This window comes from Salinicola lusitanus, from assembly GCF_038648475.1.
In the GTDB taxonomy this organism is placed as follows: Bacteria; Pseudomonadota; Gammaproteobacteria; order Pseudomonadales; family Halomonadaceae; genus Salinicola; species Salinicola lusitanus.
In genome coordinates, this window is sequence record NZ_CP151919.1 from 2,276,865 (window position 1) to 2,334,535 (window position 57,671).

50 protein-coding genes (2 of these 50 cut by a window edge) are annotated in these 57,671 nt (G+C 65.5%); 21 read left to right on the forward strand and 29 right to left on the reverse strand.

What is annotated here, in order from left to right; genetic code table 11:
- Positions 1-592, reverse strand: partial view of a TauD/TfdA family dioxygenase gene (locus tag AAGT95_RS10530; RefSeq protein WP_110707696.1) — the 5' portion only. The gene continues 668 nt to the left of window position 1, outside the view; the window shows 592 of its 1,260 coding nt (coding positions 1-592); the start codon lies at positions 590-592; its stop codon lies beyond the left edge, outside the window.
- 91 nt (positions 593-683) lie between these two features.
- Positions 684-1,682 (reverse strand): GlxA family transcriptional regulator, encoded by a 999-nt coding sequence (locus AAGT95_RS10535; RefSeq protein ID WP_110602676.1) that lies wholly within the window; start codon positions 1,680-1,682, stop codon positions 684-686.
- A gap of 117 nt (positions 1,683-1,799) precedes the next feature.
- Here AAGT95_RS10535 and AAGT95_RS10540 point away from each other — a divergent pair, with 117 nt between their 5' ends.
- The 12 genes from AAGT95_RS10540 (at position 1,800) to AAGT95_RS10595 (ending at position 21,262) form a co-directional block, all read left to right on the forward strand.
- Positions 1,800-2,504, forward strand: a complete 705-nt coding sequence (locus AAGT95_RS10540; protein ID WP_342596459.1) for a haloacid dehalogenase type II — start codon at positions 1,800-1,802, stop codon at positions 2,502-2,504.
- A gap of 55 nt (positions 2,505-2,559) precedes the next feature.
- Positions 2,560-3,930 (forward strand): nodulation protein NfeD, encoded by a 1,371-nt coding sequence (locus AAGT95_RS10545; protein ID WP_342596460.1) that lies wholly within the window; start codon positions 2,560-2,562, stop codon positions 3,928-3,930.
- Positions 3,931-3,993: 63 nt separating this feature from the next.
- Positions 3,994-4,773 (forward strand): slipin family protein, encoded by a 780-nt coding sequence (locus AAGT95_RS10550; protein ID WP_110602681.1) that lies wholly within the window; start codon positions 3,994-3,996, stop codon positions 4,771-4,773.
- A gap of 80 nt (positions 4,774-4,853) precedes the next feature.
- Positions 4,854-5,558 carry an HAD-IB family hydrolase gene (locus AAGT95_RS10555; protein ID WP_342596461.1) on the forward strand — a complete coding sequence of 235 codons (705 nt, stop codon included), beginning with the start codon at positions 4,854-4,856 and terminating at the stop codon, positions 5,556-5,558.
- Between the two features lie 40 nt (positions 5,559-5,598).
- Positions 5,599-7,578, forward strand: a complete 1,980-nt coding sequence (locus tag AAGT95_RS10560) for an ATP-binding protein (protein WP_342596462.1) — start codon at positions 5,599-5,601, stop codon at positions 7,576-7,578.
- Complete coding sequence (locus tag AAGT95_RS10565) at positions 7,575-8,282, forward strand: response regulator transcription factor (RefSeq protein ID WP_342596463.1); 708 nt, start codon at positions 7,575-7,577, stop codon at positions 8,280-8,282. The genes AAGT95_RS10560 and AAGT95_RS10565 overlap by 4 nt, the downstream gene beginning before the upstream one ends.
- Before the next feature lie 313 nt (positions 8,283-8,595).
- Positions 8,596-15,876 carry an ESPR-type extended signal peptide-containing protein gene (locus tag AAGT95_RS10570; RefSeq protein WP_342596464.1) on the forward strand — a complete coding sequence of 2,427 codons (7,281 nt, stop codon included), beginning with the start codon at positions 8,596-8,598 and terminating at the stop codon, positions 15,874-15,876.
- A 217-nt stretch (positions 15,877-16,093) separates the two neighbouring features.
- A complete protein-coding gene (locus tag AAGT95_RS10575; protein ID WP_240612452.1) occupies positions 16,094-17,371 on the forward strand; it encodes an Nramp family divalent metal transporter in 1,278 nt (425 codons plus the stop codon).
- Between the two features lie 75 nt (positions 17,372-17,446).
- The gene (gene mntR / locus AAGT95_RS10580; RefSeq protein WP_110602687.1) at positions 17,447-17,869 is read left to right on the forward strand and encodes a manganese-binding transcriptional regulator MntR; all 423 of its coding nucleotides are present in this window, start codon (positions 17,447-17,449) and stop codon (positions 17,867-17,869) included.
- A 433-nt stretch (positions 17,870-18,302) separates the two neighbouring features.
- On the forward strand, positions 18,303-19,790 hold the full coding sequence (locus tag AAGT95_RS10585; RefSeq protein WP_110707689.1) for a SulP family inorganic anion transporter: 1,488 nt from the start codon (positions 18,303-18,305) through the stop codon (positions 19,788-19,790).
- A gap of 173 nt (positions 19,791-19,963) precedes the next feature.
- Positions 19,964-20,824, forward strand: coding sequence for a universal stress protein (locus AAGT95_RS10590; RefSeq protein WP_342596465.1), 861 nt, complete (start codon positions 19,964-19,966; stop codon positions 20,822-20,824).
- An 81-nt stretch (positions 20,825-20,905) separates the two neighbouring features.
- Positions 20,906-21,262, forward strand: coding sequence for a RidA family protein (locus AAGT95_RS10595; RefSeq protein ID WP_110602691.1), 357 nt, complete (start codon positions 20,906-20,908; stop codon positions 21,260-21,262).
- An 8-nt stretch (positions 21,263-21,270) separates the two neighbouring features.
- On the opposite strand, the gene AAGT95_RS10600 is transcribed toward AAGT95_RS10595, so the two are convergent.
- The 14 genes from AAGT95_RS10600 to AAGT95_RS10665 all read right to left on the reverse strand — a co-directional run bounded on the left by AAGT95_RS10600 (position 21,271) and on the right by AAGT95_RS10665 (position 34,405).
- Positions 21,271-21,876 (reverse strand): hypothetical protein, encoded by a 606-nt coding sequence (locus AAGT95_RS10600; protein WP_157958161.1) that lies wholly within the window; start codon positions 21,874-21,876, stop codon positions 21,271-21,273.
- A gap of 99 nt (positions 21,877-21,975) precedes the next feature.
- Complete coding sequence (gene fabG / locus AAGT95_RS10605) at positions 21,976-22,713, reverse strand: 3-oxoacyl-ACP reductase FabG (protein WP_110602694.1); 738 nt, start codon at positions 22,711-22,713, stop codon at positions 21,976-21,978.
- Positions 22,714-22,754: 41 nt separating this feature from the next.
- Positions 22,755-23,228: a hypothetical protein gene (locus AAGT95_RS10610; protein WP_342596466.1), complete on the reverse strand. Its 474-nt coding sequence runs from the start codon at positions 23,226-23,228 to the stop codon at positions 22,755-22,757.
- 31 nt (positions 23,229-23,259) lie between these two features.
- Entirely contained in the window at positions 23,260-24,447 is a 1,188-nt protein-coding gene (locus tag AAGT95_RS10615; RefSeq protein WP_110602697.1) for a beta-ketoacyl-ACP synthase, read from the reverse strand.
- Complete coding sequence (locus tag AAGT95_RS10620; RefSeq protein WP_342596467.1) at positions 24,444-25,007, reverse strand: DUF3261 domain-containing protein; 564 nt, start codon at positions 25,005-25,007, stop codon at positions 24,444-24,446. The genes AAGT95_RS10615 and AAGT95_RS10620 overlap by 4 nt, the downstream gene beginning before the upstream one ends.
- On the reverse strand, positions 25,004-26,314 hold the full coding sequence (locus AAGT95_RS10625) for an NAD(P)/FAD-dependent oxidoreductase (RefSeq protein WP_342596468.1): 1,311 nt from the start codon (positions 26,312-26,314) through the stop codon (positions 25,004-25,006). The genes AAGT95_RS10620 and AAGT95_RS10625 overlap by 4 nt, the downstream gene beginning before the upstream one ends.
- Positions 26,307-28,628, reverse strand: a complete 2,322-nt coding sequence (locus tag AAGT95_RS10630; protein WP_342596469.1) for a hypothetical protein — start codon at positions 28,626-28,628, stop codon at positions 26,307-26,309. The genes AAGT95_RS10625 and AAGT95_RS10630 overlap by 8 nt, the downstream gene beginning before the upstream one ends.
- Entirely contained in the window at positions 28,625-29,176 is a 552-nt protein-coding gene (locus tag AAGT95_RS10635) for an outer membrane lipoprotein carrier protein LolA (RefSeq protein ID WP_342596470.1), read from the reverse strand. Before AAGT95_RS10635 ends, AAGT95_RS10630 begins: the two co-directional genes overlap by 4 nt.
- Before the next feature lie 40 nt (positions 29,177-29,216).
- Positions 29,217-30,209, reverse strand: a complete 993-nt coding sequence (locus tag AAGT95_RS10640) for a glycosyl transferase (RefSeq protein WP_342596471.1) — start codon at positions 30,207-30,209, stop codon at positions 29,217-29,219.
- Positions 30,206-30,961 carry a glycosyltransferase family 2 protein gene (locus AAGT95_RS10645; protein ID WP_110602704.1) on the reverse strand — a complete coding sequence of 252 codons (756 nt, stop codon included), beginning with the start codon at positions 30,959-30,961 and terminating at the stop codon, positions 30,206-30,208. Before AAGT95_RS10645 ends, AAGT95_RS10640 begins: the two co-directional genes overlap by 4 nt.
- Positions 30,962-30,964: 3 nt before the next feature.
- Positions 30,965-32,713 carry an AMP-binding protein gene (locus AAGT95_RS10650; RefSeq protein WP_342596472.1) on the reverse strand — a complete coding sequence of 583 codons (1,749 nt, stop codon included), beginning with the start codon at positions 32,711-32,713 and terminating at the stop codon, positions 30,965-30,967.
- Complete coding sequence (locus AAGT95_RS10655) at positions 32,700-33,305, reverse strand: hypothetical protein (RefSeq protein WP_342596473.1); 606 nt, start codon at positions 33,303-33,305, stop codon at positions 32,700-32,702. Before AAGT95_RS10655 ends, AAGT95_RS10650 begins: the two co-directional genes overlap by 14 nt.
- A 16-nt stretch (positions 33,306-33,321) precedes the next feature.
- Positions 33,322-33,588, reverse strand: coding sequence for a phosphopantetheine-binding protein (locus tag AAGT95_RS10660; protein WP_110707676.1), 267 nt, complete (start codon positions 33,586-33,588; stop codon positions 33,322-33,324).
- A gap of 127 nt (positions 33,589-33,715) precedes the next feature.
- Positions 33,716-34,405 carry a beta-ketoacyl synthase chain length factor gene (locus AAGT95_RS10665; protein ID WP_342596474.1) on the reverse strand — a complete coding sequence of 230 codons (690 nt, stop codon included), beginning with the start codon at positions 34,403-34,405 and terminating at the stop codon, positions 33,716-33,718.
- A gap of 206 nt (positions 34,406-34,611) precedes the next feature.
- Between AAGT95_RS10665 and AAGT95_RS10670 the strand changes: the two genes are divergently transcribed.
- Positions 34,612-35,034: a hypothetical protein gene (locus tag AAGT95_RS10670; RefSeq protein WP_342596475.1), complete on the forward strand. Its 423-nt coding sequence runs from the start codon at positions 34,612-34,614 to the stop codon at positions 35,032-35,034.
- Between the two features lie 10 nt (positions 35,035-35,044).
- Here AAGT95_RS10670 and AAGT95_RS10675 read toward each other — a convergent pair whose 3' ends face one another.
- The 4 genes from AAGT95_RS10675 to hexR all read right to left on the reverse strand — a co-directional run bounded on the left by AAGT95_RS10675 (position 35,045) and on the right by hexR (position 39,074).
- Positions 35,045-36,541 carry an ABC transporter permease gene (locus tag AAGT95_RS10675; protein WP_342596476.1) on the reverse strand — a complete coding sequence of 499 codons (1,497 nt, stop codon included), beginning with the start codon at positions 36,539-36,541 and terminating at the stop codon, positions 35,045-35,047.
- Positions 36,538-37,236, reverse strand: a complete 699-nt coding sequence (locus tag AAGT95_RS10680) for an ATP-binding cassette domain-containing protein (protein ID WP_342596477.1) — start codon at positions 37,234-37,236, stop codon at positions 36,538-36,540. Before AAGT95_RS10680 ends, AAGT95_RS10675 begins: the two co-directional genes overlap by 4 nt.
- Before the next feature lie 5 nt (positions 37,237-37,241).
- Positions 37,242-38,096 carry a putative selenate ABC transporter substrate-binding protein gene (locus AAGT95_RS10685; RefSeq protein ID WP_342596478.1) on the reverse strand — a complete coding sequence of 285 codons (855 nt, stop codon included), beginning with the start codon at positions 38,094-38,096 and terminating at the stop codon, positions 37,242-37,244.
- 117 nt (positions 38,097-38,213) lie between these two features.
- Positions 38,214-39,074, reverse strand: coding sequence for a transcriptional regulator HexR (gene hexR / locus AAGT95_RS10690; protein WP_110707670.1), 861 nt, complete (start codon positions 39,072-39,074; stop codon positions 38,214-38,216).
- A 234-nt stretch (positions 39,075-39,308) separates the two neighbouring features.
- Here hexR and zwf point away from each other — a divergent pair, with 234 nt between their 5' ends.
- The 4 genes from zwf (at position 39,309) to AAGT95_RS10710 (ending at position 43,095) form a co-directional block, all read left to right on the forward strand.
- Complete coding sequence (gene zwf, locus AAGT95_RS10695) at positions 39,309-40,793, forward strand: glucose-6-phosphate dehydrogenase (protein ID WP_110602720.1); 1,485 nt, start codon at positions 39,309-39,311, stop codon at positions 40,791-40,793.
- Positions 40,780-41,454: a 6-phosphogluconolactonase gene (pgl, locus tag AAGT95_RS10700; protein WP_342596479.1), complete on the forward strand. Its 675-nt coding sequence runs from the start codon at positions 40,780-40,782 to the stop codon at positions 41,452-41,454. The genes zwf and pgl overlap by 14 nt, the downstream gene beginning before the upstream one ends.
- Positions 41,455-41,509: 55 nt before the next feature.
- Positions 41,510-42,172 carry a bifunctional 4-hydroxy-2-oxoglutarate aldolase/2-dehydro-3-deoxy-phosphogluconate aldolase gene (locus AAGT95_RS10705; RefSeq protein WP_110602724.1) on the forward strand — a complete coding sequence of 221 codons (663 nt, stop codon included), beginning with the start codon at positions 41,510-41,512 and terminating at the stop codon, positions 42,170-42,172.
- Positions 42,173-42,333: 161 nt separating this feature from the next.
- On the forward strand, positions 42,334-43,095 hold the full coding sequence (locus AAGT95_RS10710) for a 3-hydroxybutyrate dehydrogenase (protein WP_110602726.1): 762 nt from the start codon (positions 42,334-42,336) through the stop codon (positions 43,093-43,095).
- Between the two features lie 62 nt (positions 43,096-43,157).
- Here the strand turns inward: AAGT95_RS10710 and AAGT95_RS10715 are convergent, their stop codons facing one another.
- From AAGT95_RS10715 to AAGT95_RS10725, 3 genes are read right to left on the reverse strand one after another with little or no spacing between them, the layout of a single operon-like run.
- On the reverse strand, positions 43,158-44,333 hold the full coding sequence (locus AAGT95_RS10715; RefSeq protein WP_342596526.1) for an acetyl-CoA C-acetyltransferase: 1,176 nt from the start codon (positions 44,331-44,333) through the stop codon (positions 43,158-43,160).
- Between the two features lie 16 nt (positions 44,334-44,349).
- On the reverse strand, positions 44,350-44,997 hold the full coding sequence (locus tag AAGT95_RS10720; RefSeq protein WP_110602727.1) for a CoA transferase subunit B: 648 nt from the start codon (positions 44,995-44,997) through the stop codon (positions 44,350-44,352).
- A 1-nt stretch (position 44,998) separates the two neighbouring features.
- Positions 44,999-45,745, reverse strand: a complete 747-nt coding sequence (locus AAGT95_RS10725) for a CoA transferase subunit A (protein ID WP_110602729.1) — start codon at positions 45,743-45,745, stop codon at positions 44,999-45,001.
- Between the two features lie 110 nt (positions 45,746-45,855).
- Between AAGT95_RS10725 and AAGT95_RS10730 the strand changes: the two genes are divergently transcribed.
- On the forward strand, positions 45,856-46,752 hold the full coding sequence (locus AAGT95_RS10730; protein ID WP_342596480.1) for a LysR family transcriptional regulator: 897 nt from the start codon (positions 45,856-45,858) through the stop codon (positions 46,750-46,752).
- Here AAGT95_RS10730 and AAGT95_RS10735 read toward each other — a convergent pair.
- From AAGT95_RS10735 to edd, 5 genes are all read right to left on the reverse strand, one after another.
- On the reverse strand, positions 46,726-47,694 hold the full coding sequence (locus AAGT95_RS10735) for a carbohydrate kinase family protein (protein WP_110602733.1): 969 nt from the start codon (positions 47,692-47,694) through the stop codon (positions 46,726-46,728). The genes AAGT95_RS10730 and AAGT95_RS10735 overlap by 27 nt on opposite strands.
- A gap of 63 nt (positions 47,695-47,757) precedes the next feature.
- Positions 47,758-48,633: an aldo/keto reductase gene (locus tag AAGT95_RS10740; RefSeq protein WP_240612454.1), complete on the reverse strand. Its 876-nt coding sequence runs from the start codon at positions 48,631-48,633 to the stop codon at positions 47,758-47,760.
- Entirely contained in the window at positions 48,630-49,538 is a 909-nt protein-coding gene (locus tag AAGT95_RS10745; protein WP_342596481.1) for a D-hexose-6-phosphate mutarotase, read from the reverse strand. The genes AAGT95_RS10740 and AAGT95_RS10745 overlap by 4 nt, the downstream gene beginning before the upstream one ends.
- Positions 49,535-50,494: a glucokinase gene (gene glk, locus AAGT95_RS10750; protein ID WP_342596482.1), complete on the reverse strand. Its 960-nt coding sequence runs from the start codon at positions 50,492-50,494 to the stop codon at positions 49,535-49,537. Before glk ends, AAGT95_RS10745 begins: the two co-directional genes overlap by 4 nt.
- Positions 50,491-52,341, reverse strand: a complete 1,851-nt coding sequence (gene edd, locus AAGT95_RS10755) for a phosphogluconate dehydratase (protein WP_342596483.1) — start codon at positions 52,339-52,341, stop codon at positions 50,491-50,493. The genes glk and edd overlap by 4 nt, the downstream gene beginning before the upstream one ends.
- Before the next feature lie 280 nt (positions 52,342-52,621).
- On the opposite strand from edd, the gene gap reads away from it, so the two are divergent.
- From gap to AAGT95_RS10770, 3 genes are all read left to right on the forward strand, one after another.
- The gene (gene gap / locus AAGT95_RS10760; RefSeq protein ID WP_342596484.1) at positions 52,622-53,623 is read left to right on the forward strand and encodes a type I glyceraldehyde-3-phosphate dehydrogenase; all 1,002 of its coding nucleotides are present in this window, start codon (positions 52,622-52,624) and stop codon (positions 53,621-53,623) included.
- Positions 53,624-54,352: 729 nt separating this feature from the next.
- Positions 54,353-55,657, forward strand: a complete 1,305-nt coding sequence (locus AAGT95_RS10765; protein ID WP_162302640.1) for a sensor domain-containing diguanylate cyclase — start codon at positions 54,353-54,355, stop codon at positions 55,655-55,657.
- A gap of 51 nt (positions 55,658-55,708) precedes the next feature.
- Positions 55,709-56,512 (forward strand): dienelactone hydrolase family protein, encoded by an 804-nt coding sequence (locus tag AAGT95_RS10770; protein WP_342596485.1) that lies wholly within the window; start codon positions 55,709-55,711, stop codon positions 56,510-56,512.
- Between the two features lie 198 nt (positions 56,513-56,710).
- Here AAGT95_RS10770 and pncB read toward each other — a convergent pair whose 3' ends face one another.
- Positions 56,711-57,671: the 3' portion of a nicotinate phosphoribosyltransferase gene (gene pncB / locus AAGT95_RS10775; RefSeq protein ID WP_342596486.1), read on the reverse strand. 212 nt of this gene lie beyond the right edge of the window; the window shows 961 of its 1,173 coding nt (coding positions 213-1,173); the start codon falls outside the window, past its right edge; it ends in the stop codon at positions 56,711-56,713.

The following is a 57,671-nucleotide window of genomic DNA, read 5'->3' on the forward strand; positions in this document are numbered from 1 at the left end:
GGCCGATGCGGCGTGCGATGAGATCGAGGCTGCCCGGTTCGACGGGCAGGTTGCGCAGTCTGACCAACCCTTCGCCGATGACCGCCTCCAGCGCCTGTTCCAGCAGCGGGTCGGTGCTGGAGGCGTCGAGTTCGACGTCCATCCAGCCGCTGGCGTCGAGCGTGGTCGGTTCGCTGCGTTCGGCGCCACGCCAGTGTGTCGTCGCCACCAGCGGGGCTTCGGTGGCGGTCTCGTTATCGTAGTCGTGGGCGCGCAGCCAGCCGGGGTGGAACGACAGGCGGCGTCGCTCGGGCAGAAACTCGAGCGTGACCGCGCCGCTGGTTTCCAGGCGGGCTTCGCCGAGGGTCGGCCACGCCCCCAATCGGGAGAGATCGAGGATACGTTCCCGGGTCGCCGGGTTGACCGTGCTGTCATCGGCGGCGTTCTCGCGCAGCCAGATGCTGTGGTAGCGGCTCCTGCGGCCATCCTGCCAGGTGATCGTCAGTTGCCGGTCGTCGTGGGAGAGACCGGTGATGGCGTGATCGACCGGCCAGGCGTCGAAGTCGGGCGTGGCGGGAAGGGCGTGTGAGCGTGGATCCGAGGCGGCTGACATGAGGGACTCCGAAGGCATCGCTGCTGGGGATCGACTCAGCGTGGCGGATGACCCGGCGCCGGGATTGCGCTTAACCGCCATTTTATTGAGGTTATTGGCCGTGATTGGCAGGGGGCGCTGGAAGCCCGTGGGGGCGCCGCGATGCGCTGGGAGGCGCCCCGTACTGCTGGCGATAGGCGCGGGAGAAGCTCGAGGCCGAGCCGAAGCCGCATGCCAGACCGATACTGAGAATATCGCGATCGGTCTCCTCAAGCAGATGACGCGCGCGATCCAGACGCAGTTCGAGGTAGTAGTCCCGCGGTCGCCGTCCCAGCTCGTCGAGAAACAGGCGTTGGAGCTGGCGCATGGAGAGCCCGATCCGTTCGCTCACCGTGGTCATCGACAGCGGCTGTTCCAGGTGACGTTCCATCAACGCGACGGCGTCGACCAGCGGTCGGCGGTGCGTGCCGAGGCGTTTCGCCAGCGGCAGGCGCTGGTGCTCCTGGCGCGGGCGCAGGCGGGCGTGAATCAACTGCTCGGAAATGTCGTCGGCCAGCGCCTGGCCGTGGCGTCCGGCGATCATGCTCAGGGTCATGTCCATGGCCGCGGCACCGCCGGCGCAGGTGAAGCGGCGGGCGTCGATCTCGAACAGCGACTCGACCGCTTCCAGCGTCGGGAACCGCTCGCGAAACGCCGGCAGGCTCTCCCAGTGCAGCGTCAGGCGGTGACCGTCGAGCAACCCCATTTCCGCCAGCAGCAGCGGGCCGGTATCGATGCCGCCCAGCAGGCAGCCTTCACTGGCCCGGCGGTGCAGCCACTGGGTGAGTCGGCGCGGCAGATCGCGTTCGGGTTCGAAACCCGCGCACACCGCCAGCGTCGGCAGGGAGGGGGCATCGGCCAGGCCGCAGTCGACGAGCAGGGTCATGTCGTTGCTGGCGGTCACCGGGCGGCCGTCCTCGCTGATCAGCGACCACCGGTAGAGCTCGCGACCGGCAAGCCGGTTGGCGATGCGCAGCGGCTCTACCGCGGAGAAGAACGCCATCATCGAGAAACGCGGGATGAGCAGAAAACCCACGGGTTCGGGAAACGGTCCCATGTAGTCCAGGCGCATGAAATGTCACTCGGTGATTACAAAATAGAACAATGATTTTGTTCGGGTTTTTTCGATTCCATGAGCTCATGGTGACAAAAAAAACGACATGAAGCACTTTGACCAAGGATCCAATACATGCAGACACCGGTACTGGCTTTCGATGTCTACGGGACGCTGGTGGACACGCAGGGCGTGGTTTCCACGCTTCGCGCCCGGCTCGGCGATGAGGCGTCCCGCTTCGCCGATCGCTGGCGCGACAAGCAGCTCGAATTCGCTTTCCGTCGGGGGCTGATGGGCGCCTACGCCGATTTCTCCCAGTGTAAACGGGAAGCGCTGGACCTGGTCGATCAGGAGTGGGGTACCCGTTTCGGCGAGGAGTTCAAGCAGAGCCTGATGGCCGCCTATCGCCGCCTGCCCGCTTTCAGCGAGGTTCCCGCCGCGCTCGAGCGTATCCGCAAGCTGGGCGTGCGCTGCGTGGCGTTCTCCAACGGCAGCCGCCAGAGCATCGAGCTGCTGTTCGACAACGCCGGCCTGCTGGCGATGTTCGACGACATCGTCAGCGTCGAGGAGGTGCGACGGTTCAAGCCAGATGCCGTCGTCTACGCACACCTGCGGCGACGTACTCACAGCCGCCCCGACAATACCTGGCTGGTCTCCGCCAATCCTTTCGACATCATCGGCGCGCGCTATGCCGGGCTGCGCGCCGCCTGGGTCCAGCGCAACCCCAAGCTGCCGTTCGAACCCTGGGGCGATCCTCCCGATATGATGGCTCCCGACATGGAGGCGTTGGCGGACCAGTTCGAGGTGATGCTCAGGCGCGAGGGAAAGCTGCAGCCCTGACTCTCGCGACGACTGATTAACGGCATCGACACGAAAAACTGACTACGCTGCGGGTATGTTCCATTCGACGGGTGGTACTCGCAGGTTCCCGACGCGTCGTCAGCGCCGCGCTGGTTGGCTCGCCTGCCTGGTGGTAGGCGGGCTGCTGGCCTTGGCGGCGCTGGTGCAGGCTTCCTCCGCCTCGCGGGCGCTGGTACTCACCCTCGATGACAGCATCAATCCGGCAACCCGGGACTACGTCGAACGCGGTATTCGCCAGGCCGAGTCGATGGGGGCCTCGCTCCTGGTCGTGGAACTCGATACGCCCGGGGGCCAGGTCGAGTCGATGCGCCGGCTAGCCCAGTCCATACTCGTCTCCGAGGTGCCGGTCGCGATCTACGTCACGCCGAGCGGGGCTCGCGCGGCCAGTGCGGGTACCTATCTGCTCTACGCGAGCCCGATAGCGGCGATGGCACCGGGTACCCATCTCGGCTCCGCCACGCCGGTGACGCTGGGAGACACGACGGGCGAGAACGCCAACGGCGAGGCGATGCACCGCAAGATGGTCGAAGATGCCGTGGCCACGATCCGCGGCTACGCACAACGCCACGGTCGCAACGCGGACTGGGCCGAACAGGCGGTGCGCGAGGCGGCCAATCTGGGGGCGCGGGAGGCGCTGGATCGCAACGTCATCGATCTGGTGGCCACGGATCTCGACGACCTGCTGGCGCAGCTGGACGGCCGGCGGGTGACGCTGGAAGACGGCACGCGCACGCTCTCCACCGAGGGTATCGAGGTCGTTCGGGAACTGCCGGACTGGCGCACCTCGCTGCTGTCGTTCATCGCCAATCCCACCATCGCCTACGGGCTGCTGCTGATCGGCTTCTACGGGCTGGTGTTCGAACTCGCCAGTCCCGGCACGATCGTTCCGGGCGTGGTCGGCGCCATCAGCCTGCTGCTGGGGCTGTTCGCCTTTCAGGTGTTGTCGATCGATCTGGCGGGGCTGGGACTGGTCCTGCTCGGCCTGGTGATGATCGTCGGCGAAGCCTTTCTGCCCAGCTTCGGAGCGCTCGGCGTGGGCGGTATCGCCGCCTTCGTGATCGGGTCCATCCTGTTGATGGAGGAGGCCAACAGTGCCGTGGCGTGGCCGTTGATCGGCGGCACCGCGCTGGTGGCGGCCGGTTTCCTGCTGTGGGGCGTGATACGCCTGATGGGGGTGCGCCGGCGGCTCCCGTTGACCGGTCGCGAGGAGCTGATCGGGGCCGAGGCGGTGGCGCTGGGGGACTTTGCCGCCGGGCGCGGCAAGGTGCTGCTGCATGGCGAGCGCTGGCGGGCCCGCGGAGAGGCCCGAATTCACAAGGGTGACAAGTTGCGGGTAACGGCACTGGACGGATTGACCGTCAGCGTCGAACCGACCGGCGTCGCGCGCCCGCCGACATCGAACTGAAACCGAGGCCCCACGCCCGTCGCCAGGACGAGGCGGAAGGCTGTCCTGCAGGAAGGAGACGAGATGATGTTCGCCTATCTGGTACCCGTGGTACTGCTGATTCTGCTGCTGCTGGCGTCGGTCCGGATCCTGCCGGAGTATCGCCGTGGCGTGGTGTTCTTCCTGGGGCGCTTCCAGGACGTCAAGGGGCCGGGGCTGTTCTTCCTGATTCCGGTGGTCCAGAAGATGCAGGTGGTCGACCTGCGCGTGATCACCATGGACGTGCCGGAGCAGGACGTCATCTCGCAGGACAACGTCACCGTGCGCGTCAATGCGGTGCTCTATTTCCGCGTCGTCGATCCGCAGAAGGCGATCATCCAGGTCGAGAACTACGTCAACGCCACCAGCCAGCTGGCGCAGACCACGCTGCGCTCGGTGCTGGGCAAGCACGATCTCGACGAGATGCTCTCCGAACGCGACAAGCTCAACGACGACATCCAGGAGATCATCGATACCCAGACCGAAGCCTGGGGGATCAAGGTCGCCAACGTCGAGATCAAGCATGTCGATCTCGACGAAAGCATGATTCGGGCGATCGCCCGTCAGGCCGAGGCCGAGCGCGAGCGCCGCGCCAAGGTGATCCACGCCGAGGGCGAACAGCAGGCGGCCGAGAAGCTGGTCGAGGCGGCCGACATCATGTCGCGCAATCCGGCGGCGCTGCAGCTGCGTTACCTCCAGACCATGAGTGACATGAGCAACAAGAACGCCTCCACCATCGTCTTTCCGCTGCCGATGGACATCATGGAAGCGTTCAAGACGATGAGGGGATTCTCCGGCGCGGCCGCCCCGAAGGAGGACGATTGATCGACGCTGGCGGACGCTGTCCGTCGCGGCGCCAGCGTGTATCCTGACGTCATCCTCAGCCGATTGAACCGGAGTCACGCTTGGCTACGTCACGACCTCTTCCGTCACGCCCGCCGTCCGCCCTGGCCATCTTCGATCTCGACGACACCCTGCTCGACGGCGATTGCACCCACCTCTGGCTGGAGTGGATCATCGCGTGTGGCTGGGTCGCCGATGGCGACAGCCTGCTGGCCCAGATGCGTGCCCACGACGAGCAGTACCATGCCGGCACGCTGGACATGACCGATCATCTGCGTTTCACGCTGGCGCCGCTCGTTGGCCGCTCGCGCCGGAGCGTTCGCGAGCAGGTCGAGGCGTTCGTCGAGTCTTCGGTCCGCCCGCGGCTGATGCGGCCCGGGGTGGAACGGCTGCAGCAGCATAGCCGGGATGGCCATGCCACTCTGGTGATTTCCGCCTCGATGCATCACCTGGTCGGACCCATCGCCGACGCCGTCGGGGCCGACGGGGCGCTGGCCACGCTGCCCGAGCTGGATGCCAGCGACTGTTTCACCGGCGAGCCCACCGGCATCCAGACCTACCAGCGCGGCAAGCTCGACGCCTTCGCCCAGTGGCTCGACGCCCACGACACCGGCTTTGCCGAAGGTTGGGAGACCTGGGGCTACAGCGACTCCTACAACGACCTGCCGCTGCTGGAATTCGTCGATCACCCCCACGCCACCCAGCCGGATGCCCGCCTGCGGGAGACCGCCGAGGCGCGCGGCTGGCCGATCCTGCAGTGGCGTTGATGCCCACGCGCGACCCCGGGACCGCGGATGGAAACGCGGGGTGACGGGGCCCCAGCGCTCGCTTTCTGCCATTCGTCTCGTATGGCGCTCCGCGCTCCTCTGCGCACTGGCGGGGTGGGCTGTCTTCACCCTGCCGTCGGCCGTGGCCGCACCGCTTTGGCTGGGAAGCGATATCCCCTATCGCGTCTGGAGCGACCCCACGGGGCGGCTCTCATTGCGTGAAGCCGTGTCCGAGATCGCGCGTCACGGAAAACCCGCGAGGGAGGTCCTGTCGCGGGGCTATACCCACGAGGTCGCGTGGCTGCGCTTCACCCTCGCGGCGGACGCTTTCGATGGCGCACCGCTGTGGCTGGAAATCAAGCCCAACTTTCTCGATGACATTCGCGTCTACTATCGCCCCCTGACGGGAAGCGGACCTTGGCACCAGCGGCGCGTCGGAGATACGCTCGCGGCGCCCAGAGGAGATCTGGATTATCGCTTTCCCGTTCTGAAAATAGCGCCGCCGCCGAGCGCGCCGGGCTACGAGATCGTGATGCGAGTCGCGACGACCAGTTCCCTGCTGCTGCGGCTTGGATTCTGGCAACCTGAGGAATTCATGATCCATGCCACGCGCTCGTCGGCCTACTACGCCTTCTACTTCGGGCTGGCAGGGCTCTCGACGCTGTTGGCGTTGGTACTGGCGATCCTCTTGCGCAACCGCCTGCTATGGTCGGTTGCCTTCATGGCCATTCCCTATGCCATGATGGCCTCGATAGAGGGTTTCGTCGCCTGGTCGCTGCCCGGACTGGGAATCCTGTTTCAGCATTACCTGATCAGTGTACTGGCCCTGCTCATGTCGGCATCCCTGTTGTGGATGCCGGTCGAAGCGATCGATCTGCGCGACCGCGTGCCGTGGCTCTATCGGACCTTTGTCGGGACCTGCTTCCTCTGCTTGCCGCTGATGCTGAGCATACCCTTGGGCTTCTACAGTCAGGCGATTCGCCTGCAGACGACGCTTCACTTTTTCATTGGCATTCTCTTTTTGATGTACTGCTTGCGTGTCTGGGGCAAGGAGGGGTTCAGAACGCTATCTTTCGCGTTGAGTATTGGACCCTTCATCGTTACGGCCTTGACACTCTACGGTCTGCTGGTACTGGCAGGTCGGGTGCCTTTCAAAATCGTCTTCTACCGTGCCTGGCAATATTCACTGGTGGTCAACATGCTGCTGGTCATGGGCGTGGCCGTTTACCAGGTGCGTATGCAATATCGCGAGGCCAGGGAGAAGAAGCGGCTGGCCAGAGACCTGATGATCGAACGCGAAGCGAGCTTCAACCAGCGTCAATTCATGGGTATGGTCGCCCATGAGTTTCGAACGCCTCTGGCGGTGATTTCTGGCTGTCTGGAGAACTTGCGCTACGCAACCGGCATGGCGCAGATACGTCAGCGCCACAGCCGCATCGAGAGAGCCAATGATCGACTCATTCAGTTGACCGATAACTGCCTCGTCGATGCCAGGCTCGATGCCGAAAACCTGCACCTCGACTGCCGGCCCGCCGATCTGGTCGAGATCGTGAACTCGGCGGTGGCGCTCATCCATTTCTCCGATCACCACAGCTGCCGGCTTGAACTCGAACACCTGGCATACGGCGCAGCGCAGGGCGGTATGCCGTCCGGCGAGCGACCCTGGATCGACGCCGCCCTGATGCGTATAGCGCTCTCCAACGTCATCGACAATGCGGTGAAATATAGTGCCGGTGGCATCATTCGGGTCGAGTGTCGGCGAGCCGGAGAGCGGTTCACGCTGGCGGTGGAAGATCGCGGTGGCGGCATTCCCCTGGACCAGGTCGACATCATCTTCGAACGCTACCGTAGAGCCGAATCCTCGACCGGCGCGCGCCCCGGATTCGGCTTGGGACTGCATGTCAGCCGCCAGATCGCGCGTGCCCACGGCGGTGAGCTGGCTCTCGTCGCCAACACATCGACAGGCTGTCGCTTCGTGTTCACGATGCCCTGGAAGGCAGGGAAAGGAGGTGGGGGGTGATCGAGTCGCTACCCAGAATCGCGGTCGTGGAGGATAACGAAGACCTCCGCGAAGAGCTGCTGTTCTATCTCAATCACAAGGGGTTCCCGGCCTGGGGGACAGGCAGTGCGGAGTCCTTCTGGAAGCTGCTGCATCGACAGGATGTCGATATCGTGCTCGTCGATCTGGGCTTGCCGGGGGAGGACGGATTCAGCATCGTCCAGTTTCTGCACGAGCTGCAGGGGTATGGCTCGATCGTGATCACCGCGCGGGGAGATCAGCAGGATCGCCTGCGCGGACTCAATCTGGGAGCCGACCTGTTTCTGGTCAAACCCATCAATTTCGCGCAGCTGGCAGACGCCTTGGTGCAATTGAATCGACGGCTCAAGCACGGCGCCACCACCGAGTCCCGCGCCGCCGAACCGGGCTGGCAGGGCTGGTCCCTGTCGCCATCCGGAGAACGTCTGCTCGGGCCCGGTGGCAAGGCGCTTCCGCTCTCTCGCCAGGAGAGCGCGCTACTGTCGATTCTATTGACGTCGACGAACCAGGTATTCACGCGGCAGGCGCTGCATGACCTCATGTTCGAGCATGCCGCAGAGCCGGATCTGCACCGCATCGACGTGATTCTGAGTCGCCTGCGGCAGAAAGCCCGCCGGGAGGATGTCCTCATTCCCATCCGTACGATCTTCGGGCGCGGTATCGTTTTCGCGGGGAGCGCGGGTTAGACCACGCGTCGAGGAATTCTAGCGACAGTCGGGCCGTCTCGATGTCACTTGTCACCAGTCCGAGAGCCACTGACAAGGGGACTGGTGCTACCCGTTCATACGCGCCATGTGCTTCCCGGACCTCAGGCGCGCTTCACCCGAAAGTCATCTGAGTTCGCTGGACACCCAGTGTGATATTTCTGGTCTTTTCGATTTTTCGCATGAAAGTGCGCTGCATTCGAGAGTTCTGAGAGAATCGAGACTGACGGTCACCGTTCGTTACATGTGACGCTCCGCCGCGGGGAACTATAAACCGTGGTGGAGATTATTTGTCATGAATCGAGTCTATCGAGTCGTCTGGAATCACAACAAAAAAACCTGGCAGGCGGCCTCGGAGGCGAGTCGCGCACGTCGCAAATCCGGCACCGACAAGCCAGCAGCGAGGGCTGGTGTCGCTCCCCGGGTGGCCAGCGGTATCGGTTTAGTGATGAGCTGCCTGATATCGAGCCCTGCCGCGTGGGCGGAGCAGTGCAGCTCTATCCCTTACAACACCGAGACCCACTGCACCATCAATGAGAACCAGAATGGTCAGGAGGTCGTCGCCTGGAACGCCGGTGGCACCGATTACACCGTCACTAATACGGTCGCCCAGACGCGCAGGCTGAGCGCGAATAAAGAGATATACGGCCTCTACTACTATGTCGGTGGCGGCACGCCATCCCGCGACAAGCATCCTGCGGGCTATCCGGCTGGCACCTTGACCATCAATAACGGGGTGGTCGACAAGGACGGCAACATTACTAACGATAGCGCCACCATCCATATCAGTGGCGACCTTTCCGGCAGTAACAACTTTCCGGAACATGTCTTCGCCATTCGTGCCCAGGGGACGGGTAGCAATGGGGTCGAGCCGGACGACCAGGGTGCCGATGGCGGCCGTGGCGGCGATGGCGGTTTCATCACGATCAACAACTACTCCGCTATCGAGATCGAGGGTAACGCCGACTTCGGTGGTATCGGCATGGTCGCGGGGCTGTTCGCGCAGAGCAAGGCGGGTAACGGTGGTCCCTTCAACAGTGCAGTGCTCGGTGATCAGTTGAGTGGCAACGGGGGAGATGGCAAGACCGTGACCGTTCTCAACCGGGCGCCGATCACCATCGGGTCGTCATCCGATGTCTTCGAGGGCAGCGATCTTGCGCGATTGATCAGTGCCGAGTCGATCGGGGGCCGCGGCGGCGATGGCGCGGATGGCACGGGCCAGGCGGGCGCCGGCGGTACCGGTGGCATGATCAGCGTGGTGAATCAGGCAGACCTTACGCTCTATTACCGTGAGAACGGCAATGGCGCCTACGGTGTGCAGGGGATATTCGCCCGCAGCAGCGGCGGCAATGGCAGCGGCTCGGAAGACAATAGCGATAACGGCGGCAAGGGCGAGGATGGCCGCGAGATCACGATCGACAACCGCGGTGACATCACTCTGGTCAAGACCGGCAATACGGCAATGGGTAGCTACGAGTCCGCCGGTATTTTGGCACTGTCCCATGGTGGCAACGGGGGAAACTCCCACGATGAGACCACAGGCGGCATCGGGGGGGCGGGTAGTGCCCAGCGCAATCAGGGAGAAGCGGATACCTCCGGCGTGACTGTGATCACCCACACGGCCGGCAGGATCGCGGTCTCGGGCGAGAACGTGAGTGGTATCGTCGCGCGCTCCTATGGCGGTAACGGTGGCAACGGCAACGGCCACAGCCAGTCGAAGGGGGGCACCGGCGGCTACGGCGGGAGAATTCAGCTGAATCTTCTGGACGATGGCACCGTCAAGACGGATGGCGATCGCGGCTACGGCCTGCTGGCGCAGTCGATCGGTGGCATCGGCGGCAGCAACGCGGGAACGGCCGGAAAAGGTGGCAACGGCGGCAGTGTCGGTGTCTACGCCACGTCGGGCACGCAGATCGAGACCCAGGGCGACTACGCCGCGGGTATCACGCTGCACTCGGTCGGCGGGGGCGGTGGGACGGGCGACGATTTCGTTGGCGTGCTCTTTGGTTCGGGAGGCAACGGCGGTAACGGCGGCAATGCCGAAAAAGCGACCACGACCAGCGGTGCCGATATCACCACGAGTGGCGATCACGCCTACGGATTTCTGGCTCAGGCCATCGGCGGCTCCGGCGGCACGGGAGGCATCAGTACCGGGGTGATATCGCTTGGCGGAAACGCCGGCGGCGGCGGATCCGCTGCCGATGTCGAACAGAATAATAGTGGCAACATCACCACCAGCGGCGACTACTCGATCGGCGTCCTCGCGCAGTCGATTGCCGGTGGTGGTGGTGCGGCGGGCGCCTCGGGGGGCGTCCTATCCGTTGGCGGTGCCGCCGGGGCCGGCGCGAACAACTGGCAAACCGCCTACGTCACCAATAGTGGAGACATCACGACATCGGGTAACGCCGCTTCGGGCATCGTCGCTCAGGCGATCGGCGGCGGCGGCGGGGTCGGAGGGGGAGCCGTCGGAATGGCGGCGGTCGGTGGCAGTGGCAGCAGTGGCGGCCAGGGGGGCAAGGCCGAGATCTTCGCCGTGGGGGGGACTGTCTCCACCGCTGGTGATCACGCCTATGGTCTGGTAGCCCAGTCGATCGGTGGTGGTGGAGGAAATGGTGGCGATGCCTTCGATGCCTCGGTGCTCGCCGGCATCGGCGTTGGCGGCTCGGGCGAGGCAGGTGGCAACGGTCTCACCGCCTGCGCGACCAACACCTACGCGGGTTGCAACGGCGTGCCAGTCACCACCGGACCTAACGGCCCGGCGGCCGATACCGGGTCGGCGGCGCCGCAGAGCGACGAGGGTAGTGCGATCGTCACCGGTGGCGATTTTTCTCATGGCGTGATCGTTCAGTCGATAGGGGGTGGCGGAGGCAACGGCGGCAGCGTCGATGCCGTCTCGGCGCTCTCCATTGCGACCTTGCAGATTGGCGGCGGCGGTTCCGGCGGCGGGGCTGGCGGTGATGCGAGTGGCTATTTCGATGCGCTGCAGCTATCGACGTCGGGCCAGAATGCCAAGGGCCTGATCGTTCAGTCCCTCGGCGGGGGCGGCGGCAATGGCGGCAATACGATGTCGCTCAATATCGGCACCCCCCTGGCCATTCAGATCGGTGGCAGTGCCGGTTCCGGCACTGTCGGTGGAAAGAGCTCACTTGACTTGATCGATAGTCTCGTGACGACCGCTGGCGCCAACGCTGGCGCGGTCCTGGTGCAGTCGATTGGCGGCGGTGGCGGCACCGGCGGCAGTGCGACGGGTTACGACGCCTCGGTCGGTCTGACCTTGAACAACTCGCTGGGTGGCAGCGGCGGTACCGGTGGTTCGGGCAATCAGGCCAGCGTGGCACTGGACGACACCCGAGTCCAGACGGGCTTCGACGCCAATGGCAACCCGCTCGGCGCCGACGCGGGTTCGTCTCACGGCATCACGGTGCAATCGATTGGCGGCGGCGGCGGCACCGGTGGCAGCTCGGTGGCCGATGCGTTGAGCGTGGCCGCGCCAACGGGTGAGGGAGAGTCGTTTGCCGTCGCTGTCAGTACCGCGCTTGGCGGGCTCAGCGGTGCCGGCGGTAACGGCGGTTCCGCGACCGCGTCGCTCGATGGTGCGTCAACGGTCATGACCGGCGGCGACGGCGCGCACGGCATTCTGGCGCAGTCGGTCGGCGGCGGCGGCGGCGACGGCGGTTCGGCCTCGAGTCTCGCCGGCTCTGTCGGTCTGGCCGATACGGCATCGGTCGATGTCTCGACCGCGCTCGGCGCTTCCGGCGGCGCCGGTGGCTCGGCCGGATCGGTCCATGTGACGCTCGCCGACAGCGCGCGTGTCGAGACCTACGGCGATAACGCCAACGCTATCGTGGCCCAGTCGATCGGCGGCGGCGGCGGCGATGGTGGCATCGGCAATTCGGGTGACAAGAAAATCGGCGGGGGTGTCAGCGTCAAGGCCAGTATCGGACTTGGTGGTCGCGGTGGTAGCGGTGGTGTCGGTCACGACGTCGATGTCAGTCTGGCCTCCGGCACATCGGTAGCCACCCATGGCTCGGGGGCCCGCGGTATCGTGGCGCAGTCGGTCGGTGGCGGCGGCGGTACCGGACAAGGCGGAACGATCGGTCTCGATGTCGGATTTTCGGTCGGTGGCGGCGAGGGCAGCGGAGACAAAACCCCGGAAGCCGAAGGGGGAGAGAGTTCCGCGACGCCCGAAGAGGGTAGCGATCCGACCGAGATCACCGCAGGCGTGAAACTCGCCGTGGGGGCCACGGGTGGCTCCGGCAATCTGGGCGGCGACATCGTCTCCAAGGGGGGCATCAACGGCAACATCACGACGCAGGGCGGCGACGCCGACGGCGTACTGCTGCAGTCGATCGGTGGAGGCGGTGGCCTGGCTGGTTCTGCCGGCAGCGACATCGGCGACGCTGATGATTCGAGCGACGACGATTCGAACGATGAGGAACCGATGACCTTCGGCCTGGCTGCGGCGGTTGGCGGCAATGGTGGCAGCGGCGGTCACGGCGGTGACATCGGCGGCGACTCGGCGCTCGTTTTCAATACTACGATCGCCACGCAGGGTGACTGGGCAGATGGCATCGTCTTGCAGTCGATCGGCGGCGGCGGCGGCACGGGAGGAACCGCGCTGGCGGCGGGCTCGGCGGCGAAGGCCGAACTCTCGATGGCGGTTGGTGGTCAGGGCGGCGCGGGCGGCGACGGCGGGACGATCAACACCTTCTTCAACGATACCGGCTCGCGGATGAAAATAACCACCTCTGGCTATGCCGCACACGGCATGCTGCTGCAGTCGATTGGTGGCGGTGGCGGTCAGTCCGGCGATGGCTCGGACAGTGCCAACGGCAAGATCTCCGTCGGTGGCGGCTTCGGCGCTTCCGGCGGTGCGGCGGGTGATGGTGGCAACATTACCATCGGCAGCGGCAGCTTCAGTCGCGTGGCGACCCTTGGCGACGACGCCTACGGTATCTTCGCCCAGTCCATCGGCGGCGGCGGCGGTGTGGGCGGTGCCGGCAGCACGACACAATCCGAAAAACGCCTCGATCTGGACCTCGAGGTGGCGGTCGGCGGACGCGGCGGTGCGTCGGGAAAAGGCGGTAAAGTCGGCCTGACGACGGGAACACAACTACAGACCTTCGGCGATCGTGCGTTCGGCATCGTCGCGCAATCCATCGGCGGTGGTGGCGGTGTGGGTGGTGCAGCCGACACCGATAGCCTGCTGAGCGTTGAACTGGGTTCCGACGCCGCGGGCGCCAGTGGTAACGGCGGACAGGTATCTCTTCATGTGACCAGTGGCAGCATCGCCACGTCCGGTGAGGGTGCCCACGCGATCATCGCGCAGTCGGTGGGCGGCGGCGGTGGTATCGCCGGTAACATCAGCGGCAATACCATCTCGACCAGCCGACCAGGATTTGGTGGCAAAGATGGACCCACAGGCGACGGTGGCAATGTCCAGGTCAACGTCAACGGCGACATCGCAACGTCAGGCGATGGGGCCTACGGCATCATCGCCCAGTCGATCGGCGGCGGCGGCGGCCTGTATGGTGGCAGCGACGGTGTGTTGCACGCGGGTTCCACGGGAAACAACGCTGGGGCTGGCGGGGCGGTTACGGTGACGCAAAGTGGTTCTCTGGTGACTTCCGGCACCAATAGTTACAGCATCTTCGCGCAATCCATGGGCCCGAAATACAACGGCCGGATCAGCGTGAGCGTCGATGGACAGGTCGTGGGTGGCAGCAAGAACGGTGCCGCCGTCGCATTCAGCGAAGGGCAGAACAACGTTCTGGACGTGGGCACGGGAGGCGTCGTCAGTGCCGGCGGTGGGACCGATGGCACGGTACGCGGCTCTGCGGTTCTGTTCGTTACCGAGGCCTCCTATCTGCCGACCCTGGCGATTCACAATCAGGGCGCCATTTATGGTGCCGTTCTCGCCTACGGTGGCACTCAGAGTACGGACGGCGGCGGCACGGTGTCCTCGAGCATGGCGCCGGCGAACACGCTGTCGACGGATGTAGCCAGCGCTGCCCAGGTGACATCCTTGGCGCTGCTGGCCGCGCCGCCCGGACCCAGCATTCAGGTCGACAACGCCAGCGGAGCGACCTGGCTGTTGGAGAACGTGTCGCAGGCGGACCTGGTCAACGCCGGGACCGTGGGCGTGCTCTCCTCCGTGGCAGAGGGTGGGGGCATTGGCAACACGGCCACGCTCGAAGGCGATTTCGAGCAGACCGAGAGTGGGCGATTGAGCGTGGCTGCCGACTTCGAGCGGGGTATTGCCGACCGTCTCGAGATTCAGGGGAACGCCACGCTCGCAGGCGAGTTACAAGTGCTCGCCTCGACCCTGGCACCGACCCAAGCGCTCGAGGTGTTCAGCGTTTCGGGCAGCACGACCGGTACCCTCGAGGCCGCTGATACCCCGGCGGTCGATTTCACCAGCGAGATCGTCGGCGGCAGCGCACGCATCCAGGTGGCGCGCACGCGCTTCGGTACGGCTTTCGCCGATCTCGACGCCAACCAGCGCGCGGTAGGCGAGCGGCTGGACGCGCTGTTTGTCGATGGCGCGACCAACGGCTTCGCGCCGCTGCTGGGTCAGGTCAATGCCCTCTCCATGAATGCTGATGGCGGTGCGAGCTACGCTCGGGGGCTGGCATCGATGTCAATGGGCAGCGCACAGGCGATTGCCGCGGCGCAGACGCTGCAGACGAGTGGCTGGCTGGATGATGCCATGAGCTGCGGCGCGCGCGCCGGCGCCGTGGTGTCGCGGGATGGTGGCCACTGTTTCTGGGCCGGTGTAGCCGACGCCAATATTAGCCAGGACGGCACCGGCGGGTATCGCGGTGACATTCACGGTGTCGGCTTCGGCGGCCAGATTCGCGTCGCGCCGGATTTGACACTCGGGTTCACCGCTGGCGGCGGCGATGCCGACGTGGATGGGCGCGACGGACTCTCCAGCGCCGATGGCACCTCTGGCTATGCCGGCGTGTCATTGACCCGTGACATTGGCAATCTGGCGCTTTCCGCTGGCTTGACCGGTAGCTACGGCGAATATGATACGGAGCGCCACATCCGGATCCCCGCGTTCGACGCCACGGCCGAGGGCACCACCGATATCACGACCGTCGGGGCACGCCTGCGCGCTGCCTATACGGCGTCGCTGGGCGCGGCCTACCTGAAACCGAAACTCGATCTCGACCTGGTGCACGTGCGCGCCTCGGGTTATGACGAGAATGGTGCCGGTATCCTGGATCTCGAGGTCGAGGAGAGTAGCCAGACGGCGTTGATCACGACGCCGGCGCTGGAGTTCGGGGCCGGCCTGTCAGTCGGAAATGCCTGGACGCTCTCCGGCTTTGGTGAGGCCGGGGTGAGTTTCTCCAGCGCGGATGAGTGGGAGAGCCGTGCCGACTTCAAGGGTGCGGAGAGCGCTTCACGCTTCAGCTCGACCGTCTCCATGCCAGATACGCTGGCCAAGTACGGCGCCGGTGTATCGCTGGCAAGCGATAGCGGCTTCGAGGCGCGTCTGGAGTATCGCGGTGCCAACGGAGACGGTTACCGAAGCGATGGAGGCTTCTTGAAACTGTCGAAAACGTTCTGATCGGCAAATCGCAGAATGCCACACAACGGGCGCCGAAATGGCGCCCAACTTTTGGCGTGACCCGTCGATTCGGCCGGGCATGCCAACATCATTGAAATAACTCATCACGCCCATGCATTGTATCGTTGGTAACTCGGGTATATCTTATCAACCAAGGTTTAAATTGATAACCGGGGCGTAATCGCGCCGGTTCGTTGACGAATTCCAGGGTTCCATCGTGTCCGACAGCGTTATCGAGTCCCGCAACGGGAGCGAGGCAGTGCAAGCCGGCGGCCGCCGTCGATCGGCGCTGTCGCGCTTCCTACCGTTCTTCGGCCCCGCCATGATCGCGGCGGTGGCCTACATTGACCCAGGCAACTTCGCCACCAACATCGAAGCGGGTTCACGTTACGGCTACGTTCTGCTGTGGGTCGTGCTGTGGGCCAATCTGATGGCGATGCTGATCCAGACGCTGTCGGTTCGCCTCGGCCTGGCGACGGGCAAGAATCTGGCGGAGATGATCCGAGAGCGCTATCCGCGGCCGCTGGTGTGGTTCTACTGGGTCCAGGCCGAGCTGGTGGCGATCGCCACCGACCTGGCGGAATTCCTCGGTGCCGCACTGGCCTTCAACCTGCTGTTCGGCATGTCGATGCTCGAGGGGGCACTGCTCACCGGGGCGATCACCTATGCGGCGCTCTACATGCAGCGATTCGGTTTCCGCCTGCTCGAGATCATCATCGGCAGCATGCTGATGGCGGTGGCGGCAGGGTTCGTGATCCAGATCGTCATGGGGCGGCCCGACGCCGCGCCGGCGCTACAGGGCTTGCTGTTGCCGCAGTTCCCGGATGGCTACGCGGTGTTCCTGGCCGCAGGCATCCTCGGCGCGACCGTGATGCCGCATGTCATCTATCTTCACTCGTCGCTCTCCCAGCGCCGGGTGGCGACCCACAGCGACGAACAGCGCCGCCGCGCGATGCGCTACTACCGCTGGGACGTGATCATCGGCATGGGGGTCGCCGGGATCATCAACCTGTCGATGCTGGCACTGGCGGCGGCGGTCTTCTTCGATAACGGCCGGACCGGCATCGCGTCGATCGAGCAGAGCTATCAATTGCTGGCGCCACTGATGAACCGGGACCTGGCCAGCACCCTGTTCGGTTTCACCTTGCTGATGGCGGGGCTCTCCTCATCGATCGTCGGCACGATGGCGGGGCAGGTGGTGATGCAGGGGTTCGTCGGCTTCACCATTCCGATGTGGCTGCGGCGTCTGTTGACCATGCTGCCGGCGATCGCGGTGATCATGCTGGGATTCCCGGAGCAGCAGGTGCTCGTCGCCAGCCAGGTCGTGTTGAGTTTCGGGATACCCTTCGCGCTGGTTCCCCTGATCCACTTCACCGCACAGCACCGGGTGATGGGGAATCTGACCAGCCGTGGCTGGGTGACCGCACTGGGATGCGTCATCGCCGCGATCATCATCTTGCTGAATGGTTATGTGTTGGCCTTCGAGTTGCTGTAGGCTCTCAGGGGACGCGCGCGCAAGCGCCCGACAGACTCTCGCCGCCCATCACTTCAGCCCGTCGATGAGAACATCATGCCAGTAACGCCACGTCCACGTTATGCCCGTTTCGAGCGCACTCGCCTCGACCATCAGCAGGAGCTGGTGGAAGACTACGTGGAGGAGATCGCTCAGCTTCATCGCGATCACGGCGAGGCCCGGGCCAGTGACCTGGCCGAGCGTTTCGGTGTCAGTGCCGCTGCCGTTTCCAAGGTGATCGCCAGGCTCAAGCGTGACGGCCTTGCCGAGGCGCGCCCCTATCGCGGCGTCTTCCTCACCGCAAAGGGGAGCGAACTGGCCGAGAAGGTCGAGGCCCGCCACCAACTGGTGCTGTCGACCCTGCTGGCACTCGGGGTGCCACCCCACGTGGCCGAAGCCGATTCCGAGGGAATCGAGCACCACTGCAGCGATGCCACTGTCGAGGCGATGCAGCGGTTTCTGGAAGCGCACAACCGCTGAGGCCTCGAAGCGACAGTGGCGATTCTACTCCGTGGATCGCGGCTGGGAACTTTTCGACGCTAGTGGTAGACTCCCGCGCCTCGAGACGATCGATCATTCAACGACGCGCCTGCCGCGCTCGACAGGGTCCGACTCCATGCAAGCCCTTTTTGCCAACACCATCGCCGGTATGACGCCACCCTAGCGTTACGCCCCCGTCCCGGCGTGCCCTCGGCACCCGTCTGGCTGTCCCGACCCCCGTGGTCGGTCGATGGCATCGTTTCGTCGCTCCTATCCCACTCAAAGATTCGCCGCGAATGCGTGGCGGTCGGCCGACAGCGCCCTGTGTCCGATGTCCCCCGACGATGGATGTCGACCACCGAAGGTTCGTCTTGTCGAGACGGACAGGCGAGGTCCCTGGCCGCCCAACGTGGCTCATGACAGAGAACTGCCCATGCTTGAGCTGATCAGAAAACACTGGCTATCCAACGTCCGCGCCGACGTGCTCGCCGGCACCGTGGTTGCCATGGCGCTGATACCGGAGGCGATCGCGTTCTCGATCATCGCCGGCGTCGATCCCAAGATCGGCCTCTACGCTTCGTTCTCGATCGCCGTGGTGATCGCCTTCACCGGGGGCCGGCCGGGGATGATCTCCGCCGCCACCGGCGCCACCGCGCTGCTGATGGTGACCCTGGTTCGCGATCACGGCCTCGAATACCTGCTGGCGGCGACGCTGCTGACAGGGGTGATCCAGATCGTGTTCGGCTACCTGCGCCTGGGCGAGTTGATGCGCTTCGTGTCGCGTTCGGTGGTGACGGGGTTCGTCAATGCGCTGGCCATCCTGATCTTCATGGCCCAGCTGCCGGAGCTGACCAACGTCACCTGGCACGTCTACGCCATGACCGCTGCCGGGCTCGGTATCATCTACCTGTTTCCCTACCTGCCGGTCATCGGCAGAATGCTGCCGTCGCCGCTGGTCTGCATCGTAGTGCTGACGATCGTCTACATGGTCAGCGGCATGGACATCCGTACCGTGGGTGACATGGGCGAGCTGCCCGACTCCCTGCCGGTCTTCCTGTGGCCCGATGTGCCGCTCAATCTCGACACCCTGATGATCATCCTGCCGTATTCGCTGGGCATCGCCGTGGTCGGCCTGCTGGAGTCGATGATGACCGCGACGATCGTCGACGAGCTGACCGACACCTCCAGTGACAAGAATCGGGAGTGCAAGGGCCAGGGCGTCGCCAACATCTTCTCCGGCCTGCTCGGCGGCATGGCCGGCTGCGCGATGATTGGCCAGTCGGTGATCAACGTGAAGTCCGGCGGGCGCACGCGGCTGTCGACGCTGATCGCCGGCGCTTTCCTGTTGATCCTGGTGGTCTTCCTCGGCGACTGGGTCTCGCAGATCCCCATGGCTGCGCTGGTGGCGGTAATGATCATGGTGTCGATCGGCACGTTCAGCTGGGAGTCGGTGGTCAATCTGCGCCGTCATCCGATGTCGACCAACATCGTCATGCTGGCCACCGTGGCCGTGGTGGTCACGACCCACAACCTGGCGATCGGCGTCTTGGTCGGCGTGCTGCTGGCGTCGCTGTTCTTCGCCAACAAGGTGGGGCAGATCCTCTACATCGGGAGTCGCATGGACGACGACGGCAAGACACGCAACTATGATGTGGTCGGCCAGGTGTTCTTCGCTTCCTCGACCCGCTTCAATGCCGGATTCGATTTCAAGGAGGCGGTCGAGCGCGTGACGATCGATGTCTCCCGTGCCCACTTCTGGGATATCACGGCGGTCGAGGCACTGGACAACGTGGTGATCAAGTTCCGTCGCGAGGGGGCCGAGGTCGAAGTGGTGGGCATGAACCAGGCCAGCGCCACCCTGGTCGATCGTTTCGGAGTACACGACAAGCCGGATGCGGTGGAAAAGCTGATGGGGCACTAGACTTTGGCCACGAGCCACGAGCCACGAGCCACGAGCCACGAGCCACGAGCCACGGGCCACGGGCCACGGGCCACGAGCCACGAGCCACGAGCCACGAGCCACGAATACGGATGTCAATCGATCTCGAATCGTGCGATGCCTATCCGGCAGACGATAGTGCAGAGGAGAACGCCATGAGTGAACGTCAGGTTCTGGCCTGCATCGACGACTCCCGCCACGCTTTTGCGGTCTGCGCCGCGGCTGCCTGGGCCGCCGAGCGCATCGGCGCGCCGCTCGAGTTGATGCATGTGCTGAGCAGGGCGCCAAGTCCTGGCGTCACCGATGCCAGTGGGCAGATCGGGCTCGGCAGTCGTGAGCATCTGCGCGAGCAGCTCACCGAACTCGACGAGCGGCGCGCCAAGATTGCCCAGCAGCATGGCCGCGAGTTGCTCGAGTCGGCACGGGCCCAGGCCGAGCGCCTGGCGCCGGGGACCACGGTTTCGACCGCGCTGCGACACGGCGAACTGCTCGAGTCGCTGATGGAACGCGAGTCCCAGACACGCCTGGTGGTGCTGGGCAAGCGCGGCGAATCCGCCGACGAAGCCCTCGAGCACCTGGGCAGCAATCTGGAACGGGTCGTGCGCACGCTGCACACCCCGATTCTGGTGACCCCGCCCGAGTTCCAGCCGCCCACGAGGCTATTGCTGGCGTTCGATGGCGGCCGGACGACCCGCAAGGGGGTCGAGATGATCGCCGCCAGCCCGCTGCTCAATGGCCTGGTCTGCCACGTGGTCATGATCGGCGCCGGTACCGACGACCAGCGGGCCCAGCTCGAGTGGGCGCTGGAGCGGCTGCGGCAGGGCCATGTCGACGCCCAGGGCGCTATCCTGGCGGGGGACGTGGACGAAGTGCTCGCCGACTACGCGGATCACCAAGGGGTCGACCTTACGATCATGGGGGCCTACGGCCACTCGCGGATTCGTCATCTGCTGGTCGGCAGCACCACCACCGCCATGCTGCGACACGCGCGGACCGCAACGCTTATACTGCGCTGACCGACCACCACGGCGGATCACCGCCGCCGTGGTGCATTCATTGCCACTGGCGCTACCCGCCGCCTCGACAGGAGTGATTCCATGACCATCCAGCGCCACGATCCGCAGACCCGCATGAGCCGGGCGGTGATCCACAACGGCGTCGCCTATCTCTGCGGCCAGGTGGCGGGCCCCGAAGCCCGTGAGGGAGATATCACCGCCCAGACGTTGAGCATGCTCTCCCGCGTCGAGGCGCTGCTGGAAGAGATCGGTTCGGATCGGGAGCATCTCCTCTCCGCCACCCTCTATCTGGCTGACGGCGACGATTTCGCGGCGATGAATGCGGTCTGGGATGCCTGGATTCCCGAGGGTCATGCGCCAGCGCGTACCTGTATCACGGCACCGATGCCGGCCCAGGCGTTGCGGGTGGAGATCACCCTGACAGCCGCGATCAAGTAGCGCGGCGGTCAGGCGTCGTCGCGGGAGGGCGGTGCCGGCTGGTGTTGCAGAAAGCGCGACAGCCGGTCCGCCTGGCTCTCGCCGACCTGGCACAGCTGCCAGGCGATCTCGGCGTACTGCATCAGCGTGGGCAGCATCAGCTGCAGCCGGTGAGTGTCGTTCTGGTGTCGTTCGGCCTCGGCATCGAGCCACTCGAAGAGCCTGGCCAGGCGGGTGTAATTGACGTCGCCGCGACCCCGGTTGCCGCGCAATGCATCGATCGCCAGGCAGCGCATCACGCTGCGCTTGTTGGGGTCGAGGCTCTCCTTGTCGAGTAGCGCCTCGGCGTGCTGCACGAACTGCCCCATCAACTGCGACAGCTCCGCCGCTTCCAGTTGGCGCCGAACCGCATCCTGGCTTTCGATCAGCGCCTGCTGCTGGCGAGTCAGCCCTCTGACCAGGACCACCAACTGCACGCAGAGCCAGCCGGCCAGCACCAGGGTCAGCAGATAGATGCCCAGCGGCGCCAGCGCCTCGGCCGGCAGTGGCCAGCGAAGTTCGCTGGCCAGCACGCCGCCCGCGGCCAGCGCCAGTAGCACGATGATGATCAGGGCGATGGAAATGCCGGATTTCATGCCGATGTCCAATCAGGGAGAGTCGTTGCTGCCATGGCGCTTTATCGGCACGGGATCGCTGTTTCTTGAGCACACGCTAAAGTAGCGCCCTGGCCGCGCTTAGATCATGCCGCCATTCACCGCGATCACCTGGCGGGTGATGTAGCCGGCGTCCCGCGAGCACAGGAAACTGACGGTGCCAGCGACCTCCTCGGCCGATCCGGTGCGCTGCATGGGGATCAGCTTGCGAACCTCCTCCTTCGGCAGCGCTTCGGTCATCTCGGTCTCGATCCAGCCCGGTGCAACGCAATTGACCGTGATCCGACGCTTGGCCAGCTCGACGGCGAGCGCCTTGCTGGCGCCGATGATCCCCGCCTTGGCGGCGCTGTAGTTGACCTGGCCGCGGTTGCCCGTCAATCCGGACATCGACGAGAGCGCGACGATACGACCGGGCCGGCGACGCTGGATCATCGGCATGACCAGCGGATGCAGGACATTGTAGAAACCGTCGAGGTTGGTCCGCAGCACGCTGTCCCACTCCTCGCCCGCGAGGGCCGGGAAAGGCCGGTCCGCGGTGATGCCAGCGTTGCAGATCACGCCGTAATAGCAGCCGTGTTCAGTGATGTCCGCCTCCAGCACTGCCTGGACCGTCTCCCGCGCCGTCACGTCGAAATGGATCACGCGGGCGCGGCGGCCCTCGGCTTCGATCCCGGCTCGGACCGCCTCGATATCGTCGCCCGGGCGGCGGCAGTGCAGTACCAGGTCGAAGCCGTCGCGGGCCAGGCGTGTGGCGATCGCCTTGCCGATGCCGCGATTGGCGCCGGTGACCAGAATCGTCTCGGGATGTTGATGTTCCATGAAGCCTCGGTAGCAGAACGGCGAATGGGTGGGTCGGGAGCTCAGGCGTCGCCCGGCGTCGGCATCGAATCGGGGCGATAGAGCGTCAGGCTGCCGTGAGCCAGCGGTGGTTCGCCAGTCTCGGCCCGGCGCAACTCGCCGCTGACCTGGGTAATGCCGTTGTCGGCGACGAAGTCGACGGTGATCGTTACCTGGATTCGCTGATCGAAGGCGAAGACGGGTACCCGGGCCTGGTAACGTCTGGCCCCGAGCAGCAGTCCGGGCGCCGGTGTGGCGGTCGAGCCGGAGGCCCGGAAGCCGGCCCAGGCGGCAACGGTCTGGGCCAGCCATTCGACCCCGACCCAGGCGGGGATGCCGTCGGTCTCGGCGAACAGGTCGTCGTGCCGCGTCCACGTCTCGGCGGTGGCGCCACCGTCGCTGGCGGCGATCAGCCGGGTCAGCAGGCACATGCGCCTGGCGTGCGGTATCAAGGGCTCGACGGCGCAGGGCAGGCTAGCCGCAATGGATGGATTCAAGATGGCAATCGCTCTCCGTCTTCGCGTCTCGTCATTCGGTTGGATGGTCCAGCGTCAGTAGCAGGCTGGCATTGTTGCCGCCGAAGGCGAAGCTGTTGCTCAGCGCCCGGCGCGGCCGGCGTTCTGGTGTTGCCCCGGTCGTCACCAGAGGGAGCGGAGGAAGCTCCGGATCGTAGGTGCCGTCGAAACGGTGTGCCGGCAACCGCCCCTGGGCGAGTGCCAGCCAGCAGAAAGCGGCTTCCAGGGCCCCCGCGGCGCCAAGCGTGTGTCCCGTCAATCCCTTGGTCGAGCTGCAGGCCGGCGGGGTGGGAAACAGCATCGTCACGGCCGCGGCCTCCATGCTGTCGTTGAGCGCCGTGCCGGTGCCGTGCAGGTTGAGGTAGTCGATCTCGGACGCGTCGAGCCCGGCCATCGCCAGCGCCTGACGCATCGCTTCCGCTGCGCCACTGCCATCCGGGCGGGGTGCGGAGATGTGGTGAGCGTCGACGCTCTCGCCAACGCCGGCGAGCTGGATACCGCCGCTCTCGGGCGTCACCACGAACAGGGCCGCCGCTTCGCCGAGATTGATTCCGTCGCGATGCCGGGAGAAGGGCTGACAGGGATTGTCGCTGACGGCTTCCAGGCTCAGGAATCCATTGACCGTGAGACGACACAGGCTATCGGCGCCGCCGGCGATCACCGCATCGCACTGGCCACTCTTGAGCAGGCGCCTGGCGCTGGCCAGCGCTCTGGCGCTGGAGCTGCAGGCCGTCGACAGGGTGTAGCAGGGGCCGGTGATACCCAGACGCTCCGCGAGGAAGCGCGCCGGTGCGCCCAGCTCCTGGCGCGCGTAAGCGAAATCCTCCGGCAGCGGGCCCTCTCGGCCGCTCTTCGCCAATGCCGCCTCGGTCTCGCCGATGCCGGACGTGCTGCTGCCGATGACCACCCCGATCCGATCTCCCGGCACCGCGGACAACAGGGCTTCCAGTTCGTCGCCGAGGCGAGCCAGGGCGAGCGCCAGCAGCCGGTTGTTGCGGCTGCGATGGTCCTTGGGCCAGTGGCTGTCGTCGGGGAGTTCACTGGCGACCTGTCCTAGCGGCAGCGGACGGCCCGGGGTGAAGACGTCGCTGGTGGTCAGGCCGCGCTGGCCCGAGAACAGGGCGCGGCCGATCGTGTCCAGATCGTCGCCCAGCGAGCAGACCACGCCGGGGCGGGACAGGCGGCAAGAAGAAGCACTCATGAATCATCGTTCTCCTGCATCGGGTCGATCGTCAAGCGGTAGTGGCCCTGGCGGTCGTCCAGCATCAGTGTCTCGGCGCGATCGCGCGCCGGCACCGGCGTGATGCGGGCGATCAATCGCCCCCGATAGGTGATGTCGCGACTCGCCGCGCTGTCGACGACCTGCCAGGCGCTTCCCGCGAAGGCCTCGTGCAAGGCATCGAGAGGCCACAGGCTCCACTCCAGACGGGACGCCAGCCACTCTGGCGGTATCGGCAGCGGGGGTTCGCCCGGCGCATCGCCCGCCTCGAAGCGGGCGCCGTCGGCGTCGCGAACCAGCGTCGTCAGGCGCTGGCCGTAGGGCGTCACCAGCACCGCACGCAGGTGCTCCGGATCGATCCGGATGAACGCGATCAAGGTCCGGGCTTCGCCCTCATCCGGTTCGAAGGTGAGCTGGCTCTTCAGCGTGTCGGTCGTGGTGGCGGCGGCCAGTGGCGGCGGCGGCGACACCGGCGGACTCAAGCTGCAGGCGGACAGGGCGAACGCCAGGCACAGTGGCAGCAGGGGAAAGATGCGCCTCATCGTTCGGTCTCCGGCGACAGGCCGGGATCCGGCTGACGCGCATTGGCCGTCCCGGTCCCCGGCGCCCTCGATGCCGCCTGGCTCTCGCAGATGGCGGCCAGCGTGTCGATATGCCGGGCCGAGTCGGTGGCGAACGGGTTGCGACGGTCCCAGGCGTAGCCGGCCAGAATGGCACTGATGCGCTCCTTGATGTCGCGGGGCGCGTCGGCGTGGAAGATGATCGTCTGGAGTCGGCCGTCGTACCACGCATCGACGAAGGCGCGAAATGTCTCGACGCCCTCGCGCAGCGGCTGCTCGAACTGGCCCTGCCAGTCGATCGTCTCGCCGGCCAGCTGGCGATCCACCAGCGGTGCCGCCAGACTCGCGGATTTCAGCGCAATGGTGACACCGGAAGAGAACACCGGGTCCAGGAACTCGCCAGCGTTGCCCAGCAGCACATGACCGACGCCGTGCAGCCGGGTGACATCGGCGGAATATCCGCGGAGCTCGCCGACCGGGCGGGTCGGCCGCGCACCCTCCAGGAGCTGGCGGAAACGGGGTTCGGCGTCGATCAGCGCCTGCCAGCGTGTCTCGGGCGAGTGGCCGTAGGCGTCTATTCTCGCCGTCTGGCCGACCACGCCCACCGAAGCGCGCTGGTCGCGGAAGGGAATCAGCCAGTACCAGATGCCGGCATCGTCGGGATGAACGCCGATGAGGATCTTGTCGCGATCATGGCTCGGCTCGACCGGGCAGGCCTCGACATGGGTGAACAGCGCGGTGCGGGGAATCTGGCGGGCATCGCGCTCGAGCTCCTCGAGCCGGGCCAGTACACGCCCGTAGCCGCTGGCGTCGACGACGAAGCAGGCGGTCAGGGTGCGGGCATTGCCCGATTCATCGACGACATCGACCTCGGGTCGATCGGGATCGGCGCGGAAGGCGGTGACGGTGATGCCGAATTCGACCTCTGCGCCTTTCGCCCGGGCAGCCTCGATCAGCCGATGATCGAAGTCGGCCCGCTCGACCTGGAAGGTCGTGCCCCAGCCCGGCGTGAATTTCTCGCGGAAGTCGATCGTCGTGCTCTCGCCGCCGCGGGTGAACGCGGCACCGTTCTTGGGTTGATAGCCGGCGGCCTGGACGGCCTCGAGGAGGCCGGCCTCTTCGAGATGGCCCATGCACTGCGGCAGCAGGCTCTCGCCGATGGAAAAGCGCGGAAAATGGCTGCGCTCGACCACCAGGACGCGACGGCCGCGGGCGGCCAGCTGTGCCGCGATCGCGGCACCGGCGGGGCCGGCGCCAATCACGATGACCTCGTGGTCGGCTTCAGACACGTTCGCTCTCCCGTGGTGATGTCGTCGAATGGCCAGTTTCCGGGCGTACCCACGGGACCAGTGCCCAGACGCTGGCCAGGCCGATCAGGCAGGTCAGGCCGAGATAGTGCAGCGCGGGTGTGGCGCTGAAGGCCAGCATGCCGAAAGCCAGCAGGCTGGTGAGCGTCGATAGCGTGATCGCCAGCCACGCAGCCGGCTTGCGAGCATGCTCCACGTTGAAGATACCGGCATCCAGCCCGATTCCCAAGATCAGCAGCAGGCCCAATTGGTTGAAGATATTGAGTGGGACGCCGCCGACGGCGAAGGCGGTCAACACGATGAGCGTGGCGCCGAAGGGCGGTACCACCACACGCCAGGCGTGACGTCGATAACGCCACAGCAGTGCCAGCGTCATCAACGCCATGGCCGTTATCACCCAGATGGCGGTGTGGCGGCGGAGTTCGCCGAGCAGGCCGCCGATGCGACTGACGCGGTCGACGTACTTCACTTCCGGCAACGTGTCGGCGAGGGTCGCCAGGGCCGCGCTGGTGCGGTCATCGCGCTCGCCGGAGATCACCACGGTGGCGGCCACCTCGCCGTCACCCGTCTCGCCCAGCCACAGGCGCTGCTGGAGCGAGCCAATCGGTGTCTCGAGCCATTCGGCCAGGGTCAAGGGTGGCGCCTGGTCCAGGCGTGCTCGCGCCTGGTCGGCGACGTTTGCCGGCAAGCCAGCCCGCTCGACCAGTGCGTCCAGCGAGGGGCCGTAGAGCTTGCGTACCCGGGCCAGGTTGGCCTGCTGCTCGGCCATCGTCGGGACCGAGCCTGCCAGCGACTGGTACTCGATCCGGAGCCCGTCGGCAATGGCTCGGTCGAGCGCTCCGTCCAATGTTTCGAGCCGGGCCAGCAGCGCCTGGGTATCCGAGGCCCGAACCAGGAAATAGCGGCTGCCGGTGTCGCGGTCGAGCAGCTGTTGGACACGCTGCTCGTCGTGCATCAGTGCCGCCGGCGAGGGATTGAGCAGTTCCAGACTGTCATCGCTGGTCAGGCGCAGGGCGCAGATGGTCACCAGCACCAGTGCGCCGGCCAGGGCGAGCCACGGCGACAGGCGCCGGCGAGGCTGGCATAGTCGCCACCAGCGTGTCGCCAGGCTGGCGGTGAAAGGGCTGGCGTGGAGCGTGAAGCGGGGCAGCCACAGTACCACGGTGAGCCAGGCGCTGATCAGTCCGAAGGCGGCGAACGCTGCCATCTGGCGTAATCCCGGCATCGGGGTCAGGGCCTGGGCCACATAGGCGATGACACTCGAGATCAGGCCAAGGGTCAGGCTCGGCATCAGCCGACGAAGCCGGAATTGCCTGCCGTCGATGACGCGGTCGCACTGCAGGTGCAGCACATAGTCGACGGCGATACCGATCAGGCTGGCGCCGAACGCCAGGGTCAGCAGGTGCAAACGGCCGAAAATGCCCAGCGTCAACGTCAACGCGAACAGCGAACCGGCCACCAGGGGCAGCATCAGTTGCAGCAACACCCGAGGCGAGCGGAAGACGAAACCGATGATCAGCACCACCCCGAGCAGGGAGGCGGCGCCGATGGTGGACATCTCCCGCTTCGCCTGACGGGCCCCGGCGGCGGCGTGGAATACCAGCCCGGAACGCAGCAGTTGCGCATCGGGATGCTGCTGTTGAAATCGTTCGAGCGTGGCATGCAGCGCATTCTGCATCGGCAGCTCATAGGGGGAACCTTTCAACTCGCCGATCAGCACGCTCCACTGCCGCCCCTCGGCTTCCAGCGTCAGCAGACCGTCGGCGGCGCCGATCGGGCTGCGTGGGAGGCGTGACAGCCAGGCATCGAGCAGTCCGAAGGGGTCGGCGACGGGCTCGGGTCGCGCCGTCGGCGAGAACAGCCGGCGCAGCGCCGGCTCGATCAGCGCGCTGCCGCCATCGGCGTCGATGGCCTGCTGCCACTGCGGCGTCAGCAGGCGGTAGCGCCACTGCCCCATCCAGCCGTGCGGATCGGCGTCGGCCAGATCGAGCTCGCGCCAGTCGATGCCGGCCAGCTGGCCCTCGTCGACCAGCTGCTGCAACGCCTGGCCCAGCGCCTGCGTCGTCGCCACGCGGTCGTCATCGCCGAGCAGCAGCAGGAAGCGATTCTCGAAACCGCGCCCCAGCTCGCGGTCCGCCTGCTCGACCAGTGGCGCCTGCCGGTCGGCCGGCAGCAGGGCGGTGAGATCGGTATCGGCAGGAAGGCCCTGACGCAGCATCCAGCCCAGCCAGACGGCACAGAGCGCCAGCACCGCCAGCCAGAGCCAGCCGAGTCGACGGTAGCTGCTGCCGGTCATGAATCGTTCAGCGGGTGCTGGTCGAATAGCCGGACCTTCAACCGATCGCCGTCGGGGGTGCGCATGTCGAGATGATCAATGGTGTCGGAACCCTGCAGCGTGATCTCGGCGATGCGCTCGCGCAGTGCGGGCTCTCTCGGGGTCAGCGCGACCTGCCAGTCATCCTGGTCGCCGGACAGCGCCAGCGTGAAGCGGGACTCCAGCGCCTGCCAGTTGCCTTCCAGCAGCTGCAGGAACAGCTGGGCGACCTGCTCGCCGCCGGGAGGCGCGTTCTCGCCGCTGCCATCGGTTATCGCCTGCGGCGTCAGCTCGATCCGCTCCTCGACCGGTTTTTCGAGTTGCCAGACGACGCGCTTGCCGCGCTCGAACAGGAAGGTGCCCTGGCTGGAGAGCGAACTGTCGAGATCCGCCAGTTCGCGCTGCTGCTCGAAGCTGCCCGCCAGCGAGGGCGTGGCGGCGAGCCGCCGTTGCAGGTCGTCCAGATCGAAGGCCTGGGCGCTCAGCGGCACCAACAGCAGCAAGGTGATCCACCATCGACGAAACGGCATGGTCGTGTCCTCGGGGTATCGCGTGTCGGGAATCGCCCGGTCAGATGACGGGGCGCTCGTCCTCTTGGTCGGGCTTGGCGGCGTGGGCATCCTCGCAGTCGAGCCAGAAGGGGAAGAAGTTGAACCACTGCAAGGGGGTCTTCTCGCACTGCCGCGTCAGCCAGTCGACGTAGCGTCCCATGGCTCTCTCTATCCATGCCGCCCGGTCTCGCCGGCTCAACGCGCTGGTATCGTCGAAGTGGTCGAAGTCGATGCGGTAGCTGGTCGCTTCGCGAAAGCAGCCGATGGTGTAGACCGGGCAGCGCAGCAGGCTCGCCAGCCAGAACGGGCCTTCCGGGAAACGCGCCGGATGGCCCAGGAAGGGAAGCGTGCGGGCGCGTCCGCTATCGCTGATCGGCACACGATCCGCGGCGATCACCACGAACCCGCCTTCCGCGATCCGACGCCCCAGCCTCATCGCCGTCGATGGCGTGATCTCGCTGACCTCGATGATCTCGGGCGGGTTCTCGCGGTGGGTCGAGCGCGCCAGGACCTCGTCGAACTGCTGCGCGTTGCGTGTGTGCATCAGCAGGGTCGCGCGGAAGTCCTCCTGCATGTCGCTCATGGCGGTGCAGATCTCCATGTTGCCGACATGGGAGACGAGCATGATGCCGCCACGGCCGCTTTCGACCGCCTGGCGAAACCGCTCCCGCGTATCGCCCTCGAAACTGAGCGCCGGCGGGATGCCGCTCCAGGCGTCGATCTTGTCCATCAGGCTCTGCCCGAAGCTGCGGAAGTGGCGCAGACTCAGCCAGGTCAGATGGCTGGGCGCCTGGCCGTAGCGGTGCCGCCACAGCCGGGTAAGGTAGGTGTGGGAGGCGCGCCGATGCAGGCCGTGGGCAATATAGTAGTAGACGATCACCAGCAGCAGCATGAACTGGAACGGTAGCCGTCCCAGCTTGCGCCGGATCCAGACCATGGCGCGAACCCCGCCGGCAGTGCCGGTCTCGCGAATTCTCGACCAGTGATTGGGATTGCTGCTGATCGGGGTCATGAGAGGCGTTCCTGGCGGCGGCTCAAGAGATCGGGGAGGCGTCTGAGCATGCCGAGCACCAGACGCAGATGCATGCGGGCGAGCAGCACGTTGTCCCGCCATAGCTGGAAGTGGGAGACGCCGTCGATGGGGTAGCGGACGCGGACGGGCAGGTTGGCGACGCGCCCGCCCTGCCAGTGCCAGCGTACCGGAAGCTCGCTGTCGAACTCCATGCGATCGCCGCAGGGGTGCTCGGCAACCAGCCGGTTGACGGCGGCGACGGGGTAGAGCTTGACCCCGCACATGGTGTCGCGAAGCTCGAACGACAGCGTCGCCAGCCAGACCAGCGAATGGGTGATGTAGCGGGAGTAGAAGCGGTGCCGAGGCACGCTGGCGTCGAATCGCGGGTAGCCGAGCCGCAGGACCTCGTCGTCGGCGCGGAGCCCCTCGACGAAGGGCGGCAGGTCGGCCGCTTCGTGCTGGCCATCCGCATCCACCTGCAGTACGTGGGTCAGCCCGCGCTCGGCGGCTCGTGCCAGGCCCGCCCGCACCGCCGCACCCTTGCCCCGGTTGACGGCCAGCCTGACCAGATCCACCGTCTCGGCCTCTGCCAGGGCGTCCAGCACCCCGGCACAGTGCGCGTCGCTGCCGTCATCGACCAGGATGACCGGCAACTTCAGCAGCGCCAGTCGCGCCAGGGTCTGGCCGACCGCCTCGGCGTGATTGTAGACCGGCACCAGGACCGCGATGCGGGCGCTGTTCTCTTGCGACATTCTTCAACTCTCCCGCGCTTGCCGATGGATCAGGGCGACCCGTCCCGTTACATGTTTCCCGCGCTGGCTCTCGCCTTCGAGGCGCAGGCTCTCGGTCCCGTCGCTCCGACGGTGGTCCAGGCTCATTTCGAAGCGGTCGCCGGGCAGTAGCGGCTGGGGGAATCGCAGCCGCTCGAGGCTCTCGAACTCGCCATTCAACGTGAACAGGCGGCGCGCCTGCTGCATCGCCCAGTGCATCAGGGCGATGCCGGGCACTACCGGCTGGCCGTCGAAGTGGCCGTCCACGTAGGCGCAATGCTCCGGGACCTCCAGCGTGATCCGCCAGCCGTTCTCGTGAAGCTGTTCACCCAGCCAGCGCGGCGCGCGCCGGTCCTCGAGATCGAGGAACAGGCGCTGCCGGATCTCCGCGCTCAACTTGCCCTGACTATTGGTCGGCCAGGAGGCGACGAAACGCCAGTAGCGAGGCAGCACCGGCGTTTCGAAATGGGCGGCGAGTTCCCGGCGCAGCCGCTTCACCGTATCGCGATGCTGGCGATGATCGTGGGGGATATCGTTCGGCGAGAGCTGAACGATGGCGGCGAGGCGAAGGTCGCGGCGTTGCAGCGTCAGGGTCTGCGCCCGCTCGACGCCGGGGAGCGCGCTCAGGGCCCGGTCCATGGCCGTCAGCGAGATCCGTTTGCCACCGATCTTGACGATCCGGTCGGCGCGCCCCAGCAGTTCGAAGCCCTGTTGCGTCCGCGCGATAAGATCGGCCTGACGTTGCCACTGATCCGGGGTCTCAAGATGACGCGAGCGCAGCCATAGACGATGGTCTTCGTCGTGGCTCACCTCGACGCCGGGCAGCGCGGTCCAGTCGGGGGCTTGCTGCTGGACGCGCCAAGCGATGCCGCCGGTCTCGGAGCTGCCGTACACCTCGTGAACGGAGTGGCCGAGACGCTCGTGGACCCGGTCGCTGGCGTCCTTGGAGAGCGGTGCTCCCGAGCTATAGATCGTTGCCAGCGCCGCGCTGACCGGCTTCCAGTCGAGCGCTTCCGGGAGCCGGGACAGCGCCGGTGGCGCACTGACGAGAATCATCCGCTTGCCGGTCGCCTGGCACTGCTGCAACCAGGTGTAGAGGGTTTCCGGGTAACGACAGGGTCGGGCCGAGAAGGGGCTGTTCTCGCACAGCGGACGCAGGATCGAGAACAGCAGGCCGTAGATGTGCTGATGACTGACCTGGCTGACGACCAGTCGGCCCGACAGCGGCCAGAGCGAGGCCTGGGTGGCGAGTTCGGCATCCAACTGGTCGAAACGTTTGTCCAGCCGCTGTGGCTCGCCGCTGGAGCCGGACGTGTAGAGCGAGACGGCGATAGCGGGTAGCGGGCGCGAGTGCCACTGGGGCGGGTGGTCAGGGGGGCTTCCCGTCCGCCCGCTCTTGCGACCCGGCTCGGTGGGCCCTAGCGCCACGCCCGCCTCATCCAGCGCCGATAGCGTCTTCGGTTGGTTGTCTGCCGGGAGCACGACGCGATCGCCGCGCTCCCAGATCGCGATCAGGGCGGCACTGAATTCGATCGGGTCCGGCTCGAACAGGCGCCAGCTTCCACTCGTGTTGGGCGTCTCGAGCAGGCGCTGCTGCCATGCCCCGATACGCGCATGCCATTCGGGCGCGGTCAACCAGCGCGATGGCGTATCCGCTTCTGGTGGGATCCAGGCGATGGCGTCCGTCGTCGCGCGGTCACGCCATGGCCGGTCGGCGAGTCTACGAAACGTCATGGGACGCCTTGTCTTGAGATTTCATGGCCGCTTCCGCTCGCCTTTTGACCCGCTGGCGCAAGCACCACTCCCCCAGGAACATGGCCAGCATCAGGCCGTAGACGATGCCGCCGTTGTACCAGGCCCAGACCTCGAGGTCGGCAAAAATCGCGGTGAACAGGGCAATGGCACCGTTGAGCGAGAAGAAGACGCACCAGGCTTGGGTCACTCGCCGGGTGTAGCGCACGGCGTGAGGGGGCAGATCGGGTTCCTGCCGACGGGCGAACCGCTCGATCAGCGTCGGCGGATGACGCAGGCCGTGGGAAAAGACCAGCAGCAGAGCCACGTTGACCACCACCGGCCATAGTCGCAGGCCGAGTTCTGCGCTGCCGGTCGCCATCAGCAGGACGACCAGCGGCAACAGACCCCATCCCCAGCGTCGTTGCGTCGGCGGCAGTCGCCACCATGCCGCGACGGCCAGCACCACCAGCAGTGGCCAGGCACCGTAGTGCGGCAACAGCCAGTGCACCACCAAAGGCCAGGCAAGACCGAGGATACCCACTGCCAGCCAGAGCAGCCGGCTGCGACCGTGGGTGGGAGTCGACGTGATCACGAGGGCGCCGCCGCCGTCATTTCTGGCGACGCGATTCGACCAGGGCCGCCAAACTCTTCAGATTGGCGAAATGCTGGCGGGAGGACTCCGCCTCGGATTCCAGGGTGATGCCGTAGCGCTTCTGTAGCGCGAGGCCCAGTTCCAGCGCGTCGATGGAGTCGAGGCCCAGACCTTCGACGAACAGCGGTTCGTTGGGATCGATGTCTTCCGGTGTGACGTCCTCGAGCTCCAGGGTCTCGATGATCATCTCCTTGAGTTCTTGTTCCAGCGCCGTCGTTGTCATCGGTCTTGATCGTCCTTGTGACTCGTTCGTTATCGATTACTGGCGCCCGTCGGGCGCGTTGCCGGTAGCTTGCCGGCCGGTTGCGGCGATCATCCCGTCGCCAAAACGGGTTGCCGCGGGGGGCGGATCATGACCGAACCGGCTCGAGTTGCCAACCGCGTCGGCTGATGGCGCATGCGATTCGTTGGCGACTGCCCATCAGCCAGTCGATGATGTCCAGGGGCTGCAAGGTCGAGTCGCCTGTCGGGTTCATCGTCTCGACCAGGCGCTGGGCGTCTCCAGTTGGCTGGCTGCCGACCCGAAGGGCAACGGCAGCGGAGAGCGACGCGGGGGCGTAGGCGGCGAATCGCTGGGGAACGGGCTGGTCACTGAAGACGAGCAGCAGGCTCGACTGGCCGTCGGCGAGGTAGCCGTGGGTTTCCGCGATCAGCGCGGCCCACTCGCTGCCGCTTGCGGCTATCGCCTGCTGGCTGCACCGGTTGCCACTGGCGATGGAGTAGACGCCGGCCGTGGCGTTGTGAACCGACAGGCCAAAGCGTGCCGGCGAGAGAGGTTCGCCTTCATTGAGGCCGTACAGCATTTCCAGCGTGCGCTCACCATCGCCATGGCGCGAGGCGTGCAGCACGATGCGATTCGTTTCGGGATCCAGCGTGGCGAGCATGTCGCAGACGGCTCGCCCGATCAGATTGAGGCGACGACGTAGCATCGCGGGAACGGCCTTGCCGGCAGGTTTGTCCTGGGTGTCGAGTCGAGACTCCCCCGCGGCCTCGCGGTGAGGCGTCCAGGCTCGCCAATCCTGTAGGTAAAGATCCGTCATGAGGTTCTTTTAACGGTCCGTATCGTAACAATTCTACGCATCATAACGGAAAACCGGGCCAGCGCCGTGCAAGCTTTGTGGATTCCGAAGGGGGCATCGCCGTCCCGGTGGGAGCGTCTAAGCGCCGAACCGGAGTCCGGCGCACCCTCGGGAGGACGATCCCTCAGGCCCGACAAGCCTACCGTCGCTCTCCGAGGAAAGACTTGATGCAGGTTAAGTCTCGACTTGGGCGAGAGGTAAAAAGCGCGCGGAATCCGGTATATCCGATCAAGCAGGGAGACGGTAGTCGTGTACTGAAGCTTTACAGCGAAATCGAGAAGGCCTGCTTCTGCCCCGCCCACTTCAGAGTTGATGAACCCGTGTCGAGGGGTAAGCGGGATGCCGAGCAGGAGGCGAGGAGTGCCGAGGCGGCGGGTTTGACCGTGACCGATCTGCGCACGGCGCGCTGCCGCATGGTGTTTCACGATGTAGGGGCGGTTGTCTGGATCCTGCGGAAGTGCGTCTGGTGGGTGCCGGATTTCTCCGTGAGCCGGTACAGGCCTCTCTTGTGTCGGCTGGACGCGGATATGCGCCAAGGCAACCCCTTCGTGGCGCACTCCACGCGTCACCTGATCGAAGCGCGTCGTTGAGCCGGAGAGACTACCGGCTACAGGGATCGTCCAGAGGCACCTCGCGAGGCCGGAAGCGGCGGGAGATGGCGTCGATGGCGATGTTGAGCACGGCGGTGACCAGCAGCAGGAAAAAGGCCTGATCGAACATCAGGTACTGAAAGGCGGAGTCGATGTAGAAACCCAGGGTCGCGACGCCTAGCATCCCGAGCAGGGCGGTCTCCCGCATGATGACCTCCGCGCGGTAGCAGACCAGTGCCAGCAGGTTGGGGTAGAGACGGGGCAGCAGTTCGTAGGCGTAACGCCCGGATGCCGGCAGGTCGGGCATGCCCAGGGTCAGGCCGTCGGCGTGACGCGCGACCAGGAACGCGATCAGGGCACCGTTGTGCAGGGCGAGCGCCAGCCATGCCGGCAGCATCGATGGCCCCAGCATCAGCAGGAGGATAAAGGCCAGCATCAGTTCCGGCGTCGAACGCATGACGACCAGTAGCATCCGACCGCCGAATCCCAGCCAGGGGCGACCGAAATGGCGACTGGCCAGCGGCCACAGCAGCAGCGCCAGCAGCAGGCTGCCGACGGTACCCATGAGCGCCAGCAGCAGCGTGTTGCCGACCGCTGGCAGCAGTTCCGGTAGCCCGGCCAGCCAGGCGCCCAGACCGGGCAGGTCACCCTCAAGCAACGGTGATGGCCACAGGTCGTGGCTGACGAAACGCCACAGCAGCTCGCCATCGACATCCGGCCATGGGCCGAGGAAGAACAAGGCGCCGATCAGTAGCGGTACCAGCAGGCGGCGGTGCCCCCACCAGTGCAAGGTGGCGACGAGCGCATAGAAGATCCAGAGCAGCGCGCCGGCTTCGCCGAACCGTCCCTCGCGAAAGGCGCTCTCCAGGTAGAACCCGAGCGTCGGCAGGCCGACGAAACCGAGCAGCACGCTGGCGCGCATGGCGCACTCGAAGCGGTAGCGGGTGTAGCTGGCGAGTCGCTCCCAGACCAGCGGCAGTTCGGCGTAGAGGAAGCGTGACAACCGATCGACCCCGCTGGGCAGGGCGTCACCCGGCGCCCTGGGCGTGAGTTCCAGAATCTCCGCGTAGACCTTGGCGAAGATACCGGCATAAGGAATGGCCAGCGCGGCCAGGGCGGTGACCGCGGACAGGCCGAAGACCTGGAGGAACAGCAGTGCCCAGAACAGCTCGTGAATGGCGCGAACGAACGCACAGAAGCTCCGCACCAGTCTCGAGCGATGAAACAGCAGTGCCAGCGGAAAACCGAGTATCGCGCCGATGAACGTGCCCCACAGCGCGACACTCACGGTCAGGGCGATGGCGCGCAGCGGACTCTCCAGCGCCATGAAGTCGGGCCAGGCGAAACCCACGGCCATTCGCCACAGTTCGCCCCACGGATCGACCGTAATGATTCGCAGGTCGGCGAGGGGCAGCAGCAGCAGACACAGGAGTATCAGCGCCAGCGAACGGCGCGCCAGCGTCAGGCCGGGACTGCGTCCCCGCAGCAGGCCGGGGGCTGGACTCATGTCGATGCGGCGACTCCAGCGTCGTGGTGCGATGGCCCGGCATCCGGGTAGAGGGCGTCGAGGCTCGCCAGTGTCAGCTCGCGGGTGGGGGCGTCCAGCACCACCTGAGCGTCTCGCAGCCCAATGACGCGATCGAAGTGGTCGAGCGCCAGCCGGTGCTGATGCAGCGCGATGATGCAGGTTGGATGGCGCGCCTGGATGCACTCCAGCAGCCGCCTCGCCTGGTGGGGATCGACGCTGGCCAGCGGCTCGTCGCCGAGAAAGACGCTGCGCTGCTGGTACAAGGCCCTGGCGATCGCCACCCGCTGGCGCTGGCCGCCGGAAAGCTGCTCCACCGGACGACGAAGCAGGCCCTCCAGGCCCAGTTCACCAACCAGCTGCTCGATCTCCTTCCAGGCGTCGCGCCGGGGCTTTAGAAGATTGATCAGGTTGGTCAGCGCCCGGTGTCGCTCCAGGCGCCCCATATAGACGTTGTGATAGACCGAAAGCAGCGGCACCAGGCCGTGACCCTGCGGGCACCAGGCGGCAGCGTGGTCCAGCCGGCGCCGGATTTCGGCCAGCAGGGTGGACTTGCCGGCACCGCTCTGGCCCAGCAGGGCCACGCGCTCGCCGGCTTCGAAGGTCAACGACAGGTCGGGCAGCACCACTTGCGTCCCGTGCCCCAGGTCGACCCTGTCCAGCGCCAGTAACGACATCGTTGTCAGCGCAGCAGGCCGATGGATTTCCCTACCGCCTCGATCGGGGCGTAGTCGTCGTTGCTGGCCGGGATGAAGCCCGAGCGCGGGAAGCTCTCCAGCAGGGCGGGGTCGGTCATGTCTAGCAGGGCCTGCTGCACCTTCTGGGTGAATCCCTCGCCGTAACGCTCGTCGGCGTCGCCACGCAGGGTCCACTGGTAGTCCGGATAGGTCGGTGATTCCCAGATCACTTCGACCTTGTCGGTGTCGACGCGGCTATCCTCGACGGCGGCTTCCCACACGGTGAAGTTCACCGCGCCGATGTCGTAGGTGCCGGACTCGACCAGCGCGATGGTACGGGTGTGGTCGCCGGAGAAACCGACGCGGGAGAAGAGCTGGTCGGGGGCTTCATCGAAGCGCTGGCGGATGAAGTGCTCCGGCATCAAGCGGCCCGATGTCGATGTCTTGGCGCCGAAGGTGAACGAGTGTCCGGCGACCGAGTCGGGAAGCTCGTCCTGATTCGGTTCGATACCGGTTGCGGTATTGGCGATGAAATAGCTGCGGAACTCCGCATCCTCTGCCCCCTGGGCGATGGCTTTCGAGCCCGGTACCAGTTGCCGGGCCTGCACGCCCGACAGTCCCCCGAACCACGCCAGTTGGACCTGGTCGTTGCGGAAGGCGGTGACCGCGGCGCCGTAAGAGGTGACGGGGACGTACTCGACATCGACCCCGAGCTTGTCCGAGAGATAGTCGGCGACCTTGGAGAAGCGCTCGACCAGGCGTGACTGGTCCTCGTCCGGAATGGCGGTGAAGCGGAAGGTGTCGGCGGCATTGGCGGTCGAGCAGACCATTGTCAGGACCAGGGCGAACATCCAGCGCATGAGCGGCGACCTCGGGTGAGTGAGAAGACGCACATGATAACCGCAATGTGGCACCGGGATTAATCGGCGTGGTCGTAGGAAATGACCGATCCGCCTAAGCCGCAGCAACGGCTGGCGTCATCCCTCCTTCGGCGGGAACTTGGTCGGACGCAGGCTTTCCTTGATGGTCCTGAGGTGTGGCAGGAAGGACTCGCCTCGGCGCAGCGTCACGCCCGTCGCCAGTACGTCGATCAGCGCCATGTGGATCATGCGCGAACTCATCGGCATGTAGACTTCGGTGTCCTCCGGCAGGTCGACCGGGAGGATGTCGGTGCAGACGCTGGCCAGCGGCGACCCGTCGCGAGTGATGCCGATGACCAGGGCGCCGCTTTCGCGGGCGACCTGAGCCACCTCGACCAGGTCGCGGGTCCTGCCGGTGTAGGAGATGACGACGATGACGTCACCGGTGTGCGACGCCGCGGCGATCATCCGCTGCATCAGCACGTCATTGTAGGCGCCGACCGGCAGATTGAAGCGGAAGAACTTGTTCTGGGCGTCGAAGGCCGCCGGCGCCGATGCGCCCAGCGCGAAGAAATGGATCTGACGCGCCTGGGAGAGATGGTCGACGACGCGCTCGATGCGCTTGGGGTCGACGCCGCGACGGATCTCGTCCAGCGCCGCGATGGTCGCACCGATGATCTTGTCGGTGTAGGCGGCGGCGTCGTCGTCACTTTCGACGCTGCGGCTGACGTAGGGGGTGCCGCCTGCCAGGCTTTGCGCCAACTGGATCTTGAAGTCCGGGTAGCCCTTGGTCTCGAAATTGCGACAGAAACGGTTGACCGTGGGTTCGCTCACCGTGGCAGCCTGTGCCAGAGTGGCTATGCTCATGCCAATCGCCGCATTGGGGTCCTGGAGGATGACGTCGGCAACCTTGCGTTCCGAGCGATTCAGGTCGTCGACCCGCGAACGAATGCGGGCGATGAGATCGTGCATTGCCATGGTTGCGGGGCATCTCCTAACGGCGGAATGATGATTGATTCGTCATACAGGCCCTGCATCCTAGCCTCTGGTGACACCAGCGCCAAGCGGCGAGCGTCGAGGCCGCAGGCGCTCGCTGGCGGCTGGACACGATATAATGGTCTGGTGAGGTAATTTAGTTACGAAGTTGCATGTCAAAAGCCATTCGCATGGCGTATTTTATTCGTAAATTAACGACTCTGGTGGAGGGAGGCAATGACTCGAGAGGCAACGCCCAACGTGGATTTGGCTCTGTTCGGTGCGCTCGGCGACCTGGCGCTGCGCAAGCTTTACCCGGCGCTCTATCACCTGGATCGCGATGGCCTGCTGGGGGCCGACACCCGGATTCTGGGGTTGGCACGACGTGAGCACGACGCCGACAGTTTCCGCAGCGTGGTGCTGGGAATGCTCAAGAAGCGGGTCAAGGCCAAGGAGCTCGAGCAGACCTGCCTGGACCGGTTCCTGGCTCGGCTCGACTACACCCAGCTCGATTTCGATACCGTCGACGGCTACGAGAAGATTCGGGACTGGCACGCCGAGAGTCCGGACTCCCAGTGCCCGCTGACCATCTACCTGGCGGTCCCCGCCAGCATCTACGGGGCGATCTGTGCCAATCTCGAGCAGAGTGGCAGCCTCGATGGCGAGTCGCGGGTCGTGGTCGAGAAGCCGATCGGCTACGATCTCGACTCCTCCCACGAGATCAACGACGCCATCGGCGCAGTCTTCCCCGAGTCGCGCATCTACCGCATGGACCACTACCTGGGCAAGGAGACGGTCCAGAACCTGATCGCACTGCGTTTCGCCAACCCGATGTTCGGCAACCAGTGGAACCAGAGCCAGATCTCCCATGTCGAGATCACCGTGGCCGAACAGGTCGGTATCGAGGGTCGCTGGGGCTATTTCGACAAGGCTGGCCAACTGCGCGACATGGTCCAGAACCATCTCCTGCAATTGCTGACCATGCTCGCCATGGACCCCCCGGCCAATCTCGATGCGGATGCCATCCGTGACGAGAAGGTCAAGGTACTCAAGGCGCTCAAGCCGCTGGAGGGCGAGGATCTCAACCGGCATGTGGTCCGTGGGCAGTATGTCGCCGGTACCATGGAAGGCGAGAGCGTTCCGGGATATCTCGAGGAGGAGGACGCCAACACCTCCAGCACCACGGAAACCTTCGTCGCCATGCGCCTGGAGGTCGCCAACTGGCGCTGGGCCGGCGTGCCGTTCTATCTGCGAACCGGCAAGCGCATGCCGGAAAAGCTGTCGCAGATCGTCATCCACTTCCGTCAGCAACCGCACTACATCTTCGATCCGGATCAGCGCAACCTCGCCGCCAACAAGCTGGTGATCCGTCTCCAGCCGGAGGAGGGCATCGCGCTGCAGGTGTTGACCAAGGATGGCGGTCTCGACAAGGGCATGCGGCTGCGTCCCGGCCCGCTGCACCTGGACTTCAACCACGCCTTTCCCAAGGAGCGGATTCCGGATGCCTACGAGCGTCTGCTGCTCGAGGTGATGAAAGGGCAGCAGTACCTGTTCGTCCGTCGCGACGAGGTCGAGTACGCCTGGAAGTGGGTCGATCAGTTGATCGCCGGCTGGGAAAAGCGGGATATCCCGCCGCGTCGTTATCCGGCCGGATCCTGGGGGCCCGTGGCCTCCATCGCGATGATCACGCAGGATGGTCGTTCCTGGTATGAAGATTACTGAGAGCGCCCGCGAGCAGATCGGCGCGCAGCTGGCCGCCGCCGCCGCCCAGGCACTGACCGAGGACCTGGCCAGCCAGCCTCGCGCGCTGCTGGTCGTCTCCGGCGGCTCGACCCCGCTGCCGTTCCTTCGACGGCTGGCCGAGCAGCCGGTGGCGTGGTCGCGGGTCGATGTCACCCTCGCCGACGAGCGCTGGGTGCACGAGGATCACCCCGACAGCAACGCGCGGCTGGTCCGGGAGACCCTGCTGACCGGGCGGGCCGTGGCGGCGACCTTTCACTCGCTGACCACCACCGATTCCACGCCGGAGCAGGGCGCGGCGACGGTCGCCGCCCGCCTGGCGACACTACCTTGGCCGGCCAGTCTGGTCGTTCTCGGCATGGGCAACGATGGTCATACCGCCTCGCTGTTTCCGGACAGCGGCGAGCTCTCGCTGGCATTGAGTACGGATGACAGCGTCGTGGCCGTGCGGGCGCCCAGCGTCCCGCAGCCGCGCATCACCCTGAGCGCGGCCCGGCTTCACGATGCCCGCCGCCACGCGCTGCATCTGGTCGGCGACGCCAAGAAAGCGGTGCTGGCCCAGGCGCTCAGTGGAGACGATGTCCGTGAACTGCCGATCCGTGCCTTCCTGACCTGCCCCCTTACCCTCTACTGGGCGCCCTGACGCGCCACCCCCGCCTGCTTGAGGGCCGGGTACCCATCAAAGGAGCCATTCCGATATGCGATCCGAATCACAACTGCCGATTTCCCAGACCGATCGCCTCGATGCGATCTGCCGGTCCACGGCGATCATTCCGGTGCTGGTCATCGAGCGTCTCGAACACGCCGTACCGCTGGCGCAGGCGCTGGTCGACGGCGGGCTCGACGTGCTCGAGATCACCTTGCGCACCGACTGTGCGGTCGATGCCATCAAGCGCATTCAGCAGCAGTTGCCCGACGTGACAGTGGGCGCCGGTACGGTACTGAGCATCGATCAATATCGCATCTGCGAGGAGCTCGGTGTCGATTTCGTCGTCACGCCCGGCACGACGCCAGCCCTGTTCGAGCACGGCACTGCCAGTAACGTACCGCTGTTGCCCGGTGTGGCCACGGTTTCCGAGGTCGTCACGGGTTGGGAGTACGGCTATCGCCGCTTCAAGTTCTTCCCGGCGGAAGCCAACGGTGGCGCCAAGGCGCTCAAATCCTTTGGCGGCCCGTTGCCCGAGGCGCTGTTCTGTCCGACCGGCGGGGTGACGGTCGACAACGCCGGCGACTATCTCGCACTGCCCAACGTGATGTGCATCGGCGGTTCCTGGATGGCGCCGAAGTCGCTCGTCGACCAGGAGGACTGGGCTGGCATCACGCGCCTGACTCGGGAGGCGACGCAGCGCTATCCGCGCTGAGACACGGGACGGGCCGATGATTGTCGGTTCGGGCGCGCGTCGACAGCCAGGTGACCTCGTGCTGCTCGAAGGGCTCACGGCTTTTGAGGAATACCCCTCGTCCCCTGACGGCGCCACACTATGCTGTCAGGGGATTCCTCGTCCAGGACTGGAGAGAAGGCATGAGCGAACGTTCTCGAGTGGCGGTGGTGACCGGCACGAGTAGTGGTATCGGCCGTGCGGTAGTGGAGAATCTTGCGAACCAGGGCATCCGCGTGATGGCCGTCGACGCCAATCCGGCCGGCAAGGCCGTGGCGGAAGCCGTGGGTGCCACCTTCTTCGAAGCCGATCTTACCGAGGGTGAGCAGTGCGCCCGGGTGATCGGTACGGCGGTGGAACGTTTCGGCAGCGTCGATATTCTGGTCAATAATGCCGGGATCCAACATGTCGCCGATATCGAGCATTTTCCGCCGGACAAGTGGCGCAAGATCATCGACTTGATGTTGACCGCGCCATTTCTGCTGACCCAGGCCGCATGGCCGCATATGCGCGAAAAGGCGTGGGGGCGGATCATCAATATCGCCTCCATCCATGCCAACGTGGCATCCCCGGGGAAATCGGCCTACGTCAGCGCCAAGCATGGCCTCATCGGTCTGACACGAACAGCCGCGCTGGAAGGTGGCGAGCATGGCATTACCGCCAATGCGATCTGCCCGGCCTACGTGCGCACGCCGCTGGTGGAGCGCCAGATCGCAGACCAGGCGACGCTGAATGGGATGGATGAGTCGGAAGTGATCGAGAAGATCATGCTGAGCGGGGCCGCCATCAAGCGACTCATCGAGCCGGAGGAGGTTGCTGGCGTCGTGGCCTACCTCGCCTCGGACCAGGCCTCTGCCGTCACCGGTGCAGACTGGGCCATCGACCTGGGATGGACGGCGCGCTGAGAGAAAGTCGTCGCGAGCGGCCAGGCGCCCCATGGGCACCTGGCCGCGCGTCGGATGGGCGTTCAGTGTCGTTCGACGGCCGTGGCCACCCCCTGGCCGCCGCCAATGCAGAGCGTCGCCAAGCCGCGCTTGACATCGCGGCGCTGCATCTCGTGCAGTAGCGTCACCAGAATTCGAGCGCCGGAAGCGCCGATGGGATGGCCCAGTGCGATGGCGCCGCCATTGACGTTGACCTTGTCCTGGCTCCACCCCAGATCCTTGGCCACGGCGAGCGTCTGGGCGGCGAACGCCTCGTTGGCCTCGATCAGATCCAGATCGTCGATCGTCCAGCCGGCTCGCCGCAGGCAGCGTCGAGTCGCCGGGACCGGGCCGATACCCATGGTCGCCGGGTCGACGGCGGCGTTGGCGTAGGCCCGAATGGTGGCAAGAACCGGAAGCCCGAGCTTGGCGGCACGGTCGGCACTCATGATCAGCAGGGCAGCGGCGCCATCGTTGAGCGACGACGCATTGCCGGCAGTGACGCTGCCGCTCTTGGAGAAGGCTGGCTTGAGCTTGCCCAGAGACTCGACGGTGACACCGTCTCGCGGCTGCTCGTCACGTTCGATCACGATGGGATCGCCGCGTCGCTGAGGCACGCTGACCGGAGTGATCTCCGCATCGAAGCGGCCGGATTCCCGCGCCGCCGAGGCGCGCCGCTGGGATTCCGCGGCGTAGGCGTCCTGATCGCGGCGGGAGATGTCCCACTGCTCGGCCACGTTCTCTGCGGTGATGCCCATGTGGTAGTCGTTGAAGGCGTCCCACAGGCCGTCGTGAATCATGCTGTCGAGCAGCTCGGCGTGGCCCATGCGCAGTCCGGTACGCGCCTTGTGCAGCACGTAGGGCGCCAGGCTCATGCTCTCCATGCCGCCGGCAACGATGGTTTCGGCATCGCCGCAGCGGATCGCCTGGACGGCCAGATGCACGGCCTTGAGGCCGGAGCCGCAGACCTTGTCGACCGTCATCGCCGGCACGTTGTCCGGCAGGCCGGCTTCGATGGACGCCTGGCGTGCGGTGTTCTGGCCCAGGCCCGCGCGCAGCACATGGCCCATGATCACTTCATCGACGCCGGCCGGGTCGATACCTTCGAGGACGCGACGGATGGCGGTCGCTCCCAGGGTCACCGCGGGGACGCTGGCAAGCCCCCCCTGGAAGGTGCCGATCGGCGTGCGCGTGGCCGCGACGATGACCACGTCGCGCAGGGTGGTTGCGTTGACATCAGGCATGGGTGGCCTCCCGCTGGTCGATCAGCTCGCAGCCGGTGGCTTCGCGAATCTCCTCGAGCGTGACATCGGGCGCCAGCTCGACCAGCGCCAGCCCCTCGGCGGTGACGTCCATCACGCCGAGATCGGTGATGATGCGGTCGACCACCCCGACCCCGGTCAGTGGCAGATTGCACGCCTTCAGGATCTTGTGCTCGCCCTTGGCGGTATGGCTCATCAATACCACCACGCGCTGCACGCCGGCGACCAGATCCATTGCGCCACCCATGCCCTTGACCATCTTGCCGGGAATCATCCAGTTGGCGAGGTCCCCCTGTTCGGAGACCTGCATGGCGCCCAGGATCGCCAGGTTGATCTTGCCACCGCGGATCATCGCGAACGACTCGGCGTTGTCGAAGTAGCTAGAGCCGGGCAGGGCGGTGACCGTCTGCTTGCCGGCGTTGATCAGGTCGGGGTCGAGGGTTTCCTCGGTGGGGAAGGGGCCGATGCCGAGCAGACCGTTCTCCGACTGCAGCCAGACTTCCATGCCGTCGGGGATGTAGTTCGCCACCAGTGTCGGCTGGCCGATGCCCAGGTTGACGTAGAAGCCGTCCCGAAGCTCGCCGGCGGCGCGTTGCGCCATCTGTTCCTTGTTCCAGGGCATCTCAGTTTCCCTCCCTGAGCGTGCGTTTCTCGATGCGTTTTTCCGGGGTCGGGTTATGCACGATGCGGTGCACGAAAATGCCCGGCAGGTGGATATCGTCAGGGTCGAGGGCGCCGGTCTCGACGATCTCCTCCACCTCGGCGACACAGATCCTGCCGGCCATGGCGGCCAGCGGATTGAAGTTGCGCGCGGTCTTGTTGAAGCGCAGGTTGCCAGCCTTGTCGGCGACCTGGGCCTTGACCAGCGCCACGTCGACCGGCAGGCCGCGCTCCATGACGTAATGCTCGCCGTCGAACTCGCGAACTTCCTTGCCTTCGGCGATCTTGGTGCCGTAGCCGGTCTTGGTGAAGAAGGCAGCGATGCCGGCGCCACCTGCGCGCAGCCGCTCGGCCAGGGTGCCCTGGGGGCAGAACTCCAGTTCGAGTTCGCCGGAGAGATACTGGCGCTCGAACTCCTTGTTCTCGCCCACGTAGGAGGAGAGCATCTTGCGGATCTGGCGCGACTCGAGCAGCAGCCCGAGGCCGAAGCCGTCGACGCCGGCATTGTTGCTGGCCACCGTCAGATTCTTCTTGCCGGTGTCGCGCAGGGCCGCGATCAGCGATTCGGGGATGCCGCACAGGCCGAAGCCGCCGACGGCCAGGGTCATGCCATCCTCGATCAGGCCATCGAGGGCGGCCTGGGCGCTGTCGAAGCATTTTCCGCTGCGCGTCCCGGCGGGGCGCGTCTGGGTAGTGGCGTGCTGGGTCATGGCGAGCCTCGGTTGTTATGTCCTGGATAGACTATGACCGCTCGCCGCGCTGTAATTAAATTTATTTTCGCCGATAATTGTCGAGTTTTTCTCATTAATTGGGCGTTTTGATGACCATCAAGCAACTCCGCGCCTTCCTTGCCGTGGCGCAGACATTGAGTTTCGCGCAGGCCTGCGAGCGCCTGCACGTGACCCAGTCGGCGCTGAGTCTGGCGGTGAAGTCGCTGGAGTCACAGCTCGGCGGGGCGCTGTTCTCGCGTACCACTCGCCAGGTGCGGCTCACCCCCGAGGGCGAGGCGCTGCTGCCGGTGGCGCGTCGGCTGCTGGCCGAGTGGGATGACGCCGAGGATGCCATGAGGCGGCGTTTTCATCTGCAGCAGGGGCATCTGGCGATTGCCGCCATGCCATCCTTTGCCTCCAACTGCCTGCCGCCACTGATCGCGGATTTTCGCCAGCGCTACCCGCGCATCAGCGTCACCATTCACGATGTGATCAACGAGCAGGTGGTGGAGATGGTGCTGGCCCAGCGCGTGGAGTTCGGGATCGCCTTCGAGCCGCCACGCCAGCCGGCGCTGTCATTCACCCCGCTCCATCACGATCGCTTCGTGGCGGCGGTGCCGCCGACGTCGCCGCTCGCCGCGCAGGCGTCGACGACCTGGGCGGCGCTGCTGGCCTACCCGTTCATCACCCTGCAGCGGCCATCCCAGGTGAGGGTGATGCTGGAGCGGCAGCTGTCGCGGCACGGCATGACGCTACCGGTGGAGTTGGAGAGCCATCAATTGGCCACGGTCGGCCAACTGGTCGGCAAGGGCTTGGGCGTGAGCGCGGTGCCGGCCCTGTGCCGGGCCCAGATGGAGGCGCTGGGGGTGCGCTGTCTGGCGCTTTCCGAGCCGGCGATCGAGCGGCCGGTCGGCATCGTGAAGCGTGCCGACCAGCAGCTCTCCTCGACCGCGAGCGCTTTTCACGCCCTGATGGAGGATTCAGCTCGGGAGATCGTTGAGGTCTGAGGTGCCCGGTAGCGAGACGAACGCGCCGGGTCGCGTCGCCGCGAAGGCGCCGCAGCGACAGGCGAAGGTCAGGGCCTCGTTCAGCTTGGCGTCGTCGGCCAGCCAGTCGCCAAGGGTCTCGCAGGCCACTCCGGCGCGGGACAGGGACGCCAGCAGGCCGCCGATGAAGGCGTCGCCGGCGGCGGTGGTGTCGACCGCCTGGACGTTGGGCGGCACCGCCTGAAGCTGACGATCCGCCAGATGGGCGCTCACCGGCCCCGGGCCGTCGGTGATCACGATCAGTCGGGCGCCCTTGGCCAGTCTGGCACTGATCCACTCCTCGGCACTGCGATCGCCGCGAAGCGCATCCAGCTCTTCGGTGGAGAGCTTGATCAGATGGGCCCGTTCGAGCAACTGCTCGACCAGAGCGATATCGACATTGCCCTGGGGCCACAGCATCGCGCGCAGATTGACATCGACGCTGATCAGGCAGCCGCCACGGCGGGCGATGCTGGCGAGGTCGAGGGTGGTGCGGGCGATGGCGGCATCGGTCAGGCTGTTGCTGCACAGATGGACCAGGGCCGGTTCGGTGAAGATGCCGGGCGGCAGGTGTTCCCGGCGATAAAGCAGGTCGGCGGCGGGAGGGCGGTAGAAATCGAACTGGCGCTCTCCCTGGCGATCGCGGGAGACGAAGGCCAAGGCGGTGCGGGCTTCACGGGTTCGCACCACGTGCTGGGTGTCGACCCCGTAGCGGGTCAGTTCGTCGACCAGGAAGTCGCCGAAACGGTCGTCACCGATCATGCCCAGGAAGAGGCTGGGAATGCCCTGGCGGGCACAGGCCACGGCGGCATTGGCCGGCGCACCGCCGGCATAGGGCGTGAAGGTCTCGGGGCCGCTGTCGTCGCCCAGACGGCTGGACAACATGTCGACGAGGGCTTCGCCGAACGCGATGATGGGGGTCATGGGTTACCGACTCTCTTGTCTAACGGGAATCTAGGATGCGGGCGTTGCACACATCGAACGTCATCACGGCACTCGGTGACTGCGTGCTTCCTCGAGCAGCGCGAACCACGTCGGGCGATCGAGTTCGAGATTACCGCTCAGCAGCAAATTGTCGATACGCCTTTCATTCAACGTTCCGGTCACCGGCACCGGCTTGCCGGGCAGCCGCCGCAGCCAGGCGAGCGCCAGTCCCGCCGTGGTCGAATTGAGCTGCTCCGCAAGGCGCGAGAGCGCGGTACCGAGAACGTCCTCGAAGACCGAGCCGCCGCCCAGCGGTGACCAGGCCATGGGTGCCAGCCCGTCGGCCAGAATGGCGTCGTAGAAGCCGTCGAACAGGGCATCCGGATGCGCCAGCGAGAGCTCGAGCTGGTGGACGCCGAGCCGGTTGTGCATAGCGGCCTGCAGACGACGCCACTGCTCCGGGAGGAAGTTGGAGACACCCACGGCACCGACCTTGCCGGCCGCGATGGCGTCGTCCAGAGCTCGGGCCGTGGCCTCGGTGTCCATCAGCGGATCGGGGCGGTGGAGCAGGAAGTGATCGAGTCGGTCGACACCGAGCCGCGAGAGCGAGCCATCGATGACCTGGGTGAGATGGCGTTCGGAGGTGTCGTAATGCTTGACCCCGAACGGCGAGGTGTCGCGATGCGGCAGGATGATATTGCCCTTGGTCACCACCCGCACCCTGGACTTGAGCGATGGTCGACGGGCCAGTGCCTCGCCGAAGCGCTGCTCGCCCAGGTGGTTGCCGTAGCTGTCGGCATGATCGAACCAGTGCAGGCCCTGGTCCACCCGGGCCTCCAGCCAGTCGGCGAACTTCTCGACATCGTCGAATTCGGGCCGCTCGTGGAGACGCATCATGCCCAGAATGAAGGGCGAGTCGAAAACCAGGTCGTCACTCACGCCGAGGTCGCCTCCCGCGCGATCGTGGTGGAGAGCAGATGCTGACCGTCCGGCACCAGCCAGACCGGGTCGACCCGGGTACAGGCGGCCTCGACGCAGAGGAACCGCATTCCGGCCGTGGCCGGGGTGTCGCCGGGCAGGTCGTCGCCCGGATGCCAGACCACGGTGGAATCGCTGCCCTGCTTGGTGATCGCGAGTCGGCGCTGTCCGTCATCGAGGATCACCGGGCGATTCGACTGGTAGATGCGGTCGAGCGAACCGCGAATACCGAGTTCGCCCTGCTGGTGGTGCTCGGCGAAGTGTTCGAGCTTGTCCAGATAGCGTGCGCCGGCCAGTCCCTCGACACGGCACCGGTGGGTGTCGGCGACGGCGAAGTATGTATGCAGCGCGCCCGTCAGCTTGACCGGGGTGGTGCCGGTGTGGCGCGTCATCAGCTCGACGCTCAGGCGCTGGCCGTTGGCGTGCACCACGGCACTGGGAGCGAGCTGGTCGTGCAGTCGCTCCTCGGGGGAGAGATGGATCTCGACGCCGCTACCGGAGACGCTGTCGTCGACGGCATCGACCCGCCACGCCGCCGTGCGGGCAGGGCCATGCATGGGCCCCTTGCCATCGGGCGACTCGTCGGCGAACCACGGCCAGCAGAGCGGAATCCCGCCGCGGATGGCCCGGGGCATGGGTTGCGGTGTCGGCGTGACCCACAGCCAGCCATCCTCCGTGCCGGGTGCCGGTGGGGCACCTGCGGCTTCGGGGCCGAAAGGTAGAAAGTGGAGCACCTGGGCGCCCTGCAGCGAGATCGCCAGTTCGCCCCAGTCGGCGTTGATCAGCAACAGGCGCCGGCCTTGCCACTCGGCTTCCCGCTGACCGTCGGTCGCGTCGACCAACTGCCGCAGCGTATCGGGAATCATGTCACCTCCTCGTTGTGCAGGGCTTCCGCCGCCCCCAGCAGCCCGGTCCAGGGCGCGGTCACTACCCAAGTGGGAATGCCGGCATTGTAGGCGCTCAGGCGGCCCTTGTCGGCAAAGGCGCGGCGGAAATCGCTGCGCGGCAGCCATTCGACGAGGCGCGGCGTAATGCCGCCACAGAGGTAGACGCCGCCCAGAGCACCGAGGGTGAGGGCGGCATCGCCGGCGCAGGAGCCGAGGATCTTGATGAAGCGCAGCAGCGCCTCGCGGGCGACGCGGTCGCCGGCCCGCGCCGCGCCGGTCACTTCCGCCGGGGTATTGTAGCTGGCAGTGACGCTGAGCAGGGCAGCGTGGGCGAGATAGAGATCGAGCAGGCCCTGGCCGCAAAGCAGGCGTTCGATCGAGACGCGGCCGTAGCGGGCGCGAAAGTAGTCGAGCAACTGCCGCTCACGCTGGTCGGTGGGGGCGAAGGTGGCGTGACCTCCCTCCGTGGTGAGCGGAATCCAGTGGCGCTGGCTGGGGATCAGCCCGGCCACGCCGAGTCCGGTTCCGGGACCGATGACCAGGCGGGGGCGGCGGGCCTCGGCCTCGCCGTCACCGATCTTGACCAGATCCTTGGCGTCGATGTGGGGGATGCCCAGCGCCTGGGCGGTGAAGTCGTTGATGACCTTGAAGTTCGACAACCCCAGTTCGTGAGCGACCGCCTTCTTGGAGAAGGCCCAGTCGTTGTTGGTCATCTTGACCCAGTCCTCGTGGACCGGGCAGGCGAAGGCCAGACACGCCTCGCGGGGCGCTTCGGCACCGACCTGCTCGAGATAGGCCCGTATGGCTTCGACCAGTCCGGCGTAGCGTGCGCAGGGCAGCGTCTCGATCGATTGAAGCTCGACGCTGCCGGGCATGACCAGCGCAAAGCGCGCGTTGGTCCCGCCAATGTCGCCGATCAGGGCGGGTGTCGTCATGTGTGCCCTCCGGGCAAGTCGGCGGCGTCGAAGCCGCCAAAGGTTGCCGCGCCTTCCTCGGCACCGCCGACCAACTGGCGGAAACCGGCGAACAGTTCGCGGCCCATTCCCTGATGATAGTGGTCCAGATCGCAGGACGCCGGTTCGCGTTGCGCCCAGGTTTCGGCATCGACCAGCGCCTCCAGCACGCCATTGTCGGGGTCGAGCAGTACCCGGTCGCCGTCGCGCAGATAGGCGATGGGGCCGGCGTCGACCGCCTCCGGGGTGATATGGATCGCCGCAGGTACCTTACCAGAGGCACCTGACATTCGCCCATCGGTGACCAGCGCGACCTTGTGTCCTCGATCCTGGAGCACGCCCAGAAAAGGGGTCAATTGATGCAGCTCCGGCATGCCGTTGGCGCGGGGGCCCTGAAAGCGCACCACGACGATGACGTCGCGATCCAGCTCGCCGCTTTCGAAGGCCGCCTTGACCTGGCTCTGGTCGTCGAAGAGTCGTACCGGCGCCTCGACCCGGCGAAACTCGGGCTTGACCGCGGAAACCTTGATCACGCCGCGCCCCAGATTGCCGTCGAGCACGGCCAGTCCGCCAGTGGCGGAGAACGGGCGCGCTACCGGCCGCAGCACCTCTTCATCGAGGCTCTGTTGCGTGCCTTCGCGCCAGACCAGCCGGTCCCCTTCCAGGAACGGCTCCTGGGTGTAGGCGGTCATGTCGGTGCCGAAGGCGGTGCGCACGTCGGCATGCATCAGCCCCGCCGAGAGCAACTGTCTGACCAGGAAACTGACGCCGCCAGCGGCGTGGAAGTGGTTCACGTCGGCCTGGCCGTTGGGGTAGATCCGGGTCAGCCCGGGTACGACCGTCGATAGCTCGGCAAAGTCGTCCCAGGTGATGGTCAGTCCCACGGAGGCGGCCATGGCCACCAGGTGCAGGGTATGGTTGGTCGATCCGCCCGAGGTGAGAAGTCCGACCATGGCGTTGACGATGGCGTGGGCGTCGATCTGCTTGTAGAACGGGTGGTAGTCGCCGCCCTGGTCACTATTGCGGATCACCTGCTCGGTGCTGAAACGGGTGATGGCGTCGCGCAGGGGTGTGCCGGGGTTGACGAACGAGGTACCCGGCATGTGCAGCCCCATCATCTCGAGCATGAGCTGGTTGGAGTTGGCGGTGCCGTAGAAGGTGCAGGTGCCGGCGCTATGGTAGGAGTCGGACTCCGCCTCCAGCAGTGCGTCGCGGCCCACCTTGCCCTCGGCGTAGAGCTGGCGGATGCGAGACTTCTCCGCGTTGGGCAGCCCGCTCGGCATCGGGCCGGCCGGCACGAACACCGCGGGCAGGTGACCAAAGCGCGCGGCACCGATGAACAGTCCCGGCACGATCTTGTCACACACACCAAGATAGAGTGCGCCATCGAACATGTTGTGCGACATCGCCACCGCCGTCGACATGGCGATCACATCGCGGGAGAACAGCGACAGCTCCATGCCGGGCTGACCCTGGGTGACGCCGTCGCACATGGCCGGCACGCCGCCGGCGAACTGCGCTGTGCTGCCCATGCCGCGGGCGGCATCCTTGATCAGTTCGGGAAAGTGCTCGAGCGGCTGGTGAGCGGACAGCATGTCGTTGTAGGAAGAGACGATGCCGATATTGGCGCTGTTCATCAGCTTCAGGCTGTTCTTGTCGCCAGCGTTACAGGCGGCGAAGCCGTGAGCCAGGTTGCCGCAGGAGAGTTCCGCGCGGTGGACGCCACGGCGATGCTGTTGCTGCATCCGCTCTTCATAGAGACGGCGGCGGTTGGCGGAGCGCTCTTCAATGCGCCTCGTTACACGGTCCAGGGTAGGGTCGAGCGTCATGGGATGCCTCATCGAGCTGTCAGGTTTATTTGGTAAACTTACCAAAGAATACCCCTTATGTTCGCGAATGCGCCTTTGGTATTAGCCTTTTGGGGTAATATTTTTTCATGCGACGATGTTCTAGACTACGTACTAGGCTATTCACAACTGCGCGGCGATCTAATCCTTTCGTTCGACCGATGCCGCGCCTGGGTAGCGCGCAGGCGCGTCACCCGGCCGACTCAACGTTTCGATTACGCCAGCTTCAGCGTTTCAGTCACGCCATCAAGAGGAGAGCACCATGACATTGCGTGTCGCCATCAACGGATTTGGCCGCATTGGCCGTAACGTACTCCGAGCCATGTACGAAAACGGTTATCGGGATCGGATCGAAGTCGTCGCCATCAACGATCTCGGCGATCCGGCGCTCAACGCTCATCTGCTACGCCATGACAGTGTTCACGGCCGCTTCGGGTTCGATGTCTCCCACGACAGCGATACCCTCAGCGTAGACGGGGATAGCATTCGCATCCTTTCCGAGCGCGATCCGTCCCAGCTTCCGTGGAAGTCGTTGAACGTCGACCTGGTGATGGAGTGCACCGGGCTGTTCACCAGTCGCGACGCCGCTGCCAAGCACATCGAGGCGGGCGCGGGGCGGGTGCTGATTTCCGCGCCCAGCGGCGATGCCGATGCGACCATCGTGTTCGGTGTCAACGAGGGGACGCTGAAGGCCGAGCATCGGGTGGTCTCCAACGCCTCGTGCACCACCAACTGCCTGGCGCCGGTGGCGCAGGCGCTGCAGGATACCGTCGGTATCGAGAATGGTCTGATGACCACAGTCCATGCCTATACCAACGACCAGAATCTCTCCGACGTCTATCACAAGGATCCGTATCGCGCTCGTAGCGCTACGCAGTCGATGATCCCGACCAAGACCGGGGCGGCGGCCGCCGTCGGGCTGGTCCTGCCGGAATTGAACGGTAAGCTCGACGGCCTCGCGGTGCGCGTGCCGGTGATCAATGTGTCGCTGGTCGACCTGACTTTCACCGCCGGGCGCGACACCACCAAGGAGGAGATCAACGAGATCGTCACCAAGGCGGCGGCCAGCTCGCCGGTACTGGCAGTCAACTCGCAGCCGCTGGTCTCCATCGACTTCAACCACGATCCCAACTCGTCCACTTTCGATGCCAATCACACGCGCGTGAATGGTCGTCTGGTCAAGGTCATGGCCTGGTATGACAACGAGTGGGGTTTCTCCAATCGCATGTTGGATACGGCGCTGGCGATGCAGGCGGCAAGCTGACAGATGTGGCGGGTAGTGGAGAGGTCGGGTTCCCGGGGGATCGAACCCGTGTAGTTCCGGGAATGTAGTAGCTCGGCCTTGGCCACGATGACGACGAGGGGCGGCAGAATTCTGCCGCCCCTCGTCTTTTTGTATGGCATATCTTTCGGCACCGGCAGGCTCGGCCGGTCGCTTAAGGACGAAGTGCTACCTATTTCGTACTCAAGTCGTTCGATTCAGCGTCGATAGAAGGCTGTATGCTGCGCATCATGTTGATGATCTTGGACTTACCCACCCTTCGCTTCTAGTGTGAGTCTGAAGATATTCACCTTTTCACCAAGCACCGAGGTTGGCGGCGTCATGCAGGACACCATCATCAACGCACATCGCCTGATTGGCGAAACGATACAAGAGCCCGGAGAGCCGCGCCGCGGAAGAATCGTTGGCGTCGACCAGTCGCGCGCCGTGCCGGTGATTTTCGTGATCTGGCAGGAACAGTCAGGGATACAACGTTTCGAATTGACCCGCGATGAGCTGAGCCAGCTCGCCAGTGCCTGCCTGCGTCGCCAATCGGGTCGGCCGAGCAGGCCCGAGGCCGATACCCGTGATGACAGGGGGTGGACATCCGATGAGAGCGCCACCTTCGACTCTCACGCTTCCTCTCGACGTCGCGTTGGTTCCCGCTAGCGCTATCGCGTATACCACCCAGCCGCACGGAAACGTCTCTGCGGCTCAATGAGGCCGGAGTGCATGGACCCAGTGGATGCCTTCGTGCATGACGACGGAAGTCCGGACGCGGAAACGCAGAATTGGCTACAGATGTTGCCGGGCACGGTCTATGTCACCGACTCGGCCTGGTGGTTGGGTGAGCTACGCTTTGTCGGCGACTCCATCGCCACCTTGAGTCATCGGCCGGTGGAAGACCATCGTTCCCGTCCGGAACTGTGGCTGGCGCAGATTCCAGAGCCCGAGCGATTGGCGGTGCTGAAACAGCTTCAGCAGGCGCTGACACTGGGCAGTCCGGCAATACGCCTTTCCTATGTCATCGAGCGGTCGGATGGCTCTCGCTGCACGATCGACGACAGCATCAACATCCAGCGTGACGCGAGTGGCGTGGTCGTCACCCTGGTCGGCCTGCTACAGCCACGAGTCGCCGCTGTGGCTGGGCACGATGGCCCATCGCTGCCGTCTCTCCTCGATCACTGCGGTGACGTGCTCATGGCACTCGACGAGGACCTCGATTGCCACCATGCCGCTGGTGACACCCAGGGGGCGCTTGGCGTGGCCAGCGAGTCGTTGCTCTCATCGTCGTTATTCGCATTGATGGCGCCCGAGGATGGCTCCCGCATCCGCCGCCTGCTGGTCGAGATGGCCGCCAGCGCGAGCTCTTCGCTCGTGGAGTTGCGGCTGAGGCATAGGGACGGTGACTATCGCTGGTTCGAGATTCACTTTTCGCCTTACCCGCTGCCGCTGACCCCGGCATCCGAGCCCTCGGCCATGCCGGGTTGGGTCGCCGTTGCCAGGAACATTACCCAGCGACGGCAGCAGTCGTTGCAGTGGGATGCCTATACCGCGACCGACGAGCTCACCTCTGCGCTCAATCGGGAGCCGTTCATGGGATTGTTGCGACACGCGCTCTCCAACGGGGAGGTCGGGGCCCGGTTCACGCTGATCGTGTTCGATGTCGATCGCTTCGAGGATATCAATCAGGCGTGGGGAAGAGAGGGCGGGGATCTCGTCCTCAGTTGCATCGGCGAGATGTGTCGGGCGATGTTGAGAGAGCGATTCAGCTTCGGCCGGCTCGGGGAGGATACCTTTGCGCTGTTGATGAGCGGCAAGTCCCTGCAGGAGACGGCCACCATCGCGGAGAGGTTGCGGGGCCGTTTCGCCTCGACCCGGGTGGAGTTCCATGGCCATTGGCTGTCGTTCTCGGTTAGTCTTGGTGTCGCCGGGCGACGCGATGGCGAGTCCGCGGAAATCATGTTGGCGCGCGCCGAGGCGGGCATGCGCGATGCCAAGAAGCGCGGCCGGGATCGCGTCCAGCAGGCGCCATGAGAGGAGCCGGCCACGCCAGGCGCCAAGCCAGTCATAAGAAGGAGAGAGAGGATGGGACGACTACTGCTGGCCTCGCTGCTCAGCCTGATGTGCGTGTCGGCCTGGGCCGATGAGGTCGAAGGTCCCCATGTCCAGGGAGAGACCTTCGAGTACACCACGGGCGGGCAGACGTACCAAGGCTATCTCGCCTATAACGCCAGCGACGACGAGCCTCGCCCCGGTGTCCTGCTGGTCCACGAATGGTGGGGGCTGAACGACTACATCAAGCACAAGGCCGACCAACTGGCGGCGCTCGGATTCGTCGCGCTGGCCGTCGACATGTATGGCGACGGCAAGGTGGCCCAGCATCCTCAGGATGCCAAGGCATTTTCCAGTCAGGTGATGCAGGACTGGCCCTCCGCCAGGGCGCGTCTGGAAGCGGCAATGTCGGCGCTGCGCCAGCATCCGGCGGTGCGAGAGGATCGCATGGCAGCGATCGGCTACTGCTTCGGTGGCGGCGTGGTGATGAACATGGCGTTGGCCGGCATGCCGCTGGACGCGGCGATCAGCTTTCATGGCAGTCCGACGCAGGTCGTCACCAACCCGCAACCGTTCGATGGGCTGGTGCGCATCTACAACGGCCAGGACGACCCGCTGGTGGACCCGGAAGCGCTCGACAGCATGGCCGATGCGCTGAAGAAGGACGGAGCCGACGTTCGCGTGGTTCAGTACCCCGGCGCCAAGCATGCGTTCACCAATCCGGATGCCGACGAGCTGGCGCAGGAGTACGACCTGCCGTTGGCTTACAACGCGGCTGCGGATGCCGCCTCCTGGCAGGCTGCCCTGCTGACGCTGGACGAGGCATTGAACCAGTGATCGAGCTGTGTCCTTGGTCTAAGTCATTACTCCGAAGCCGGAAGAAGGGTCAACAAAGCCAGGAACGCAGACCTTGCCCATGAGCGACGCGAGGGTCTGATCCTGGCTTCGAGCTTCGAGCTTCGAGCTTCGAGCTTCGAGCTTCGAGCTTCGAGCTTCGAGCTTCGAGCTTCGAGCTTCGAGCTTCGAGCTTCCAGCTCAACTCGGGCGGTTGAGCGCCAGAACGCGCTTGGCCAAGGCAATCATCTCGGGGTCGCCGGTATGCTTGTCGGGGACGTCGGATAGCTTGATCACGGGCAGCCAGTGCTGGCCTTCCGGTCGTGCCTCGACCATCTTGATGACCATGTTCATGGGTTCGACGCCGACATCGTTGGTGAAGTTGGTGCCGATGCCGAACGCCATGCCGATACGGTCCTGGCAGAAGGCCTGGATTCGTTCGACCTTCTCCGGTGTCAGGGCGTCGGAGAAGATGATCGTCTTGCTGCGTGGGTCGATGCCCAGCTTTTCGTAGTGGGCGATGGTCGAGGCCGCGAAATCGATCGGATCGGCGCTATCGTGCCTGACGCCATCGAAGAGTTTGGCGAACTTCTTGTCGAAGCTCTCGAAGAAGGCCGGGCTGGTGAACGTGTCGGTCAGGGCGATGCCCAGGTCGCCGCGGTAGACATCGACCCAGTGCTCCAGGGCTAGGCTGTTGGCCATCTTGAAGCCGAACCGGGCACCGTGGAACATGAACCACTCGTGGGCATGGGTGCCGATGGGCTTGACGTCGTGGCGCATCGCCAGCAGGACATTGCTGCTGCCACTGAACGCCTCGCCGCCGTGGTGGTGCAGCGCGCCGACCACTCGGTCGTGCACGTCGAACGAAAAACGTCGCCGGGTGCCGAATTCGGCGATTTTCAGCCCCAGCTTCTGGTACTGCTCTATCTTGGCCCGGGTGCGAGCCTCCACCGTCTCGTCGGCATCCCGCTCGACATCGCGCAAGCGGTACCAGAGTTCGCTGATCAGCGCCATCAGCGGGACTTCCCACAGAATGGTGCGATACCACAGCCCCTCGATCGTCACCGAGAGGTCGGCACCCTGCTGGCGGATGGTCACTTCCGCCGGGTCGTAGCGAAAGCCTGCCAGAAAGTCGAGGTAAGTCGGATCGAGATAGGGGCAG

Bases quoted from the DNA above. Each gene is read 5' to 3' on its own strand.
- AAGT95_RS10535 (WP_110602676.1), bottom strand. From the start codon at position 1,682: ATGCGCCTGGACTACATGGGACCGTTTCCCGAACCCGTGGGTTTTCTG.
- AAGT95_RS10540 (WP_342596459.1), top strand. From the start codon at position 1,800: ATGCAGACACCGGTACTGGCTTTCGATGTCTACGGGACGCTGGTGGAC.
- AAGT95_RS10545 (WP_342596460.1), top strand. From the start codon at position 2,560: ATGTTCCATTCGACGGGTGGTACTCGCAGGTTCCCGACGCGTCGTCAG.
- AAGT95_RS10550 (WP_110602681.1), top strand. From the start codon at position 3,994: ATGATGTTCGCCTATCTGGTACCCGTGGTACTGCTGATTCTGCTGCTG.
- AAGT95_RS10570 (WP_342596464.1), top strand. From the start codon at position 8,596: ATGAATCGAGTCTATCGAGTCGTCTGGAATCACAACAAAAAAACCTGG.
- mntR (WP_110602687.1), top strand. From the start codon at position 17,447: ATGCCAGTAACGCCACGTCCACGTTATGCCCGTTTCGAGCGCACTCGC.
- AAGT95_RS10585 (WP_110707689.1), top strand. From the start codon at position 18,303: ATGCTTGAGCTGATCAGAAAACACTGGCTATCCAACGTCCGCGCCGAC.
- AAGT95_RS10590 (WP_342596465.1), top strand. From the start codon at position 19,964: ATGAGTGAACGTCAGGTTCTGGCCTGCATCGACGACTCCCGCCACGCT.
- AAGT95_RS10595 (WP_110602691.1), top strand. From the start codon at position 20,906: ATGACCATCCAGCGCCACGATCCGCAGACCCGCATGAGCCGGGCGGTG.
- AAGT95_RS10600 (WP_157958161.1), bottom strand. From the start codon at position 21,876: ATGAAATCCGGCATTTCCATCGCCCTGATCATCATCGTGCTACTGGCG.
- fabG (WP_110602694.1), bottom strand. From the start codon at position 22,713: ATGGAACATCAACATCCCGAGACGATTCTGGTCACCGGCGCCAATCGC.
- AAGT95_RS10615 (WP_110602697.1), bottom strand. From the start codon at position 24,447: ATGAGTGCTTCTTCTTGCCGCCTGTCCCGCCCCGGCGTGGTCTGCTCG.
- AAGT95_RS10620 (WP_342596467.1), bottom strand. From the start codon at position 25,007: ATGAGGCGCATCTTTCCCCTGCTGCCACTGTGCCTGGCGTTCGCCCTG.
- AAGT95_RS10630 (WP_342596469.1), bottom strand. From the start codon at position 28,628: ATGACCGGCAGCAGCTACCGTCGACTCGGCTGGCTCTGGCTGGCGGTG.
- AAGT95_RS10635 (WP_342596470.1), bottom strand. From the start codon at position 29,176: ATGCCGTTTCGTCGATGGTGGATCACCTTGCTGCTGTTGGTGCCGCTG.
- AAGT95_RS10640 (WP_342596471.1), bottom strand. From the start codon at position 30,209: ATGACCCCGATCAGCAGCAATCCCAATCACTGGTCGAGAATTCGCGAG.
- AAGT95_RS10645 (WP_110602704.1), bottom strand. From the start codon at position 30,961: ATGTCGCAAGAGAACAGCGCCCGCATCGCGGTCCTGGTGCCGGTCTAC.
- AAGT95_RS10650 (WP_342596472.1), bottom strand. From the start codon at position 32,713: ATGACGTTTCGTAGACTCGCCGACCGGCCATGGCGTGACCGCGCGACG.
- AAGT95_RS10660 (WP_110707676.1), bottom strand. From the start codon at position 33,588: ATGACAACGACGGCGCTGGAACAAGAACTCAAGGAGATGATCATCGAG.
- AAGT95_RS10665 (WP_342596474.1), bottom strand. From the start codon at position 34,405: ATGACGGATCTTTACCTACAGGATTGGCGAGCCTGGACGCCTCACCGC.
- AAGT95_RS10670 (WP_342596475.1), top strand. From the start codon at position 34,612: ATGCAGGTTAAGTCTCGACTTGGGCGAGAGGTAAAAAGCGCGCGGAAT.
- AAGT95_RS10675 (WP_342596476.1), bottom strand. From the start codon at position 36,541: ATGAGTCCAGCCCCCGGCCTGCTGCGGGGACGCAGTCCCGGCCTGACG.
- AAGT95_RS10680 (WP_342596477.1), bottom strand. From the start codon at position 37,236: ATGTCGTTACTGGCGCTGGACAGGGTCGACCTGGGGCACGGGACGCAA.
- AAGT95_RS10685 (WP_342596478.1), bottom strand. From the start codon at position 38,096: ATGCGCTGGATGTTCGCCCTGGTCCTGACAATGGTCTGCTCGACCGCC.
- hexR (WP_110707670.1), bottom strand. From the start codon at position 39,074: ATGGCAATGCACGATCTCATCGCCCGCATTCGTTCGCGGGTCGACGAC.
- zwf (WP_110602720.1), top strand. From the start codon at position 39,309: ATGACTCGAGAGGCAACGCCCAACGTGGATTTGGCTCTGTTCGGTGCG.
- pgl (WP_342596479.1), top strand. From the start codon at position 40,780: ATGAAGATTACTGAGAGCGCCCGCGAGCAGATCGGCGCGCAGCTGGCC.
- AAGT95_RS10705 (WP_110602724.1), top strand. From the start codon at position 41,510: ATGCGATCCGAATCACAACTGCCGATTTCCCAGACCGATCGCCTCGAT.
- AAGT95_RS10710 (WP_110602726.1), top strand. From the start codon at position 42,334: ATGAGCGAACGTTCTCGAGTGGCGGTGGTGACCGGCACGAGTAGTGGT.
- AAGT95_RS10720 (WP_110602727.1), bottom strand. From the start codon at position 44,997: ATGCCCTGGAACAAGGAACAGATGGCGCAACGCGCCGCCGGCGAGCTT.
- AAGT95_RS10725 (WP_110602729.1), bottom strand. From the start codon at position 45,745: ATGACCCAGCACGCCACTACCCAGACGCGCCCCGCCGGGACGCGCAGC.
- AAGT95_RS10730 (WP_342596480.1), top strand. From the start codon at position 45,856: ATGACCATCAAGCAACTCCGCGCCTTCCTTGCCGTGGCGCAGACATTG.
- AAGT95_RS10735 (WP_110602733.1), bottom strand. From the start codon at position 47,694: ATGACCCCCATCATCGCGTTCGGCGAAGCCCTCGTCGACATGTTGTCC.
- AAGT95_RS10745 (WP_342596481.1), bottom strand. From the start codon at position 49,538: ATGATTCCCGATACGCTGCGGCAGTTGGTCGACGCGACCGACGGTCAG.
- glk (WP_342596482.1), bottom strand. From the start codon at position 50,494: ATGACGACACCCGCCCTGATCGGCGACATTGGCGGGACCAACGCGCGC.
- edd (WP_342596483.1), bottom strand. From the start codon at position 52,341: ATGACGCTCGACCCTACCCTGGACCGTGTAACGAGGCGCATTGAAGAG.
- gap (WP_342596484.1), top strand. From the start codon at position 52,622: ATGACATTGCGTGTCGCCATCAACGGATTTGGCCGCATTGGCCGTAAC.
- AAGT95_RS10765 (WP_162302640.1), top strand. From the start codon at position 54,353: ATGGACCCAGTGGATGCCTTCGTGCATGACGACGGAAGTCCGGACGCG.
- AAGT95_RS10770 (WP_342596485.1), top strand. From the start codon at position 55,709: ATGGGACGACTACTGCTGGCCTCGCTGCTCAGCCTGATGTGCGTGTCG.